Consider the following 57,671-nt stretch of genomic DNA (forward strand, 5'->3'; position numbering starts at 1 on the left):
GGGTTCAGGTTATCCGCCACGAGCACGATCCGCCGGGCTTGGGGGTAGTCTTCGTCCGCCGGCAGGCGCAGTTGTTCGGCAAAGTCGCGGCGGGCGCGCCACCCCCGCAAAGGCTCGATAGCCAGGAAGAGATTGGCCACGCCGCGGCGTTCATACTCGTCGTCCTGGCGAACGGGCTGCTCGGCCTGCAAGGGCGGGACGCCGCGCGGCGCGTCATGCAGTTCCTTGCCGGCTTCGTCCAGACAACCGACCGGGTAGGCGGGATCATACGGTCGTTGGGACACGTCCAAGACGTCTTCCATTTCAATTCGATGCTCGCCATTCTCGGCGGGCAGGATTACCCCGGCATAGACGCCATCGTCGGCAATGAGATCGGGCGCAACGCCGTCATCGCGCAGCGTTACAGGATGGCGCTGCCCACCCGGCGTTTGCACGACGCCGTCGACAGTCGCACCAGCAATGGTATGGGTCCTTTGGACGAAGGCAAGCAGACGGATAGGTTCAGGATATGTCACCGCTCCGCCGTTGAGTGCATGCAGGCTGGCAGTCAGGTCGGTTGCTCCGGCAAGGGATGCTGTGGTGGTTTCCCACGTAATCCGCAACAGGCGGCGTGCCTGATGACCAGGGGTCAGATCGATGCGTGGCTGTTGTCCAGACGGTGGCGCAACGGCAGCCAGTTCGGGATGATACAGGCGCCGAGGGTAGTTGTTCAGCACGCCATCGCGCGGATCGGCATCCGGTGAGCGCGCGAGGGTCTCCCACCCGCTAGCGCGGTACATACGATGCTGCGCCGTTTGGTACGTATTATTCAGCGCCGTCGAGAAATTGAGCCATTCGTAGACGCCGTTCCCGGCATTCCAATGCGAATTCATTATCGAAGGAGACACCGGAACGTCGTCGCGGCACGGCCTGCCAGGTCTTGCAGCATTGCAAGCATCCCTTCCTTTATATTCATCGTAGAGCGAATAGAAGTAATGACCGAGTTCGTGCGCCAGCGTGTATCCACCCTGTTCACGTCCTGCCGGTGCGTTCAGATAATCGAACACAACGGCGCCATTGTTGTCGACAAACTGATCACACATCAGGATGCGCAAGCCATTAATTCCATAACCAGAGATGTGAGCGTTCGGCCAGCAACGCTCTACCCAATAAATATTAGCCTGTGGGCGCTGCGCCGGATCAGAGATGACGCGCACGTTCCGCAGTTGGTGCACGCCGTTGGACATCTCAAAGAGAGCGTCGGCGAAGAAGCGAAACATATCCTCGTAGACCACCCGCTGCTGCGCTGTGGGAACGCGATAGAACCACACTGTCATATCGATGGGTCTGATGCTGCTGATGGGATCAGCAATGAAGTCCATGCCGCTGACATTGCCGTTGACAGTCACGGTGCGTGTCGGCGGGGAAAAGGTATACCCGCTGCGTGCTGGCGTCAGGATGTACGTGCCTGTGGGAACATTGGTCAGGGTGTATTGCCCGGCGGCATCCGTCGTCGCGGAGCGCGTGCCGTCACTCACCGTCACGCCAGCCACTGGCGTGCCGCTTGCGTCGCGAACCCATCCACTGATGATGTGCAGCGGTATGTGCAAACCAATCACTCTTACCGGCAATGGACTGTAACCAGGTATACCGTTGCCAAGTTGACCATAATCGTTCGATCCCCAGCACTTCGCAGTGGCATCAGTTAGCCGGACGCAGGTATGGGAACCGCCGATTGCAATACCTGATACTCCGTTAAGTCCAATTACCTCTCCTGGATTAGGTTGACCATTACCCCAACACTGCACCGTGCCATTCGACAGTAGTGCGCAAGTATACACGTGTTTCGCTGCTATTGCGCTCACTCCGCTCAAGCCGCTTACTGCCACCGGACTAAGGACAGGATCGGTCGTATTAGCGCCAATGCCAATCTCACCGTTATAGTTGCTACCCCAACAGCGTACTGTGTTGTTGTTCAGCATCGCGCAGGTATGACCCGCACCCGCTGCCAGTGCGATGACGCCACTTAATCCGTTGACTTCTACTGGTGTGCTAGAATTGGTTCTTGTGCCATCACCTAGCTGCCCAGTGCCATTGAGTCCCCAACAGCGTACTGTGCCATTATCGAGCACGGCACATGTGTGGGACGATCCAGCTGTGATGGACATAACACTGCTCAGTCCCACCACGGCCACCGGCAGCGGGCGATTAGTAGTGGAGCCATCGCCAAGCTGACCGTAAGCATTGGAGCCCCAGCAGCGCACCGTTTTATCCGCCAGTAACACACACGTATGCGCCTCGCCCGCTGCAATCGCTTCTGCATTGTTCAAGCCGCTTACTGCTACAGGCGTGGAGCGGATTGCTGTGGTACCATCGCCGAGCTGCCCTGACCCGTTATAACCCCAACAGTGTACTGTTCCGTCGGCAATGGCACATGTGTGCGCCCTCCCTGCTGCAACAGCAGTGACATTACTTAACCCGCTCACCATTACTGGTGTTGGGTGAGTAGTAGTGGCGCCGTTGCCAATCTGTCCATACCGATTCTCGCCCCAGCAATGCACTGTACCGTCCTGCAGCACAGCGCAGGTATGCGTAAGTCCTGCTGCAACTGCTGTAACGTTCCGGAGATCGTTGACTATGACCGGGTTAGACTCGTAACCAATCATGCCATTGCCGAGCTGTCCTGAGGAATTCGATCCCCAACATGCCACGGCGCCATCGTTCAACAATGCACACGTGTGCTTTGCGCTTGCTGCAATAGCCGCTACATTGTGCAGTCCCTGCACCATTACCGGCGTGGGACGAGCGATCGTCGTTCCATCGCCAAGTTGACCAACATCGTTGAGTCCCCAACAGCGTACTGTTGCATCGTTGAGTATAGCACATTTGTGTGGTCCTCCGATTGTTATAGCGGTCACTCCACTCAAACCGTCTACCTCTTCTGGAAGAGACCGACCGTTACCCCAACAACGTATCGAGCTGTCAGACAACAATGCGCACGTCTCTGATCCGCCCACTGCCACGCTTCTTGCACCAGACAACCCGCTTACCGTTACCGGCGTGAGACGATTAGTGGTTGTACCGTCACCAAGCTGTCCGCTATGATTACTGCCCCAGCAGCGAACCGTGCCATTGTTCAGCACGGCACAGGTGTGCCGGTGATTTGCTGCGATAGCAGTCGCTCCACTTAAGCCGTTGACTATCACCGGTGTAAGGCGTGTGTCGGTTGTGCCATCGCCAAGCTGTCCGGTGTTGTTGAATCCCCAACAACGTACCGTTCCATCGCTCAGCAATGCGCACGTGTAGAGATGTCCTCCATCAATGGCCGTTACATTGGCGAGACCGTTTACTGCTACTGGAGTAAGGCGGTAGAGAGAGACAGTGCCATCGCCAAGCTCGCCTGACAGGTTCCGGCCCCAGCAGCGCACAGTTCCATTCGTCAGTAACGCACAAGCGTGCCCTGAGCCTGCTGTGATAGCGACCACATTACTTAGACCGTGTACCGTTACCGGCATAGTGCGCGTAATGGTTGTTCCATCACCAAGTTGGCCATAGGTGTTATTGCCCCAGCAACGCACCGTGCCATCAATTATCAGAGCACAGGAGAAACCCTCTCCTGCCGCAATAGCCGTAGCTTCTTCAATACCGGAAAGCGGGGCGCCCAGTGACGTAGTTGGTCTGTTTGATGCTTCCACAATAGCGGGCGAGTCGGCTGAGGGAAGGAGTGGGACAAACAAGGTAAGAAGCGTGCCGATAAGCAAAAGAGCAAGGGGCGAAAAGACACGACGCATAGCAGATGCTCCTTGTGTGATGATACGAGGACGACGAACAGCACTATGCTCACTTAATAAAGGAATACATCTGGCTCATCGTGCAGTCAAGAGGCAGTGAGTACTATATCTCATAGCACCTCATGGTTCGGTTCAGTACAGACTCAAAAGACAGCCGCTGCTCTGTAACACTGAGTGAGCATTGCGTAAATCTGGCGACGATCTCGTTGCTGCAGGCATACGGCTGACTGAAGATTGCATCTGGGTGAGCATTGCGAAAAGTATGTCTAATAGAGCGATTAACCAGATCTTGTACAAGCATTGCCCGTGTTGACTGTCCTGCAGCGGACGTTGGCTGAGCCTGTCGAAGCCAACGTCCGCCGCGCTACGTCCTTGACGGTCCAGGTTTTGGTTGATTGCTCTACGAGCGATCACCTCTGAGGTGCAATTGGATGGACGAAGGCATTGCCTTCGCTCACCCAATTGACTTTTTTCAGCCATGCTCTTAGCGACCGCAGCGCAGGTACGACGTGTGAGTCGTTGGTTCCCACCGTGTGATGAAGCCGTCCAATACGCTCTGCCGTCTGATTCGTATGCTCATCGCGGCCATGTGGACAATACTGCCGGTGCGCACAGCGGGACGCCTGGGCGCTGTGGGCAAAAGTCCTTGGTGAGGATATGGTTCGGCCGTGCTTACCGCAAGTGAAAGCCCCACTGGGGCCGCTGATGCCAATGCACAGTTATGCGTCTACAACATGTCTGCCAGTGCGCATTGACCCTTGCGCTTTGTACGACGAATGCTCGAACATCTTGTATAACGGAACACGATGGAGTGTCGGGTATATGCGCGATGGTTCGGCTCTATCACGCGGTCTCGAATCGGCTACCTGGCCTGGCAATGAGGGCTGCTGCCAGGTCTTCACTGCGATAAGCAGCGCAAAGCCGAAAAAGGCGCTGAGTTGTTTCTCTCCAACTATCCGCTTCCGATTGGTCAGGAAGCATCACCCGCCCCGCCAGACGGCGTATTCATCCAGCGCTCTCTGTGGTGATCCCGCAGTGCGGCGCCGCAACGCTGTACCTGACCGTCCCGCCGGTCGAGTTGGCGATGGCTCAAGGGGTGATCGCGCGTCTCTTCACCGGGCCGCTGCCGGCATCGACGGCGGCGCTTCGCCGGTGCGCAGCAGCCGGATGGCATAGAAGAGCTGGTTGTCGGCGCAGGTCGTCGCCCCTGGCGGCGGCTGGCGGTCGCCGACGCACAGGGTCTGGGTCTCGGGGTCTTCGGCATAGGGAATGACGTACTGCGGCGTGATGCCGACCTTGTCGATCTCGGTGCGTGCCGGGGTGAGCCAGTGCGCAAACGTGATTCTTGCACTGCTGCCGTCGCTCAGATGGTAGATGTTCTGCACCGATCCCTTGCCGAACGTTTTCTCGCCGATCAGGGTCACATTGGGGCGGCTGTCGCGCAAGGCGCCGGCGACGATCTCGCTCGCGCTGGCGGAACCGCCATTGACTAGCACGACGACAGGAACATCGAAGGCGCGTATGTCGCCGCCGACGGTGCGAATTTCGGTGATTTCGCCTTTGCTATTCTGCTCGTAGAGCGCCACGCCGTTGTAGAATCGTCCGAGAACGGCGCGCGCCTGGTCGAGGAAGCCGCCGGGGTTGTTGCGCAGGTCGAGGACGATGCCGTTCGGCGCTTGCGGCAACAACTCGCGCAGCGCCTGATCGAATTCGGGAACGGTGTTGGCTTTGAATTCGATGATGCGGATGTAAGCGATTCCGCCATCGACCAGTTGGGCTTCAACGCCTGGCACCACAATGTCGGCGCGCGTCAGCGTGATGTCGAACACCTGATCGCCTGGTTGCCGCCGGATGGTCAGGCGCACCTGCGTGCCGGCTTGCCCGCGGATTTTCGCTGCCACTTTCACCGCCGCTTCATTGATGTCGAGACCTGCGATCATCGGCGCAACCGGTTCGCCATCGATCGCTACGATTTCGTCGTCCTGCCTGAGACCGGCGGTATCGGCCGGCGCGCCTTTGATCGGTTTGTAGAGAAACGCCCGTCCGTCGGTGATCCGCAGGTATGTGCCGATACCGCCCATACGTCCCTGCATATGCTCGTTCGTCTGCGACGCCAGCTCCGGTTCCTGGTAAACGGTGTACGGGTCGTCGAGCGACGCCAGCATGCCGGTGATTGCACCGCGGATCATGCGGGTGTGGTTGATCCGGTCGCGCTGGTAGAACTCGGCTTCGACCAGGTTCCATACTTCCCAGAAGACACGGAACTGTTGCCGCAGTGAGGGCGGCGTCTCCTGGTTGGCAACCAGGCCCGGTCCGATCACCGGAACCAGGCGCGTGATCGAGATGCTGTCGGCAAAGACGGTCGCGCTGACCCAACCGCCGGCGAACCCCGCCAGGAGGAGGAGCAGTGCCGCGGCAAAACGACGAGGGAACCGGAAACGCAAGGACATGGCAACCCTCCTGGGATGGATGACGGATTTCGGTGGAGGAGGGGCGGGTCTCAGACCTGCCCCCACGCCTTCGGGAGGGGCAGGAGGGGCAGGTCTCAGATCTGCCCCCGGGAACCTGCCTCGACGCCCGCCGGCAATTCCGTCATCCCAGCTCGTACATGATGATCGCGGTGGCCACGATGGGCGCCGTCTCGGCGCGTAGCGTGCGCGGACCAAGCGACACTCTCATGATACCATGTCGTTCGGCGTAAGAGCGCTCGTCGTCGGTCAGTCCGCCCTCCGGTCCGCTGAAGATGCCCAACGTTGCTGGCGATGCGTCGCGGCGCAGGGTGTGCAGCGCTGCTGCAAGCGGTGTGGCGTTATCTCCTTCCCACAGGAGTAGTGCGGGGGAAGCGGGCGTGGACTGTGTGCATGCTTCGGCGAAGGTGAGCGTCGCTGCCAGGTGCGGCAATCTGCCGCGCCGCGACTGTTCGGCGGCTTCGCGGATAATTCGCCGCCAGCGCACCAGGCGACGTTCATCAGGCGGGGCGTCGATGCTGCGCGTGCAGAGGATTGGAACGAACGCCGCCGCGCCCAGTTCGACCCCCTTCTGCAATGCCCACTCAAACCGTTCTGCCCGGATAATCGGCAGGTAGATCGTCAGGGCAAGGCGTGGCTCACCGCCAGCCACTTCACGCGATTCGATGGCGCCGCTCACCGTGCCACGCCGGTCAACCGTTTCCAGCGCAACGGTATACTGCCATCCCTCGCCGTCCAGCAGCACAACGCGGTCGCCACGCCCCAACCGCAACACGTTCGCCAGTTGATGCGCCAGGTCGGGATCGAACAGACGCACCCGCCCGGCGTCGAACGCTGATGGGGCGACGAAGAACCGGTAGGTGTTGCTGTGAACGGTATCGCGCGGACGACGAGGCATGGGTTATGGTTTACGGTGCACCAGCGCCACCCAGTCGCCCTCCAGTCGGCGCGAGACCGCTTCCAGTCCGGCAGCGGCATAGGCGGCTACCACATCAGGTTCACGATCGGCGATAATCCCCGAACTGATCAACAGACCGCCGGGGCGCAGCGCCGTCGCAAAATCTGGGGCGACCGCCACCAGCACCCTGGCGATAATGTTGGCGACGATAAGATCGAATGGCGGCGGCGTATCGCCCGGTAACAACACCGGCAGGAACACGGGCGACTCAGCATCGCTGCCGGCGTCGGGGCGCAACCAGTGCCCGAAGGAGGCGCCGCGCCCCAGGCTGCCTTCGGCAACGATGATCCTGTCTGCCACACCGTTTAGTGCCGCATTTGCTCGCGTCGCTTCGACTGCAATCGGGTCGGTGTCGAGCGCCAGCACCTGCGTGGCGCCCAGACGCGCCGCTGCAATCGAGAGAATCCCGGAACCGCACCCCAGATCGAGCACGCGCATTCCCGGCGTGATGCGCTGCTCCAGCTCAATCAGGCATAACTGCGTTGTCGGGTGCAGGCCGGTGCCAAATGCCATGCCAGGATCGAGGCGCACGAGCAGATCATTCGGCAGCGGCTGGTAGTCCAGCCAGGATGGGACGATCACGATACGCGACCCGATCCGCTGGATGGTATAGTACTGCTTCCAGGCATTCGCCCAGTCTTCCTCTTCGATCTGTCGAATCTGCAACGGACCGACCGGACGGATCATGCCCAGCAACCACAGTCCTTGTTCAATGCGCGCACGCGTCTCTTCGGCGGAGTCATCGAGCGCCAGGTAGGTGCGCACCGTCACCGGACGCGCCGGGTCATACTGGTACTCCGGGCCATCTTCGCCAGGAATGATCGGCGGTTCGATCGCCACGCCGCCGTTGTAGCCGTAACGCGCCAGCAGCTCACTGACCGGTTCGACCGCTTCGCTGTCACAAGCAACCGAGAGTTCAAGCCAGGTCACAGGTTTGGTTTGTCCGCCGCTTTCCATCGTGTCCCCTGTGGGGTATCTTCGAGCGTAATGCCGAGGTCCGCCAGGCGGTTGCGCACCATATCGGCGAGCGTGAACTGTTTTGCCTTGCGCAATTCGCTGCGCACTTCAACCAGCAGATCGATGAATGGCGCCGCCGGCTGGACCACGGGTCGCTGCGCAGTCAGCGTCAATCCAAGCACATCGATCAACTCGCGGAAAGTGGCCTGCGCCTCGGCAAACGGCGCCCCGCCGACGCCCGCATCGCGCGCGGTGTTGATCGAGCGCACCAGATCGAACAACGCTGCCAGCGCCCCGGCGGTGTTGAAGTCGTCGTCCATCGCGGCGATGAACCGCTCGCGCGCCGTGCGCGCCGCTGCCAGCAGCGCCTCGACCGCCGGCCCAGTTTCGATGGTCCCGATCGGCGGTTCGAGCGCCGAACGCAATCGCGCCAGTTTGCGCTCCTGGTCGGCAGCGATCTCCTCACCGAACGCCAGCGGGCTGCGGTACGAACTGGAGAGCACCGTCAACCGCAACACATCAGGATGATAACGCGCCAGAAACTCGCGGATGGTCACCACATTGCCGAGCGACTTGGACATCTTCTCCAGTTTGTAGGAGCCATCCGCCAGACGGGTCTGGATCTGGAGCATGCCGTTGTGCATCCAGTAGCGCGCAAACGGTTTGCCGGTCAGACTCTCGGTTTGGGCGATCTCATTCTCGTGGTGCGGGAAGATCAGGTCAGTCCCACCGCCGTGAATATCGATCTGCTCGCCGAGGTGCGCCAGGTTCATCGCCGAGCACTCGATATGCCAGCCGGGACGCCCCGGACCCCACGGACTATCCCAGAACGGCTCACCCGGTTTTGCCGCCTTCCAGAGCGCAAAATCCGCCGGGTTCTCTTTGCGCTCATCGACGCCGATGCGATTACCTGCGATCATATCATCAAGGCTGCGCCGTGAAAGTTTGCCGTAGTCAGGAACGGTCGAGACGCGAAAGTAGACGTCGCCATCCACGACGTAGGCGTGGCCAGTCTCGATCAATCGGCTGATGAAGCGCTGAATCTCAGGCATTGTCTCAGTTGCGCGCGGGTAGATATGCGCCCGCTTGACGTTCAGCGCCTCAAGGTCTTCCAGAAACTCGGCGATGTACGACTCGGCGAGTTCCTTCGGGTCACGCCCGAGTTCCCTGGCCCGATTGATGATCTTATCGTCCACATCGGTAAAATTGACGACGTGCTGCACGGCGTAGCCGCGGTATTCCAGGTAGCGCCGCACCACATCGAAGACAATCGCCGACATCGCGTGCCCGATATGCGCCCGGTCGTAGACCGTTACACCGCAGACATACATCTTGACCACGCCGGGTTCGATGGTTGCGAACGGTTCGAGCGTGCGTGTGAGTGTGTTATAAATGCGAATGCTCATATGCGTTATATCCCATCACCGGCTACATAGCCATACTCATCGACTGCGCCATTTCCATTCGTATCGCCGAGCGCCGACCAGCACTGCGATGCGAGCGCATCCTCTTCGACGTGATGTTCGAGATGATGGTTGGTTGCAACTTCGAGTTCGGTCAGGCGTTCTTCGAGTTCCAGCACTTTCGCGCGCAGGCTGCGCAACATTTCCCCTTCGGGGTCGGGCAGATATTCAACACGGCGCGTTTCGCCGGTATGCGGATCGCGTTGCGCCACGATGCGCGCCGGAACTCCGACAGCGGTGGTATGGGGCGGAACATCCTTCACCACCACGGCGCCGCCGCCGATACGCGCCCCTTCGCCGATCGTAATGGCGCCAAGCACAATCGCGCCAACGCCAATCACCGCGCCGTCGCGTACCGTCGGATGGCGTTTGCCGCGCTGCTTGCCGGTGCCGCCGAGGGTCACCCCCTGATAGAGGGTCACCCAGTTGCCGATCTCGGTGGTTTCGCCGATCACCACGCCCATCCCGTGGTCGATGAAGAAACCGCGACCGATGACGGCGCCCGGATGGATTTCGATACCGGTGAGAAAGCGACTGATCTGCGAGATCAGGCGGGGAATGAACGGCACGCCGCGTCGCCAGAGGGCATGCGCTAGGCGATGCAGCAGAATGGCATGCAATCCGGGGTAGAGCAATACTTCTGCCAGATTGCGCGCGGCTGGATCATTGAGAAAAATCGCGCGAATATCGTCGCGTATGACGCAGAGCAGATGATCGTTGTTCCTGGACATACAAAACCTCCCGTTTGACGGTCAATCGAAGTGCGTCATGCAGATCAGGGGCGTCATGCACAGTGCAACGACGCCCCTAACGACAGATACAGGTCTGCGCGACGAACCCGACCGACAGGCGGCGGGAGGCTTGGAGGAAGGTATAGAAGCGCCCGCTAAGGGGGCGCAGATGGCTCAGGTCAGGATTCACTGGAGCCTGTCTCGCTCTTCTCACTCTTCGACGAGCTATCGCTGCCGATGCTCGCGCTGTCGCTCTTGCGGCTATCGGTAATATACCAGCCTGAGCCCTTGAAGACAATGCCCACCGGCTGGAAGACCCGGCGTACCGAACCTTCTTTGCCACAACGACATACCCGCAGCGGTTCGTCTTTGAACGACTGGAACTGCTCGAACTGCGCACCGCAAGCGTCACAGGCGTACACGTAGGTAGGCATAACCGTCAGGACCTCCTGGCATTGAGTGATGAATCATGGATATGTCATTTGCTTCTTATTGTAGTCGATCTGTTGAGGATGATCAAATGGGGAAATGTAGGATTTGTGTTAGAGATGATGTCAGGTTTTATGAATTCAGGTACGCAACGTATGCATCACCAACCCGCCGAACCCCGGCGGGTCACAGAACCGGATGATGACGTCGGGGGCGCCATGCCACGCGGCGCAGGCACGCACCGCCGTCGCCAGATTGGTCGCCAGTTCGTCGTCCGGTTCAACTCCTGGTTCGAGGTAGAGCGCCCTGACCTCAAAGACGCCATCTTTCCGGTGCGCCTTTGGATCGAGCCGCCCGACCAGCGCGCCTCGGTGCAGGATGGGCAGCGTGAAATAGCCATATCGTCGTTTGGGCGCCGGGGTATAACACTCGATGCGATAGTCGAAGCCAAACAATTCGAGCGTCCGCCATCGATCCCACACCACCGGATCGAACGGCGAGAGCAGCGTGGTGACGGTTGAGCGGAGCGCGCCAGCGGCAGCCGTCCGCGCCAGCGGCAGGTTATCCGGGTGAATGTAGACCGGATCGCGCCACCCTTCGACACGCGCCGTCATAAGCGCGCCTTCGGCTGCCAGTGCAGCGACAATGCGCGCCGTTTCCGCCTTGCTAGTGCGAAAGTAGTCCGCCAGCCAGCGCGTCGGCGCCGCGCCGAGCGCCTGTGCTGCCGCCAGCGTCAGGGTGCGCTGCGCCGCTGCGACATCGGGTGCACGGTCATCGTTCCATTCCGGCAGCACCCGCTCGCGCAGGTCGTAGACGCGCTGAAAGTTTTCGCGCCGGTCGATCATCAGATCGCCAACAATGAAGAGCATTTCCAGCGCCATCTTTTCGACCTTCCAGTTCCACCAGCCGCCTGTCGCGCCATCGTTGCGAGTAAAGTCAGCCGAGCGAACCGTGCCGTTAGCGCGAATATGGTCAATCAGGGCTGTGGCAATTTCCTGGTTCTCTTGCAGCCACCGGCGCGCATAGGCGTTGCTGCGCGTTTTCCCTGCCAGCATCAACGAGCGGTAGACCGGGTAATCCTCGATGGGCAAAAAGCATGCCTCGTGCGACCAGTACTCGAAGATTGCCCGCTCCGCCAGCAGATCGGTCAACCAGTGCGGCGCATACGCGCCGAGGCGGCTCCACAATACTAGAGCCTGTTATGCACTTCAAACGTGGTATGATTTCAGTATGACACGTCAACCCTATCCAAGCGATGTAAGCGACGAGGAGCGGGCCTTCGTCGCTCCCTCCCTGACCTTCATGACCGAAGACGCCCCGCAGCGCGACCACTCGCTGCGCGAGGTCTTTAACGGATTGCGCTGGATTGTCCGCACGGGAGCGCCCTGGCGCATGATGCCCAGCGCTCCGCCGCCGTGCGCCGTGGGGCGCCGTCTATCAGCAAACCCAGCGCTGGCTGAAGGCCGGGGTCTTTGCGACGCTCGTCCATGATCTGCGCGCGCCCCCCCTGCCCCCCCCCGCAGGGGGGGGGAAAGGGGGGGGCAAGGTCCACGTGGCTGAAGCGGGTCATTACCGTTATGCTCGAAAGTACATAACAGGCTCGAGAGAAGCAGCGTGTAACGGGAGTTCGAGATTATCCACTAAGCCTGACCGGGTCAGGTTGCTCGATCTGGTAATCACTCGCCATCGCGGTCACCTTCTTTGAACGTGACGATGTATACTTTGGCGTGAATGTTTCGCAAGGGATAGGCGCGAATTTCTAGTTTGCCGTGCTGAACCAGTTCGGCTGCGCGCAATATCGAGACGTATCGCACCGCCAAGCAGTAAACGCCCCTATCATACATATCACATCTGTATTTCTGAATCAGGTCTGGCAAAAACGCAGCAGGCAGTGTAGGTCTTTCTCCTCGCCGCGGGGCTGACGGCAGGCGCACTCGCCGTGCCGGCGGCGTGACGCTTCGCTCATCGGGCGCTTCTGTCACCGGAATTTGGAATTGCTATTCCGCCTTCATCACCCTTGACATCCAAAGCCAAACCTGTTATCATTTTCGATGTCGATATAAGAATTGATAACGATCATCCCAGCCATGCCACTCAAAAACTTCGCCGTTATCAACCATCCGGTCCGCATGCGCATCTTTCAGGCGCTGCATGCCGGGGAACTCTCCATCAATCAACTCTCGAAGCGCCTTCCTGATGTCCCCAAGCCTTCGCTCTATCGACACATTCATCAGATGCTCGAAGCAGGCGTTATTGTGGTCACACGCACGCGCCTGGTCAACGGGATCGAGGAGCGTTTCTTCTCAGCGGTCAACGAATTGATTGACCCCGCGGATATCAGCCAGCCCGAAGGCCTCGAGCAGTTTGCCGATCACGTGCAGTTGTACGGCAACAGCGTGGCGCAAGAACTTATGCGCTACATTCTGTCGAGCGGCGACCCATGCGACAAAAACATCGCCGTCCGCGACCACGTGTTTTATGCCTCCGAGCAGGAGTTTGTTCAGGCGCGTGAAACGATTTATCAGCTGTTGAAAGAGCTGGAAGCCGCACCCCCGGCGCCTGGACGCAGGAAATACCGCATGTTCATCATGGCGCATCCGGCGGGTTCCGCTGAAGAAGAGTAATCGTTCTCAAACAGCGCGCGCCTGGACTGTGTGTGCAGTATCCCCGTTTTTATCAATCCATACCTTATTCGTGAGGTGTTTATGCCAACCTGGATAACAAATAACCGATTGTACGATTTAGCCCGGCAGGGGCGGCGGCTTACCCCGTGGTGGGGCGTCTTTGCATTGGCGAGCGCGATGCTGCTCGTCTCGTCGTTGTTTGGCTTGCCGGTGCAGTTGGCGCAGATGGCGCTGGCTGGCTTTTCCGAGTCGGAAATGGCGGCTCAGCCGCCTTTGCTGGCCGGGCTTTTCATGGGCTTGCTGCTGGCTGTGTCGTTCGGCACGCTGATTGTGCTCGTCTGGCTGTGGGTATGGCGCTACGAGAAGCGCCCGTTTGCTACGCTGGGATTCGAGCGGCGCGGCGCGCTGTTCCAGTATGGGCGCGGCCTGTTGATTGGTGTGCTGGCTTTTGGCGGGTCGGTGGGGCTGATGGCGCTCTTCGGTTATGTTGCCCCCGAAGCCGGCGACCCGGCGCGGGCGGGACTGGCGGCATTGGGCGGCGTGCTGCTCATCTTTCTGCCCGGCTGGTTCATTCAGGGCGCGGCGGAAGAAGTGCTGACGCGCGGCTGGATGCTGCCGGTCATCAGCGCGCGCTATCGCCCCTGGCTGGGCATTCTGCTCTCTTCGCTCTTTTTTGCCGTCATGCACGGTCTCAACCCCAATGTGAGCATTCTGGCGCTGGTCAACCTGATGTTGTACGGGCTGTTTGCCGCGCTATACGCCTTGCGCGAAGAATCGCTGTGGGGCATTTGCGCCTTTCACTCCGTTTGGAATTGGGCGCAGGGCAACCTGTTTGGGCTGGCGGTCAGCGGGCAGGAGACCGGGGTTGGCACGCTGTTCGACCTGATGGAAACCGGACCCGACTGGTTCACCGGCGGTGCGTTCGGTCCCGAAGGCGGGCTGGCAGTGACGATTGTGCTGGTTCTGGGCAGCGCGCTGATGGTCGTTTGGCCGAAATCCAGCCAAACCTCGCAAGACGCTTCGGTGGAAGTTTTTCTTCGGTAGAAGGGCGAAATGTCTATGCAAGTCGAAATTCTGTATCGTCCATCCTATTCGCTCGGCGTGGTAACGCTTGCCCCCAATGAGCAAATTCGGGCCGAGGCCGGCGCGATGGTCAGCATGTCGGAGGGAATCACGTTAGAGACGAAAGCGGAAGGCGGTCTGTTCAAATCGCTCAGCCGCGCCATTCTTGGCGGCGAGAGCTTCTTTCAGAATTTCTTTACCGCCCCGCCGCAGGGTGGCGAGATTACCTTCGCTCCTGAATTGCCCGGCGATGTCTTTACTCTGACGCTGAACAATGAGCGGCTGCTGGTGCAGACTGGCTCGTATCTGGCTTCGGAACGGGGGATCGAGGTTAATGCGAAGCTTAGTCTGAAAGCCTTCGAGGCAATGGAAGGTCTCGCCATTTTGGAAATCTTTGGTAGTGGCCAGCTGTTGCTCTCATCGTATGGCGCCATTCACGAAAAGGTGCTGAGGGACGGAGAAACGTACATCGTTGACTCCACGCATCTCGTTGCGTTCAGCGCCGACATGACCGTTGCAGACCGGCCTGTCGGCGGGTTGAAATCCACCCTCTTTAGCGGCGAAGGCTTTATCGTACAGTTGCGCGGGCCGGGGCGGGTTCTCTTGCAGACCCGTTCCCCCCGCGCCTTTCTCGATTGGCTTGTTCCGCAATTGCCGCGCACCAAAGAATGAGAGGCTGACCGACATCCCGATTCGTGAGAAAGAAGGCCAGATATGAACGCCAACCAAACCCAAACCATCTCCAACCCGATTCTTGATTTCTTTGCTTTCCTGCGGCGTCCAAACGCAGAGACCATATCTGCTCCGCTCAAGCAGAAACTTCTGGTTATGGCGGTTATCGTTGCGCTGGACATTCTGATTGGCATTCTTGCAACACTGGTGACCGCCCCCATTGAAGCGCTGATCTCGGTGCAGGCGCAACATGCAGGAGAGGCTGTTGCGCAGTTGGGTTTTATGCTAGCCCTGGCGGGAATTTTCGTTGCGCCCCTCATCGAAGAGGTGACATTTCGGCTCTGGCTGGCCCCGAATCCGCTCTTCTTCTTTATCTCGTTTGCCTTGATTACAACGCAGTACGCACCGCTGCCGTTTACCGGTCAGTTGAGAGAGGTGGGGCTGGCGGATGACTTCCTCGTGTTGGTGAGAATCGCCTTTTACCTGATAATAGGCGCCGTCATCACGCTGTTTTTCTATCTGCGCCAACGAGGCGGGAAACCCTACGCCGATTTCTTCCGCCGTTACGTTGCAGTGTACTACTATGTGGCGGCGATTGTGTTCGGCTTTGTTCACTTGAGCAACTACAACTACAACGTCGAACCCTGGTGGTACGCGCCCGTGCTTATCCTACCGCAACTGATTGGGGGATTTGTGTTCGGGTATATCCGCATTCGGCTGGGATTCTGGTACGCCGTGCTGGCGCACATGGCAACCAATCTGCTCTGGACGCTGGGCGATGGGATGAACGCACTCTTTGGCGAGACGGGCGGGGTCGTCTGGCTGGCGATTCTCTTCGTCCCTTCTCTGGCGGTGGTGGTGATGACGTTCAGGAAAAATCTCGTTTCGGTCGAGAAAGCGCTGCCACAAGGGTAATTCACGCACCAAGCCCTGCGAAAGGATGACGACTTTCCTTTCGCAGGGCTGGTCGGCCCGACGACGGTGCGGCAGCCATCAAACCCCGGGGCCGCCGCCGATGATCAACAGAGAAGCGCCCATAACATATCACTTTTGCGGAAAGAAAGCATCCACAATCAGCCGGGTAGTATCGAGATTGCGGCTCTGCGTACCGGCGGCAGGTAGTTGCGGAGGGCGCGGCGGCCACGTGTGTCCGTCGTTGTGGACGATATAAGCTGTTACCTGCGCTCCACTTGTGCAATTGGCGTAGGTCTGCTGTTCGACAAACGTGCCATCTGCCACTTCCACCGGTAGCTTGACCGATTGCGGCACGGGATCGCAGCCGTTGGCGGCAGCGAACCGCCCCACTGACTCGGCTTGCGAGACGACCTGCCCGCCTGCGCAGCCAAAGCGGATGCCCTCGCACACGTTACCGCCCTCCAATGGAATGAGCGGATCGGCGCTGCCGTTGACGGCCAGAATGTTCAACGGCGCGGCAGGGGCGCAGGTCGCAAAAATCGACTGTGGGATGTTGGCAATCACCGGTGCGATACCGGCGAACACGCCTTGCGTCTCGCAGCCTAGGCGGTAGGTCATCATCCCGCCGTTCGAGGCACCGGTGACATAGACGCGCTGCTCGTCCAATGGGACACGGCGGCCAATGTCGGCGATCATCTCTAGCAGGAATGTCACATCGTCCACGTCTGAAGTTGCTTCCGTGCCGCGCCCATCGTTCCAGTGGGCAGCATGTTGCCCGGCAGAGCGGTACGAATCGGGATAGGCCACATAAAAGCCGCGCTCATCGGCGTAGGCATCGAAGCCCAAAAAGTGCTGCATCTTCTGGCCGCTGCCGCCCCCGCCGTGCAGGACGATAAGCAGGGGCAGCGGCTGCCCCTGCCGTGCAGCTAGCGGAGTGTGCAGGATGTAGGTGCGTTTCAGTCCGTCTACTGTCATCGAAAGGTCATGATTACCGGGACGCAGGGAATCGGTCTGCGGACGGACGCAAGCGGTTAGTAACAATGCAAGGGCGAGAAGAAAAAGTTGTTTCATTGCCCCTCCTGCCGTAATGGCGTTTCAGCGCGATACAAATGCCAGATCGTCTCTCGTTTGGGGCTGCGTTCAGCTATGTTGTAAAATACCCACACCTGCGTTGCACCCACGAATGGTTCTGGCTCGGCTTTGGCAGTCAGCGAGTCGGTCAGCAGCCATTGCTGACTCGGGGATTGAAACAGCGTCGCAAGCCAGATTTCACCCGGTTTGCCGAAGGTCACATCCCAGAAATTGGGTCCGGCTGTTTGGTACGGCAGGCGGCGTGGTCTGGCTAGCGATCCTTGGGGTTGGTTCGCTTGCAGTGATGGTGATAGTGTTGAGGGCCAACGTTGGCGCGGTGGCTAAAGCGTTGCCGCGAGCCTAACGCTGCCATCAGCCCTGCACCAGTCGGCATGCGTTGTGCAAGGTTAACAGCTCTGTTGGGATATTTGGGCAAGCCCTGAAAACTCAGTGTCACCGTTTACGTGCTCGTCTCCAGCCAAACCTGTTTCTCGCCCGCCGAGAGTGTCTCTGGCCCGTACTGCCGCACAATCAGCCCAAAGGCCACGATGACCGCCGCCGTGACCGCTGCGGCGACCACGCCCTCGCTGCCCGCCACGACTGCGTTGTAAGTGCCATGCCATAGAATCGTGGCCAGCACGCTGCCGCCAGTGCTGTTGTATAACCACGTCAGCACTATTGCCCCGGCCACAATTCCTACCACGAACGACAGCACCGAGAAGAGCGAGAGTTCATAGTTGTAGAAAAAAGCTGGGGCATGCCATCCCGCCCACAGCAAGCCCAGTATGAACGAGGCATCGCGTGCGCTGTAGCGGGCCTGCAAGCGCGGCAGGGCAAAGCCGCGCCAGCCGGTCTCTTCACCCAACCCCGAGATGAGGATCCACGCTAGCCAGCCGGCCAGCCAATGCAGGCCGGGCAATTCGGCTACCTGACCGAAGCCGCTTGCCGCCTGCCATGTCCCCGTAACGAGGCGCATGACCAGCACGACCGCGCCAAAGACTGCCAGCGGACTAAATGCTGCCGCCAGCCAGCCCCAACCGATGCGCCAGCGTGTCAGCCTCCTGATCAATTCGCGCAGCCCCGCGCTGCCGCTTGTCCAAGCAGTGACGATGACCGCCGCCAGCAGTGGCCCGTAGCCCGCCGCTAGATGCAGCCAGTGGGGGATGCCGCTTAGCCAGCCTTGCCCTTGTAGTGCTAATGGGACGTAGGCGCACCAACTGATGAAGTAGGCAAGGATAACGTAAACGGCGGTCGGTTTGCTCATTCTTGTTCTCTTTCCTCTTGGATGCGGTCGGGTTTCGGGTGCCAATGGTGGGGAGGATGCATGTCGTGTGTTCGTTCAGGCTGTAGGAAATTCCCTTCCCGCGAGGCGAGAACGACTAGGTGTATGTGTATACCACCATTGTTAAGGGACGTTTATGGTGGCGTGAATATGTCTTACACCTAGCGAAAGAATAGGAAACAAAACCAAATCAGCGATGGAATGAATACATATGTGAATGGTTCGACAATGAACCGTAGTTCACCGGCGAAAGAGGTAACGCCCTATCGCGAGTGACTGCTCACTTTGGATGTGCCACAATCACACCCGCCGGTCGGTCATCTGCTTAACTCGTTAGGTCAGTACGCTGCTCACTTGTTCAGGCGTATGAAGGCTGCAAGCGCGGCTGCGACTGTGCGAGCCACAGCGCAACCATCGGCATCACCAGCAGCGGCAGGTGCATAACTCCTATCCATACCCGCTCTGGCGTTGTCCAGTGACTCAGGTTGAATAACCCGTACAGCAGCCCGTTAAACGCTGTTACCCGCAGCGCAAAGCCATCCACCTGCGGCCACGCGAGGATGAGCACAAACAAGAAGACCGGGGTCACAAAACAATACGCTAAGCCGTAATCGGGTGAGGTGAGTAGCAAGAGCGGGTTAAAATCAGGCAAGACGGTCGTCCCCTCGAACCGCAGTGGCGACCAGAACACGAGCAGGGCAAAGGGCAAGAGCAGCCAACGCCAACGCGGAATTGCCTGCCAGTCTAACCGTAGTTTGTCCAACCACGCTACCCGCAGCCAGAGTGTCCCCAGCAGCACCTCGGCCACCAGCGCGCCGGTATGCACGGCAAACCCGTAAGTGGGAGTCACGGCGTGCGTTTGGATAGCAGCGATCACCAGATAGTTTAGCCCGAAGTAGCCAGCGATCACCCGTCCGCCGCGTGTGGGTTGCCATACGGTAAACCCAACCACCGCCAGTGTGGCAAGATGGAATATCCAACCCCAAGCAGCATATGGCACTGTCGCCCGTTGCAGAATCTCGAAGATGACCTGCGAGGTGTCGTTACGTGGATCGTAGGGTCGCTCGGTATAGAGGGGGAGAAATGCGATGAAGACCAGCGTGATATAGACCAACGGATAGAACCATTTGCGTGTGGTTAGTTTCATTATTATCTCCGTGTTGGTCATACGGCGCTTGGATGGCTGTCGTGTCTGTTATTGCCAATACATGCGACTGATGTGCCATTAGCCCGGTTCTTGGTTCAAGTCATAATTGCTGTCTCTATCGTACTCAGTTGGGTTTCACTACAAGCGGGAGGGGCAGGTTTCAAATCCGCCCCTCCTGTACAACATAGGGCGCGGCGCGTCCCCTGTCCTTGCGGGGGGCGATGCACACCCCTGTCCTTGGGCGGGCGCGCAGCGCCCGAAGCAATCCCCTATTTGCAAGCACTATTAGCGCAAGGGACAGCGTTCCTTGGGCGGGCGCGCGGCGCTCGAAGCAATCCCCCGCTGCCAGAGCGGAGATTGCTTCCCCGCTAACGCGGCGCGCAATGACAAAGGGCTACTTCTCGGCTATCTCCTACTCGCTATCACCGGTACGCGCTGTGGCGCAAGCGGTCGGCGTCATAGCTAGTGTACGAGCGACTCAGTGGTTTTAACACCGGACTGCGGTATTCGCAGCGTGGAATTGAGGAGTCAGTGGTCTCAAAATTGCGTTTGTACTGCATGACACCCTCGATTCCGGCACTTATGTTGAAGTCGAAGTAACGTAATCCCTGCTCGATAGCATCATGGATGATCTCAACATCAAGGATAAACAAAGTACGTCATACCAGTGCGTCACGAGTCGCCATGCCGTGCCAAAGTGTGACGTGCTGGTTCCAGTAAAACGCTACCCGTCCACCTCCAACTGCGTTATCAAGTTCGACGACCCACAACCGGATTTCGCGCGGATACGCTTGGCACGAAGCCGCATGTGGCTTCCGACCGTTTGACGACTTCCAGCCGCATACCGTAGGCATAGGCGTCGGCCGTCGGTTGTTCCCCCGTATCGCCCTAGTCAACGAACGCATCTTCGACCGACTCGCCCATGACGGCCTGAACCTGTTCCATCAACGTGGCGACCGGCGCGCGTTCCGGTTCGTTGGCGGGCGTGCCGACCACGGCCAGCAACTAGCCCAGCGGATCAACCGCCACGTGGAGCTTGCTGCCCGTGCGGCGTGTATGCCCGTCGGAGCCGGCGCGTGCGCTACGTTCCGGGGGCGATGGCACGGTACGCACGTCAACGATTGCCGCGCGCGGCGCAGGTGTGCGACCTGCGATGGCGCACACCCGCATGCGCAGATCATGTGAAGAGCGTCGCACCGACCTCGGCCTTCAGTAGAGACGGTGCATCGCACCGTCTCCTAATAGAGACCGTGTCCCACGGCGGCAGATCGTTGGGCGTCATGCGCGTTGGAGAGACGTTGCATTGCAACGTCTCTCCTCCCGTGCGGACGATCCAACGCCATCCATTCAAGACCTCGCGCAGCGAGTGGTCACGCTGCGAATCGTTTGCGGTCAGTACGATCAGGGAGGGAGCGACGAAGACCCACTCCTCGTCGCTCACATCGCGTGGATAGGGTTTGCGTGGCATGCTGAACGTATACCACGTTTATCGCCGAAGTACATAACAGGCTCTAGCGTGGGGTGTGGAAGAAGGTTGCATACAGACAAGTACGGGCAACTTCCCATCAATCGACTGGGTGAATAATTTGAATCCTTTGCTTTCCCTGCTCATAAGGTATTGCTGACTTCTTGTAACATACGGCATTCTTTCGTGCTTAGAGCAATGTTCCCTTGTTATAAGAGTAGATTGATTTGTGCAGGAGAAAGACAACGATCCCCCCATTTCCGCAAGGGAAGCGGGGGGATAGGATCAATAGGGCGAACAATAGCTGTACAGTGCGAGTTTACTGTGCTGCTTCGTTCACGTACCCCTGCAATTGCGGATGCAACGAGGGATCGCGCAGCTTGCGTAAAGCTTCGTGTTCGAGTTGGCGCACTCGCTCGCGAGTCAGGCGTAGGCGCTGACCAATCTGTTCGAGGGTATGCATCGGTTCGCCGTCAAGACCGTAGCGTAAGCGTAAGATATTTCGCTCGCGTGGTGAGAGTTGGTTCAAGGCAGCTTGGACATCGGCCTGCAGCATACTCTCGCTCACTTCATCAAAGGGAGTAGGTTGGAGCGGATCGGTCAAAATCTCGGCCAGCGCACCGCCGCCGTCTTCAGTGTGGGCTTCGTCGAGCGAGGCAGGTGTCAGCCCGGCTTGCTCAGCTCGTTCGACCTGTTCAACGGTGAGTCCGGCGGCATGGGCCAGCTCTTCCAGTGTCGGTTCGCGGTCGAGCTGTTGGGCCAATTCTTGCCGCAACCGCGATAGCCGGCTTAGCCGTTCCCCCAAATGCACCGGCAGACGCACAGTGCGGCTATGGTCGGCAATCGCCCGCCCGATGCTCTGCCGAATCCAGTAGGTGGCATACGTCGAGAACTTGAGGCCGCGACTGGCATCAAATTTATCGACGGCGCGCATGAGGCCGACGCTACCTTCTTGGATCAGATCGAGCAAGGCCAGACCGTGACCCTGATAGCGGCGGGCAATGCTCACGACCAAGCGCAGATTGGAGTTGATCAATTGAGCGCGAGCTTGCTCGCCAGCGGCGACCTGCGCCGCTAGCCGCTGCTTTTCGGCAATCGGGAGCAATGGCTCATTGGCCAGCCGTTCGGCGGCCCGCCGTCCCTGCGCGATCGCGTTGGCTAGTTGCTGCTCCTGCTCGAAAGTGAGCAGCGGCTCGGCGCCGATCTCGTTCAGATACAGCACAATCGTATCCGATGCACTGCGACCAATCGTGGTTGGGTTGCTCATTGCGCCTCCTTCGTGCGCCGGTGTCTCTGTTCGGCGCGTGCAATGTGAACCGCCGAGGTTCATAGATGTAGACGCAGGTGATAGCCTCTGCGGTTCCCCGCGGCCACGTAAGCGTAGGCCGTATGGGGTGCGGCGGCTGGGTAGCGCCGCGCGCTTTGGTTGCGGGCAGGTGGTGTGATGGGTAAGGTGAAGATGCTACACTGCCCGCCGGTTTCTAGTATCGGCGGGCAGCTTAAAGAGAAGGTTAAAGAAAAATGAGAGGCGGATGAGTATTGCTGCCGCTACTCGTAGCAGGCGCTAGCGCCGAGGGGGTGTAGCAATGACCTTACCCTCTGTGGTAAGGTCTTCTACCGCTCACTCAGCGCCAGTTCGCGCCGCTTCTTCTCACGGCGGCGGTCATCGGCGCTGAGCAGCTTCTTGCGAATGCGCCAACCTTTGGGTGTCACCTCAACCAGCTCGTCGTCGCCGATATACTCAATCGCGTCATCGAGTGAGAGTTGACGCGGTGCATCGAGCCGTATCGTCTCGGCGCCACGGTTATTGCGCATATTGGTGAGATGCTTTTCTTTGCAGACGTTCACTTCAAGATCGTTGTCGCGAATGTGCTGGCCGACGACCATCCCTTCGTAGACCTCTTGGCCGGGGGTGATGAAGAAGACACCGCGGTCTTGCAGCGCATGGATAGCATACGTGGTGGCGACGCCACCTTCGGCTGCGATCAGGCTGCCGTTGGTCCGCACTTCCATCTCACCGGCGTATGGCTCGTAGCCGAAAAAGATGCTGTTCATAATACCGGTGCCGCGAGTGGCGGTGAGGAAGAGCTGGCGAAAACCGAGCAGGCCGCGCGTCGGTACGAGATAGACATAATGTACCGAGCCATCTTCGCTGATGCGCATATCGCGCATCTGGCCCTGCCGCTTGCCCAACAACTCAACCACCACCCCCTGATACTCGCTCGCTACCTCGATCTCGACCAGCTCCATCGGTTCGAGCCGGGTACCATCTGGCGCTTCGCGGAAGATCACTTCCGGGCGCGAGACCTGAAACTCGTACCCTTCGCGGCGCATCGTCTCAATCAAAATACCCAGATGCAACTCGCCGCGTCCGGCCACAATGAACACGTCGGGGCTGTCGGTCTCTTCCACCCGCAACGCCACGTCGCGCTCCATCTCTTGGAACAGGCGCTCACGCAGTTTGCGTGAGGTAACATACGTTCCCTCGCGCCCGGCGAAGGGGCTGGTGTTGACGCCGAAGGTCATGCGGACGGTCGGCTCTTCGACTTTAATCGGCGGCAATGCTTCGGGGGCCAGCGCATCGGCGATTGTGTCACCGATGGCAGCGTCGCTAATACCGGCAATTGCGATAATATCACCAGCTTGCGCCTGCTCAACCTCTTGCCGCTCAAGTCCGTTGTACACAAAAATCTGGCTGACTTTGGCCGGCGTGATCGCGCCGTCGCGTGCAATCCGCACCAACGGTTGCCCTTTGCGGATCGTGCCGCGCACCAACCGTCCGGTGAGAATCTTGCCTTTGTACTCGTCGTAGGCGCTGGTGGTGACGAGGAACTGCACCGGCCCCTCGACATCGACTGTGGGTGGCGGAATGCGTTCGAGAATACACTCGAAGAGCGGTTCGAGCGAGTCGTGCAGCTTGAGCGGCGAACGCCCGGCGTGGCCGAGCAGCGCGTTGGTGAAGATGGTCGCGAATTCGGCTTGCTCATCGCTTGCGCCTAAATCAACAAACAGGTCAAATGTGGCATTGACGACGTGGTTCGGACGGGCCTGTGGCCGGTCGATCTTGTTGACCACGACAATCGCCTGATGGCCGGCTTGCAACGCTTTGCGCAAGACAAACTTGGTCTGAGGCATTGGGCCATCGACGGCGTCAACCAGTAGCAATACGCCGTCAACCATATTCATTACCCGCTCTACCTCGCCGCCAAAGTCGGCGTGGCCGGGAGTATCGACGATATTAATTTTGACGCCGCGATAGGTGACGGCGGTATTCTTGGCGAGAATGGTAATCCCTCGCTCGCGTTCGAGCGCATTGCTATCGAGCACGCGCTCTTCTACCTGCTGGTTCTGGCGGAAAATACGGCTCTGCTTGAGCATTGCGTCAACCAGCGTGGTCTTACCATGATCGACGTGAGCGATAATGGCGATGTTCCGTAGATCGGTGCGCTGAATCATACTACCTATTCCGTGACGGTTGGCCGCTGCGCGGCGCGAAAAACGCTCAGGCTGAACCTGAGCGCAACAATGCTGTAAACATTATACCACGCGAGGCGGTAGAACGTAGGCGCGCGTGAGAGAATAGCGAATAACGTATGAATGGCGGGCGACGTATATTTGTAGAACCGCACGACCGTGCGGCTCTACGGTCTTTTTTTCCGCCACCCCATCATCGACAACGGCGTCAAAATGGTGGATTTGGTCATTTTGCCCGCTTACGCCATGACGTTATATAATACCGCTAGACAACGTTCTTGCAGCCCCAGAGGAGACACAACTGTGACTACCGGCCGCCGTCGCGCCATTCTGTTCGCGACCTGTATTGTCGATCAGCTCTACCCCACCGTCGGTTTGGCTGCGGCCGAGCTGTTGGAACAACAGGGCATAGACGTTGACGTACCGTCCGATCTGCTATGTTGTGGGCAAATGGCGTTCAATGCCGGCTTTCGCGATGACGCTTACGCCGTCGCCGGGCGCACGCTGGAGGTGTTGCGCGGCAAGGGCGACGTGGTGATGCCATCGGGATCGTGCGCAGCGATGATCCGCCATCTCTACCACGAATTGTTTGCGCACACGCCCTTTGCCGGCATGGCCGCCGAGTTGGCCCATCGCACGTATGAGCTGAGCGAATATCTGGTCGATGGGTTAGGCGTGACCGACGTTGGTGCGCGGTTCAACGGTCGCATCACCTACCACGATGCATGCCACGGCTTACGCTTCCTTGGTGTTGGTAAGCAGGCGCGTGCATTGCTGAGCCGGGTACAGGGGGCGGAAGTCGTGCCGTTGCCGGGATGTGATCAGTGTTGCGGCTTCGGTGGCTTGTTTGCAATCAAACAGCATACCATCTCGACCGCGATGCTTGACCGCAAGATCGAGGCGATTGCCTCAACTGAAGCCGATCTGGTGGTGACCGGCGATGTGTCGTGTATGACCCAAATCGCCGGTGGGTTGTCGCGCCGCAATATACCAACCCGCGCCCGCCATTTGGCCGAAGTATTGGCCAATATGGTGGACGCGCGGTAAATCTGGTTTCCGGGGGAACGCCATGGGGGTCTAATCGCGTGGTCGTGGGTCCTTACATCGGTATATCGCCTGATACCAATCAATACATTATGGATTGTTCTATCACCTAGAAAACACCTCTATGCCACAAACCATCGCCTTTTACGACCGTGTTGACCACGCCCTGCACGATTCGTCGTTGCAGACGGCATTGCACCGTGCGACCAGCCGTTTCATCGGTAATCGCGCCAGTGCAATCAGCGCCCTCGGCGATGCCGACCGGTTGCGTGATCAGGCCCGTGCGATTCGTGCCCACGCGCTGGCCCATCTTGATGAGTTGCTGCCGCAATTGGCCGCCAATGTCGAAGCGCGCGGCGGCCACGTCTGTTGGGCCAGCGACGGCGAAGAGGCGCGTCAGTATATCATCGAACTGGCCCACGCGCGCGGGGTGCGTAGCATTGTCAAATCGAAGTCGATGGCCTCGGAAGAGATCCATCTTAACGAGGCGCTCGAAGCAGCCGGTTTTGAGGTGATCGAGACCGACCTCGGCGAATACATTATCCAGCTCGCCGGCGAAACGCCGTCGCACATTATTGCTCCCGCCATCCACAAAACCCGCGAGCAGGTGAGCGAACTGTTCCAGCAGCATCTCGGCATGCCGCCAACGACCGAGGTGCCGCTGATGATCCGCACTGCCCGGCAGGCGCTACGCCAGCGCTTTTTGCAGGCTGACATGGGGATCAGCGGAGTCAATTTTGGGGTGGCCGATAGTGGTGCGATCGTGATTGTCGAGAACGAGGGCAATGCGCGTCTCTCGACTACAGTGCCGCGCATCCACGTGGCGATTATGGGGATCGAGCGGATCGTGGCCCGCCTCGCCGATCTCGGCGTGATGCTGCAAGTGCTGGCCCGTTCGGCCACCGGTCAGAAGCTGAGCGTCTATACTAGCCTGATCAGCGGCCCGGCCCGCCCCGGTGAAGAAGATGGCCCTGAAGAGTTCCACCTTGTCTTGCTCGACAATGGCCGGTCGCAGATATTGGGCGGTCAGTACGCCGAATCGCTGCTCTGCATTCGTTGTGGCGCCTGCCTCAACGCTTGTCCGGTCTATCAGGCGATCGGCGGCCATGCCTATGGCAGTGTCTATTCCGGCCCGATCGGTGCGATCCTCACTCCGCTGCTGCAACCTGATCTGCCGGACGCCCACCTCTTGCCACAGGCTAGCTCGCTCTGCGGTGCCTGCCAAGAGGTCTGCCCAGTGCGGATCGCTATTCCCGATATGCTGCTGCGCCACCGCGCCGATGCGGTGAAGGCCGGCAAGGTCAATCCGGTTGAGAAGGTGGCCATTGCTGGCTATACCCTGACGATGACCCACCCGGCGATTTACAACGCCGGCGGCAAAGCCGGTCGGTTCTTCAGTCGCATCCTCGCTCGCAAGGGCCACTTCCGCCGTCTGCCGCCACCGCTGCACTTATGGACGAAACAGCGCGATTTTCCGGCCCTGCCGCCCAAGTCGTTCCGCGAACTGTGGGCCGAGCGGAAAAACCAACGCCGATCATCATCGTAAGGGCAGGTTCCATACCTGCCCCGCATTACTATGCATATCACTATCCATGCCGAACGACCAGACACCGCCGATGCGCTGGCATTGATCGCAGAACTGGAAGCCGAACTGGCTCCGCTCTACCCGCCGGAAAGCCAGCACGGCTACAGCGTCGAGAAACTCATCGCGCAAGGAGTCGCCTTTTTCGTCGTGCGGGTGAACGGTGAGGCCGCCGGTTGCGGTGGCATCCAGCTTTACCCTGACTATGGCGAACTGAAGCGAATGTACGTGCGGCCAGCGTTTCGCGGGATGGGGCTAGCCCGACGCCTGATCGATCACCTTGCCGCGTATGCAGTGGCACACGAATGTCGGCTGCTCAGGCTCGAAACGGGCACATTGCAGCATGCTGCCATCCGCTGCTACGAAAAAGCCGGTTTCTCCCAGATCGGCCCGTTTGGCGAGTATCTCAATGATCCGTTGTCGCTGTTCTACGAACGGCGCTTGTAGCAAGGGGCGCAAAGGATGATAAACGCAAAGGTTATGTTGATTTTTCTCATGAGCATGCTCGTGACGCATATCTCTGCGCACTTTGCGACGTTTTGATAGGAGATGTTATGAGCCGTGAACAGATTCTCGCTCATCTCCGCACCAGCCTCACTGCCAACCGGCCATGGTTGCAGGCAGAGGCCGAGCGGATGCCGCACGAACCGCCGCCGTTTGCCTTGCCGGCGCAAGATGATCTGGTTGGTCAATTCGTCGCCGAGCTGGTGAAGCTGGAAGGTAAGGCTTACCGAGTGGTAAGCGCCGATGAGGCGCTGGCGATCATCGACCGCCTGATCGAAGAGACACAAGCAACAAGCGTGATCGGTTGGGATCTCGACCAGATTGGCTTGCCCGGCTTGCCGGAACTGCTGGCCGCTCGTGGTATCACGCCGGCAAAAGCCGATGTACGTGGCGAAGGGCGCAAGGCTCGCCTGCAAGCGCTGGAACCAATTCCGCTCTGTTTATCAGGGGTCGAGCTTGCAATTGCCGAGAGTGGGACGCTGCTCTTGCGCCATGGCCCCGGCAAGCCACGCCTTGCCTCGCTGCTCGCGCCGTGCCACATCGCAATTGTCTTCCACTCCCAACTGGTGCGCGGTCTTGGCGAAGCGTTGGCGCTGCTGACCCAACGCTACGGCGACAATATCTTCGGCCCGACCAGTAATCTCACGTTTATCACCGGCCCGTCACGCACCGCCGATATCGAGATGACCCTCTCGCTCGGAATTCACGGCCCGCCACAGCTTCACGTGATTGTGGTTGAGGGATAGTGGTAAGGCGCAAAGGTGTTTCACGCAAAGGCGCGCGGACGCCAAGGGGTAAACGTGGTCCACGTATACTGTGGCTATTCTATCCTTCGCGTCGTTGCGGCTTCGCGTTTTATCCTTCACGTCATATGAATCCTAAACCTCGTATGTTCATTACTCGCCGGCTACCCGACCCGGCGATGGCAATCTTGCACGAGCACGGTACCGTGACCGTGTGGGATCAAATCGAAACCCCCATCCCACGTGAGGCATTGCTGCGTGGCATCGCTGATGTCGAGGGATTGCTTTGCCTGATCACCGACCGCATCGACGCTGAGGTGATCGCCGCAGCGCCGCGTTTGCGCGCCGTGTCGATCATGGCGGTTGGCTACGACAACATTGATCGGGCGGCGCTGGCGGCGCGCGGGATTACGCTCACCAATACGCCCGATGTGCTGACTGAAACGACCGCCGATCTGGCATGGGCGTTGCTACTGGCCGCTGCCCGCCGTGTGGTTGAAGGGCATACGTTGATTGAACGCGGTGCGTGGGGGCCGTGGCACCCAATGCAGATGGTGGGGCAAGATATCTATGGCCGAGTTTTGGGGGTGGTTGGTGCAGGTCGAATTGGGCAAGCTGTGTTGCGTCGAGGGCGTGGGTTTGGGATGCGACTGCTCTACCACAATCGTCGGCCTAACCCTGCAATCGCGACCGAATTGGGGGCTGAATATCGCTCGCTCAACGATCTGCTCGCCGAGAGTGATGCAGTGGTGGTGACCGCCCCGCTCACCGCCGAGACCCGCGGGATGTTCGGTGCAACCCAGTTTGCGCTGATGAAACCGACTAGCATCTTCGTCAACGTCGCGCGCGGGCCACTTGTGCGCGAAGCCGATCTGGTGGCCGCGCTGCGTGCTGGCCGACCATGGGCTGCCGGTCTTGATGTCTTCGAGCACGAGCCGATCGGGCCGGATCACCCGCTGCTCACCTTACCGAACGTCGTGCTGACCCCGCATATCGGCAGCGCTAGCGTCGCGACCCGTGTGCGTATGGCTACTCTCGCCGCCGAGAATCTGGTAGCAGTCTTGTACGGACGGCCGACGCCGAATGTGGTTGCGTAGAAAGGGTATATTGCTGTGTTTAACCGCCACAACGTTGCTCGTTCCTCGCGACCTTGCTCGTGGTTATCATCAGTTGCGTTGCTAGCACGCTGCTGTTGACGCAACCCTTCCCAACGGCATTGGTAATGGGCGAGTAGGCCGACCGCTTTACACGTTACGACGTTCGGTGCTAGTGCGCGGATGGAATGTTGAGCGCGATGGTTTAAGCCACCATCGCGCTTCGCTGTTGTTGCGTTATCGAGATGCATCACTTGGATGGCGATTCATGCCCACCGTGCATGCTCGCTTATGCCGATTTCCCTTTGATCGCCGGCTTCTTGCTCTGTTGCTGGTAGCACTCAGGACAGAGGGGCTTATGCATCGTAGAGGGGTGATCTTTCCCACAACGATGACAATACTTCTCTTGGTAGGTGGGGTTTTCATACTTCTTCCAGACCCGATAGCAATCTCCGCAATATGGCGCTGCCGGGTTACGCACAATCTCTTTCTTGCATCGAATGCAGAAACCTTTCTCATCCCCATTACTGAGTGGCGAATCGGGTGGCACGACTTCGATAGACACGCGGATTTCTTCGCTAATGCGGATTAACCGGCGTGCTTCTGCATAGATCGCTTCGTACAGGTCAGGGTCATCCGACTTGGTAATGTAGATGCCCATCTCGTGATTATTGACTTGGGAAAATTCGTACAAATTCATCGAGGTGATAATGGCTTCGCGTTCATTGAGATAGCATTTCGCGTGCAAGTTCTCGCAGAAACTCGTGCGGACAAACTTGAGCGACCGGAGCCAGTTGATCTGATCGGGTTGCAGCTCGTTTTTGCCATAAATCACGCGAATGTCGATCTTCATGCGGTCTTTATCTTCAAGCGATTGGCGCAGCCGGTCATTGATTTTGAGGTACGGGCTGATGAGAATGAGGGTGTCTTGCGCTTGGTTGATGAGCTGCTGCAGATGATACGAGACGCCGGTTGTGTCGAGAAACTTTGCCATGGTGGTTTTACCTTTATTGGAACGTGATTGGAACGTAGGTGGCAACCGTCTCGGTGGCAAGCAAGGTTAAATAGTATGTTCGTTTATACCACAATCCCTACCAAATGGCAATGCAGGGAAGAAGCGTTGGATACCAACCGACCGAGTCATTTGCCGGTCGGTCTTCCACCACCGCTTACGGATCAACCGGCGTGATCGTCGTCCTGTTCGATCCCACTGTTCAAAGATACGCGGTACGGTGTATCCTTCTCGGTCTGCTTTCCGTCTATAGGGTCAGGAAGGAGGTGATGCCCTGTGACACGTTCCATACCTGTCGCTCCCCGATCAAAGGGTTTAGGACGATGAGGAACTTAGGCTCTCTCAAGCGAGCAGGTTGTGGTTGCTAAGCCTATACATCACGAGAGGAGTATCGTTATGGATATGCGAATCCGGGAATTGATCGCAATAGGTGCATCGATCACAGCGCATTGTCAGCCATGTTTGCAGTATCATCTCGCGAAAGCCGTAGAAAGTGGTGCCGACCGGTCAGAAATTATGGCTGCAATTGAGGTAGGGAAAATGGTACGAAGAGGTGCTGCCGCCAAGATGGATGCGTTCGCTGCGAGTCTGGCCCAAGCTGCTCAACTTGGGAGCGTTGCTGATCTCCATCAAGACTGTGGATGCGGTTCGCCAACTGTTACTGCTACGACCGGTGTTGCGAACGCGGATTGCGGATGCAATACATAGGGTAGTGTACAATGCATCCTCTACACATCACTGCTCACGGCATACCGATGCATTTGAGCAGCCGCTGTTTTGTAACATGGCTCGTCCAATCGGTACATATCTGCACAGTGGTAAGGGGAATCGATCATGCAATCGTATCCGTTGTTTCGGAAGGAGAATATTCCTGCCTACCTCACGGTGCTCATCGCATGGGGTATCATTTCATGCTGTAATGCAGTCCTCTTGAAGACGATGAATGCTTCCCTATCGTTCCTGCTTTCATTGTTCTGGTCGGCGCTGGCAGTCATGAGCGGAATGGCTATCATGTTTATTGCCAGTATTCTCAACCTGCGCAAGCTGACAGCAGGTTTTAGAAGATTGGCTGAAGGGCAGACAGACCCGCAGATACCGCCGGTGTGGTGTCCGGTATTGACAGCGGCCACTAGAGCGGCGGTCGAGCTAGTGCAACGAAGAAGTGGGGCGACCGGTGGTATAACCGATCGCTAATGCGACAACGTGCGCATAACAACGGCAGCAGCGGCCAAGAGGCGCCGCTGCTGCTGATGAAGGGTGAGGCGCGTGGAGAATGAGAGACATAACATGACGACAACATCTGAACGACAGCAGGGATTGGCTCTTCTTGACCGTATTCAGCCCCTCTTGCTGCTGAGTGCGATCGCGATTGGGCTTGTGCTCGCGAGCGTGAGTCCGACATTTGCTGCTGGGCTGACGCCGTTGGTGACGATTGGTGTGTTCCTCGTGATCTATTTTATTATGCTAGGTGTAAACACAGGCGGGATCATGCACGCCTTTACCCGCTGGAAGCCAACCGGGTTGGCAATCGGCATCAACTTTCTGGTCACGCCATTCATTGCATGGATGCTCGGTTTTCTGTTCTTGCAGAACGATCCCGATATCTGGGTTGGCTTGATTCTGTACCTTGTGACCCCTTGTATTGGTTGGTATCTGGTCTTTACCGAGTTGGCAAAAGGTGATGTCGAACTGGGGATTAGCCTGCTGTTTTGGAACGTTGTCTTACAAATCGTGTTGTTGCCCGTCTACATGGCCCTCTTGGCTGGCACGGTCGTGCAGATCGAGATCACCGAGATGGTGCGTAGTGTGATAGTCTTCCTTGTCTTACCGCTGGCGCTCGCCGCTGCAACCCGCTGGGTTCTCGGACGATATGCCATTTCGGTTGATGATGCGGCAAAGAAGATTAGACTACCGTACCTCAAGGCGATTACCCTGATGGTCGTCATCGCAGCGATGTTTGCCTCACAGGGAGCAGTGTTGTTTGAGAATCCTGCGGTCGTGTTGAAGATGATGCTCCCCGGCGTTGCCTTCTTTGTCATCGCGTTGGTGATGGCCATCGCTGCCGCTCGGCTCTTTCGGCTCAGCTACCGCGAATTTGCGCTCCTCGTTTTTACCACGACCGCGCGCAATTCAGAAGTCTCGCTTGCTATTGCAGTGAGTGCGTTTGCTAGTCCACTAGTAGCGTTGACCGTGGTCATCGGGCCGAGCATCGAACTACCGGTGCTGATTCTGTTTTTGCGTATTGTGCTGTTGATACAGCAGAAGGGCTGGTTTTCGCCTGCTGCACCCGCAGTATCACCTTTCGCTGAGTCAAAGCGGTAAGCGTTGGCTGCTACGGAGTTGCACGATGAGTCACCACGAAAGCGCGTTTCAGGAACTCTACGCCGCGTTTCAGCCCAAAATCTATCGCTATCTGACCGGTTTAGTTGGTGAGCACGAGGCCGAAGACCTCGCTCAAGAGGTGTTTGTCAAAGTCTATCAGGCGTTGCCGACGTTCAGGGGTGAGGCGCGCGTTTCGACGTGGATCTATCGCATCGCCACCAATGCTGCGCTTGACAGGCTGCGCAGCCCTTCGTTTCGCCGTATGTTACCGAATAGAACAGCAGATGGCTCGGTCGTATTCTACGAACGAGAACGCGCTGAGCAAGAAGGATGGATCGGCGAGAAACCGCTTTCGCTTGAGACGGCGCTGATTCGCAAGGAAATGAATGCATGTATTCGCAATGTTATCGCTAGCCTGCCACCGAACTATCAAACGGTGATTGTGTTGAGTGAATTGCAAGAGTTCACCAATAACGAGATTGCCGACATTCTGGGCTTACGTCTTGGTGCGGTCAAAATCAGATTGCACCGTGCTCGGGCGGCGCTCCGCAAAGCGCTCGAAACCCATTGTCATTTTTATCGCGATGAACGAAACGAGCTGGCTTGTGATCGGGGTGTTAAAGGGTGATAAGGTGAGTGGTTGTTTTACGTTGAAAAGAGGGTATCATTTGTTATATGGCATCTTGGTAGAGACGTAGTATTGCTACGTCTCTACCAAATGCAAAAGTTGTCGTGGAACAAGCAATGCTGCGCAGTAGCGACCTGAATATTGCCAAAGATGTTGTTCAGGTTGCCCAATGGCTGCGAAGCGAGGAGTGACCTGATCGAGCAGGGTTGGCGATCGGCTGAGGAATAACCGGTGAGGAATGTCTTTACATCGAAAATAGCATCATCTCTACTGGTCAAAACGGTGTGCCGTGTAGCGTCTGCAAACGATGCAGGTAGAGGCCATCTGCCAATAAGAGAACCTGTGGAAGGGGACGGTATCATAGCAGCCGAGTGTTCCGCAGCACATGGAGCGACAGGTGGTTCTTCGTCTTCATGCAGTGCAGGCAGGTTGAAGTGGAGGCGGTTGGTCGGCTTTTTTATGTTAGACGCAGCCTCAACACCGCTGCTATTGCAAATGTTCAGCTTATCGTCCAACCTGTGCTTGCACCTAACGCCACTTGCCTACGCTGCACGCAGGGGAAGCACCTACCCTTGGGTAGCTTCGGCATCCGCCTTATCCTCAAAGGGGAAAAACTATGAACAAGACACGTAAGTACTTCACCATAATACTAGCACTAGCTGCGTTGACGGCGCTGGGTATTAGCCCGATTCGTGAGCAGTCTCCATTGACCGTTGCTGCCAATCAAGCGCGGCTGTTAGAAACCGATCTCCAGACCGGAGGAAGCAAAGCATATACAGTAAGTTCCTATAATGGGCTGTCCACCTTCTTCACAATTGATCTAAATACTGGCCAGATGACTGCGCTGAACACCTTTCCGGAAATCAAAGGAGTTAGTGCTTTCGTAGCGGCTATAGATTTAGAAGCAAATCGGTATTTCCAGCCCGCTTTTGATAATGATTTTGTTCAACGTATGCTAGTAATCGATACTATCTCTGGTGATCTAATAAGTTCTGCACCGTTTTCCGCCAACTTGTCTGTAATGGAATACAGAGACGGATTTCTCTATGGAGTGATGTATGATTCTGAGATGGCGGGTAATGTATTGGTGCAAGTTGATCCATCTACATTGAATATAAGCACGTTAGTGGCAATTCCAGAGGTGATGTATATATCTACCGGGAATTCTGCCATAGATGACAATTATTTTGTCTTTGAAGGTTCGGACGCAGGAGATAAGATTGTTATCATTAATCTGCAAACTCTTGAAATCTCTACTATTCCACTTTCATATCCATTAGTACATTTCGCGCTTTCCAACAATGTTTTGATAGGTGTGACTGCGTATCCTAATCGTCTGGTTAGGATTGATTTGTTGACAGGCGAGAGTGAGGTTTTGTCTGAGGTAACCGGAATCCAATCTTTATATCAGGCGGCTGCTCTATTTGATCAAACAAAAGGGTGGTATATGTTCCCAGTGGTGAATGTAGAAAATAAACAGTGCTTGTTTATCTTTGATATCGAAACGGGTGCATTAGTTTTTGCTCCAGAACTCGTGGTAGCTACTACCAATCCAATTTCTACCGCTAATGCCAATACTGCTTCATTCAGCGGCCAATTGAGATCTTTTGAAAAAGGTTGGAGCAATTATAGATCATATCTCCCGTTTATCGTTAAACAATAGACTCCAACGTGCCCACCTGCCCTTGCTAGAACGTGACAGTGGCCCTATCACTCAGTAGGCAGGCTACCTCCTATGAAGTTATCTTACAAATACTGGTAGCAGTGCGTTCACTCTGAGTGGACGCATTGACCAAACTTGCATTGGCGTGTCCCGCGTCTCTCTTACCGTCGCCAGATCGTTATCTCGTCATAGCGCACAATAATCCCCCCTTTATCAAAGCTCGTCACCGCGAGGCCAACTTCACCACGTGTGAACGTCGGATCGCGCGTTTGCTCTAGCCGCCGGTCGTTGACGAAGAGCGTGATCTCGTCGCCGCGTAGCTCGACGCGCATGCGGTTGTTCTCTGGATGAATGGCCTCGTGCTGCGTCCAATCGATCAGGGTGATCCAGCGGTCGTTCTCGAGCAGCTCAAGCGCGTAGTAGCCATCGTTCGAGACACTAAACAAGTAGAAATTGTCAGCATCTTGGTAGCGAAAGATAAGACCAGCAGCGCCATCTGGCCCGTTGCGCGGCATTGCATAACTGGCCTCAATGACGGCGTCACGGTAGGTGCCATCCACTAATGCCCACACGAGCGTCTCCGCTTCTTTGACTTCAATGACGTAGTGACCCTGTTCAAAGGCGAACCGTGCGCTGGCGTCTTCGTCTTCGCCGAGACCACTGGCCGTCGGATTGTCGAAATCGTCACGGAATACGACCTCGCCGCCGATCGCTGACTCAACGCCGCTACCTGCGGTTGTGGTGGCGGCAGTGGTAGGAGTGGGAAGACTATCCAATGTGGGGGTAGCGACGAAGGCGATCACAATGAAGATGCAGGCGCTGATAATGATCAGCGAGAGGCAGCCAATACCGCCAACCAATAACCATGCTAGCCGATTATTAGAACGATTCGCCGGCAGCTCAGGCGCTGACGGAATGTGGAAGGGTGGCGAGCTGCTTACCGGTGTGCCGTATGCTGGTGGCGGTGGCGGGGAAGGGTTAGGTGGCACGTTGGTGCTTTGCACGGGTGGGATGATGGTGGTTGGCGGCGCGGCGGTGGGCCGGTCGGGTGGGATGATGGTGGTCGGCGGCGCGGCGGCGGGTGGCGTGGAGTCTGGTACGCGCGCGCCACACTCTGGGCAGAAACGATCCTCCGGCGTTAATTTATGCCCGCACTGCGGACAAAAAGCTGGTCGTTGCGGTTCACTCATGGCTATTCCTTGTCCTATCGTGTGGCACGCATTTCTGCATCGCCGCTTTATAATTGCGAAGGGTGGCCGTGCTGCCTCGTAGGATGAAAGAACATTATCTGTACGATCACTGAGCATCTCACCCACATTGGCATACCTCTTCCCCATCGTGTGGTAACTGGTACGAGCGAGAGCAGACCAAAACAAGCAAACGTCCCAACGAGCTTACTTCAACCGGCTGCCCTATTGGTTAATAGCTCACGCAACGTAGCGATACAAACCCGGTTTTCATCATCTGTGCCAAACGAAATCCGAATCCATCCCGGCAAGCCCCATCCGCTCAGCGGCGTTACCACCACACCGCGCTGGGCTAGCGCCACAGCAATCGCCTGATCGTCGGGTACGGCCACCGCGACAAAATTCGTCTCGCCGGGAATGACGGTCAGCCCCAAGGCGCGCAGCTCCTCGCTGAGCATAGCGCGACTGCGCGCAGCATGGGCGAGCGAACGGACGAGATGTTCGTTGTCGTCGAGCGCGGCGAGACCGGCGATCTGCGCCAATGCATTGACGTTAAATACCGGGCGCGTTCGTTCGAGATAGGCGATCAGATCGGGGACACCAAAGGCGTAACCAAGGCGCAGCCCGGCCAAGCCATGAATCTTGGCGAACGTGCGTATAAGGAGCAGATTGTCGCGTCCGGCGCGGATAAGTGGCAACAGATCGGGGAAATCTGGTCGAGTAACAAACTCGATGTAGGCTTCATCAACGACGACGAGTATGTCGTGCGGTACTTGGTCGAGAAATGCGAGCAGCTCGGTTGCGCCGACAGTAGTACCGGTAGGATTGTTCGGGTTGCAGATAAAAACCAGTCGGGTGTGTGGAGTAATGGCCGCTGCCATTGCCGGGAGATCGTGCGTCATCTCGCGCAGCGGAACTTGACGGGCAATCGCGCCTTGTGCCTGTATCCGACGTGCATAGCTGATGAACGAACCCTGTGCAAGCACGGCTTCGTCGCCTTCGCCCAGTATTGCATGGCAAATCAACATAATTAATTCATCGGAGCCATTGCCCAGCATAACGTATTCTGGGCGCAGATCGGCCCGTGCTGCCAATGCGTGTTTCAGCGCTGCACCGCTCGCGTCGGGATAGCGATGAATCTCCGTCAACGCAGCTTGCACGGCAGCCACTGCGCGCGGTGATGGCCCTAACGGATTTTCATTGGCAGCCATGCGGATCGGTGGCGGCCCCTCTGGTGCAAGGCGCGCCGGTGGCGCTGGTGGGAGTGCTTGTACAAATGGCTTCATACGGATTGGCACGGCTATTTCTCCGCCTCGTTGCAACATAACTGCTAACCGCAAACGTCCTACTCTCCCACTTGCTCGATGGGTAAGAGAACCATAAATGTGCTCCCTTGCCCTTCTCGGCTCTCGATCCAAATCTGGCCGCCATGCAATTGCACAATCTCGCGGCTCAGGTACAACCCTAATCCCAACCCTTCCCCACGTCGTCCCGGGGTGCGGTAGTAGCGTTGGAAGACCCGTTCATGTTCGCTCACCGGAATACCCGGCCCCTGATCACTGACGCTGATCAAGACAGCCGGTGTGTTGTTCGTCGGGAGCAAGGCGTGGCGCAGACGCACGCTGATGACACTATCGGGTGGACTGTATTTGATCGCGTTGTTAAGCAGGTTCGTGAGTACCTGTCGGATGCGGACGGCATCACAGGAAACGATCAATTCTGGGGTTTCGGTTTCGAGCAGCAGTTCACGATTACCGGCACTGGGCCGCTGCTGGTCAATAACTTGCTGTGCGAGCATCACCACATTGACCTGCTGATACTGGAGGTCAAGTTGACCAGAGTCGAGCCGTGAGACATCGAGCAGGTTATCAACAAGGCGCAGCATGTGAGCCACTTGCTGGGTAAGAATGGTGAGGCCGTGAATGTCGCGCGGATCGCCTTCGCGCTGCTGTTCGCGGCGGAGCAAGAGATCGGCGTAGCTACGCACTGCTGCCAACGGGCTGCGCAGTTCGTGGGCGGCGACGGCCAGAAACTCATCTTTAGCCCGCTGTACTTTTTGATTGGCGGTGATGTCGCGAAACGTGATCACGGCTCCTTCTACTTCTCCGTTCTCGTTAACTGCCGGTGCGCCGGTGAAGCTGAAGTATCGTTCGCGGCCATCCGAATACTGGCGCATCAATCGATAGTCGTAGAAGGTCTCGCCACGCAGCGCGCGCGTCAATGGCAGATCATCGGGTGTAAGTGGACTGCCATCGAGGTCGCGTAGATCGTACAGGTTAGGAATAGTAGCAAGTGGCATTTCAAAGCTTAGATTGGCTTGCTCTAGCAACTCGTGCGCTGCCTGATTAGCTAACGTTAAGCGACCGTAGCGATCACACAGCAATACGCCTTCGGCGAGCGATTCGACAACCGTATGCATTCGCCGTCGCTCTCGCTGACTGTCTTCGTACAGACGAACGTTCGCGATAGCGAAGCCGACCTGATTGCAAATCGGCATGAGCATATCCTTATCGATCTTGCTTATCGCCTCAAGATCGCCAAACAGTGCCAACACGCCGGTAACCGTGCCACCTGCCAGCAGGGGTAAATAGGCGGCAGCAGTCACTCCGGCGGCAATCAATGCGGTTTCACCCCGTTCGCTCAGGAGCGGCCGGATCGCCGGTTGGCCATAGCGTACCACCTCGGCGCAAGGACTCGCATCGACCGGCACCTGATCGAAGCAGGCGAGGATCGTCGGATCAATACCGCTCCACGCACTAAGCTGCAACTGCTCCTGTGCCGGATCGAAGAGCAGCAATGCGCCACTGTTGGCTGGTGTGAGTTCAAGGACGACCGAGAGCACACTCTGCACCAGATCAGGCAGATCGGCTGCCGTGCTGATTGATGTGACGACGGCATCAAATGCCTTCAAACGTTGATGGCTGCGCCGAATCTCATCGTACAACTGCGCATTGCGAATGGCTGCCGCAATCATGCTGGCAACCATCTCAAGATCGTCTGGTTCAAGATCGACTGCCGCTGTATCGGTATTGATCAATTCCAGCACCCCGACACATTGATTTCCGGCTCGCAATGGTGCTGCCGTAATCGTCAGGCTGCGCGGTAAGAGATCGCTCAAGGCTTGAAATACACTCTGCGCTTGTGGTGAAGCCAAACCCTGTAATTCGCGGTAGCTATGCTCACCGTGCTGTTGGATCACTGTCTCGCGCTGCCACGCCAGACCGGCTACGCCTTCACCTAGCCGTAGCTTGATCTGTCGCCATTGTGCGGCAAGCTGAGCCGGCATTTCGAGTCCAGCCTGTGCTGCCAGTTGCAGCCCGCTTGGTGTCGCTAGCCAGAGGATCGCAGCGCGTAGTGCCGGCAACACCTCAATAAAGCCGGTAACAATGGCCGGGAAGAGCTGTTCTGGCTCCTGTAACGCCAACCAAGCGGTGCTCGCCTGCATCCAGCGGCGCACACGCTCGGTGGGAATAGCGCGCACGCGCGGTTGGACTATCTCGGCCAACTCCTGCTTCGGTTTGGTCATACCACCTGCTCTCCCTGTGACCATGCTACTGCCCGCCGGATGCCTTCTGCCAATGGCACTTGCGGTTGATAACCCAATAGCTCACGTGCGCGCCGAATATCGGCGACGTAGTAGCTCACTTCGCCGACCCGCTTGACCGGTTGCACGATGATCTCGGGCCGTTGACCGAGGGCAAGACCAATCAATTCTGCCGCCCGAATCAACGTATTACCCTCGCCATAGGCCAGATTGATTGTACGGTTTACCACCTCTCCACGAGATAAACGAGCAATCCCGCGCATAATGCCGTCAACACAGTCATCAATGTAGGTAAAATCGAGTACCTTGTCGCCACCAAATACCGTTACCGGTTCACCCCGACTGATCCGATGAATAAAGAGCGGGATGACGCGCTCCATCCGGGTGAGATCGTTATCATAGCGGCCATAAACGTTCGAGAAACGGAAGACAATGTAGCGCAGACCGTAGCAGCGCGCGTATGCGTAGATGAGGGCCTCGCCGGCAATTTTCGAGGCCGAGTAAGGGCTTTCGGTAAAGCTAAAATCTGCTCTCGTCTCTTCAGTGATGTAGCGGTAAATATCACCGTAGACTTCCCGCGACGAGGCAAAGATGATCGGCAGATCGTGAACGCGACAATATTCGAGCACGTTATAGGTGATATTGATATTTTCGAGTGCGCGGTATGGTTCGTTCACTAGTTCGTAGACCTTGGCGTTGGCCGCCAAATGTACGACGAGATCACACAGTGGGTAGGGCGCACCGCCAATTCCAGCTTGGAAGTCGCGCTGCGGTATGGCAAGGTCTTGCAGCAGCGTGGGGATGCGGTCTGTCCACGGATTAACCCGTCGGTCGACGCCGAAGACTTGATGCCCTTCTGCGAGCAGGCGCAGACCAAGATTGGTGCCGATCATGCCTGATGAGCCAGTGATGAGGATGCGCATAGTGCTTAGGTAACCGATGCGAGCGATTCAGATGTGCCCGTTGGCTTACGGTGCTTACCACAATAGCATAGCACTAGGTTCGCGAACGTGTCGAATTTACAACAGGAATTATTTGTGTATCCTACCACAGTCGATTGGTGAGCGATACCTTTCGCACTCGTTCCTCTTCTCTGCGCCGTTTGTTATGCGTTCCACATTGGGCGGAAGAGACAGGTTTCATTCCCACCGTAGGGGGTTGTTGGCTTTGAGCCGCACGGCGGTGCGGTTCCCGCCTATCGGGAGCATGCTATGGGGGGCCAACCGCGTGGTGGTGTGCCCTTATATCGTATATCGCCTGATACCAATCAATCACTATGGATTATTCTATCACCTAGCAAACACCTCTACGCCACAAACCATTGCCTTCTCCGACCGCGTTGACCAAGCGCTTCACGATGCCTCGTTGCAGACGGTGCTGCACCGGGCGACGATACGCTTCATCGGTAACCGGTCCGGTGCGATTGGTGCGTTGCAGGATCAAAACGGGCACATTGCAGCATGCCGCCATCTGCTGCTACGAAAAAGCCGGTTTCGCCCAGATCGGCCTGTTTGGCGAGTATCCCACTGATCCGTTGTCGCGGTTCTACGAACGGCAGTTGTAGAGAGGGGCGCAAAGGATGATAAACGCAAAGCACGCATAGGTTATGTTGATTTTTCTGCGCCCTTTGCGACTGTTTGATAGGAGATGTTATTTTAGCGTTTCTTTTTACGCACCTTCTTACTACTCTATAATATTTATTCTATTCGCGTCTGCCCATTGTTAGGTTTATGTGCAAACGTTTTTGGATTCGGTTGGCATAGCATGTCAGGTAAGGGTTGCGTTTCACTCGCGGTTTTAATGGGATAGCGCTTGTATGATGAGCCGCCGTTCTACGGTAATGCTGGCTGTCGTTATGATCGGCAGGATTGGCGGCCTTGCTTTGCTGCTAGCCAATCCTTTCTATAGCTCTGATCACTTGACCGAGACTACCCAACTATTGTCGGAGCAAGCGGCGCAGTGCCGCTATGCCCTCGGTTTGTGGTCGCTGTGCCGGTGACATTGGAGTATTATGCGTACCGTGACGGCTTTCTAGACGATCAGCTCACCTGCTGGTTCCGCACGGCGCGGAACGAACTGGCTGAGCTGTTCGATCCGGCGTTAGTCGATGTGCAACGTACTGACGCGCAACCAATCCGCCCGGGTTAGCATCTGCGCCCGCGGATCGAGCAGATTGACGCCGATACCATTCTCGTCACCGGTGAGTGGTATACAATGTGATGATGATCATGGCCTACTCTTCTCTCTGCGTCTTCGGTGTTCTTTGCAGTATAAAATTTTTGCCCAACGCACCATTTCCGGTAAGATAGAAATAACATAACAGTTGCCCATGTAGATCGAACCCTATGCCCCAACTCGACGGCATTCTTGAGCGGATTACCTTTCAGAGCGAGAGTAACGGCTATACGGTTGCGCAATTGCGTCCAGCCGGCAAACGCCATACCGTCACTATTGTCGGCAACCTGCTTGGTGTGCAGCCCGGCGAGCAGCTTATCCTCGAAGGAGAATGGCATGATCATCCGACTCACGGCCGTCAGTTTCAGGTGCAACGCTACCACTCTCGCCTGCCCGCCACCATCGACGGTATTCGGCGCTATCTCGGCAGTGGCCTGATCAAAGGGGTTGGCCCGGCCACTGCCAAACGGATTACGGAAACGTTTGGTAAATACACCCTCGACGTGCTTGACCGCGAGCCGGAGCGGTTGTGCGAGGTGCCGGGATTAGGACGCAAGAGGGCAATGCTGATTGCCGAGGCTTGGCAGGCGCAACAGCGGATTAAAGATTTGATGTTACTGTTGCAAGACCTTGCCTTGCCTACCGGTGTGGCGGTGCGTATCTACAAGCATTACGGTGATGATGCGTTACGGATCGTTCAGCACGAACCGTATCGGCTGGCTGATGAGGTTGATGGGGTAGGGTTTCGTACCGCTGACGCCATTGCTGCCGGTCTCGGCATTGCCCGCGACGACCCGCGTCGGATCGCTGCTGGGGTGCGGTTCGCGCTTGGTCAAGCGTCGGATGAAGGTCACTGCTACTTGCCGTGGCGTGCGTTAATCGAACGTGCCGCTAGCCTGCTCGCCGTAGCAGCAACGAAGGTGCAAACGGCGATCGATCTGATGCTCGTCGCCGGCCAGCTTTGGCGCGATCACGTTGTCACCGCCGCCGAGCCAGACCAACAGCCGGTCTATCTACCGCCACTGGCCTTCGCCGAGATCGGTGTGGCCAATGCGATCCGGCGCTTGCTCGCGCAGCGCTCGGCACTGGCTGCTCATTATGCCCCTAGCCGCTGGGAACTGGTCTTTGCTCATCTGGCCGAACGGCGTGGTATTAATCTCAGTCCCCAACAGCGTGATGCAGTACGAATGGCCTTGACCAGTCCGGTCATGCTGCTTACCGGTGGGCCGGGCACCGGCAAAACGACTAGTCTGCGCGCGCTGGTGCTTTTGCTGCGTGCCCGTGGCTACCGTCCCTTGCTCGCCGCGCCGACCGGACGCGCCGCCCGCCGATTAAGCGACGCCACCGGGATCGAGGCTCGCACCATCCACCGCCTGCTCGAATACAGTCCTGATGGCGCGTTCCGCCGTAATGCTGACAACCCGCTCGACTGCGACCTGCTCGTGGTCGATGAAGCCAGTATGCTCGATATTGTGCTAGCGAACCAATTGCTCAAGGCGATGCCTCCTACCGCGCATCTGGTCATCGTTGGCGATGCTGACCAACTGCCAAGCGTGGGGCCGGGTCGTGTGCTCGGTGATCTGATCGAGAGCGGCATTGTGCCACAGGTGCATCTCGATGCCATCTTTCGTCAAGCGGCTGGTAGCGGTATCGCTGCCAATGCCCGTCGCATCAACGAAGGCCTGTTGCCGGTGTGGGGCGGCCACGACGACTTCTATTTCTTTGCTGCCGAGACACCCGAACGCTGTGCCGAACTCACGGTCGAACTCGTCGTCGAACGTATCCCGCGTCGGTTTGGGTTCGATCCACGCCGCGACATACAGGTGCTTAGTCCGACCCATAAAGGTACTGCCGGCGTCGCGGCGCTCAACACGGCTTTGCAAACCGCACTGAACCCGTCGCGTCCCGGTGTCGCCGAATATCGTAGTGGCGCGACCGTCTTCCGGGTGGGTGACCGCGTTATTCAACAGCGCAACGACTATGACCGCGATGTCTATAACGGTGACACCGGCGAGATCATTGCCATTGATAGCGACGCACAGATGGTCGTGGTGCAGTTTGAAGACGGGCGTACCGTTCGCTACAGCGGTCTCGACCTCGACGATCTCGCCCTCGCTTATGCCCTCAGCGTCCACAAGAGCCAAGGTAGTGAATATCCGGTCGTGGTGATCCCGCTGTTGTTACACCACCAACCCTTGCTGCAACGTAATTTGCTCTATACCGCCGTTACCCGTGCCCGCCGGCTGGTCGTTGTTGTCGGTGATCGCCGTGCTGTCGCTGCCGCCGTCGCCGCCGCCGAGGTCGAACGGCGCTACACCGGCCTCAGCGTGCGGTTGCGCGAGCAGTGACGAAAACGCAAAGGCGCAAAGGGTTGGTAAGGTGGGGGTATGAGCGGGTTGGCGCCGTTCTGCCAATAAGCCTTGCGTGCTTGGCGGCTTGGCGTTTGATCCTTTGTGAGCTTAGCGGCTTGGTATTCTTTTCCAACGTTTGGTCATTTGAGGTATTGAGCCTGTACATTCTCCCTGAGGTTTAATATAACTCGATTAGTGCGTAAGTGACTTTAGGTATAATCTTATAAAATTATTGAACAATTTTTGATAGCTTTATTTATAGTTTTTTATTTTATATTAGAAATGACATTCTATCAAGAAGATGATCGTGCAGAAATATCCCTAGAAAATAGAAGATATGTACAGTCACGAGGATGCCAACGGTGTTCGTGCAGATAATTTATAGTTACACTTGCCACCTCACAAGATCAGCGCCCCACGCGGCTCGTGGTATCTTTGTACTATTCTTTACAGTACTAAAATCCTACTAAAATTTTTGCCGTCTTTTTGATATCATGCCAATTAAAGCGGCCTACTTATCCCTTTAGCTCAAGGAGCAACTATGCCACTTCCCTTGATCCCTGCGCTTCTGTTGGGCGGCTCGGTTGTCACTGGCGTGAAGGGTTTGTACGATACCCTCACGGTCACAAGCCAAATGCAAAAGCTAAAACAAGACTATGACAATCGGTGCAAGCAGTACAAGCAGAACAGAGCGAACTATAAGCGGCGATACAATAAAATTAGTCTGCACTTGCAGGCGCTGTACGAGTTGCGTTTGAACGTCTTAGTCACGCTTGGTGAAGCAGTAGCATTTTTGCAGAAGGCCCGCCTCAAGGAGCGTAATCTCTTTGAGGATATCAAGATTTTGCCAGAGCAGCTCGCCGTTTGGGAGGGAGTGTCGCTCCAAGCGGTTGATGTTCTGAAGGGTTTGGCCAAGGGTCTGCATGCAGGAGTTGTCACTGCTTCTGCCATCTATGGTCTGTCGGCAGTGATCGGCACTGCCTCGACCGGCACGCCTATTGCAACGCTCAGTGGCGCTGCCGCGACGAATGCTACCTTGGCTTGGCTAGGGGGCGGTGCCTTGGCTGCTGGTGGTGGCGGTATGGCCCTTGGTACTGCCGTGCTAGGTGGATTGGTAGCAGGGCCGGCGTTGTTGGTGACAGGCTTTTTCGTCAACAGCAAGCTGGAAGAGTTCAAGACTGAAGTCGCTATTAAGACAGCGCAGATGGATGTCGCTGAAGCGGAGATGCGGAAACAGATCGCCGAATTTGACGCCATCCATGCGCAGATAAACGAATTGCAAAAGGCGATGAATCAGAACCAAACCGCTCTCAGAAATGCGCTGGCGTATGCTGATCCCAATAAGCTGGAAGATGTCTATATGGTGGCCAAGCTGGCCAAAGCGCTGGCCGAGCTGCTCAATATCAACGTGATTAATCATTCCCGCAGCGAGGAGGTAATGTGATTCAGAAGGTAGCGACGAGCTTTGTGCGTGCTATGGGCAATTATGCGAACGGTGTAGCGACGCCTGTCAATGCGCTAGCAATCATTGCTGAGTTCGTTAGCTCTCTCAACACGGTCGTGCAAGAGGAGACGAAACGATGCCGAATCGCAGCTCAGCGAGATGTTTTGATCCATGCGATTGAGAGCGAAAAAACTGTGCTCTTAGCATATTTCACGCAGCGCTTTGCTGAGCGAAAGCACGCTCTTGAACAATTCTATCAACTGCTTGAACAGGGTGTGGCGGCGAAAGATCTCAAGAGCATTGATGTCGCGTTGGCAGGTATTCTCGGCATTCTACAAGATAACCCATTGCAGGATCTGGCAGCGTTCGCGAAGCATTGGCGGCGCGAGGATTTTATCATTGAACTGTAGACTATAGGGAAAGGAGGCGCTGATGAGGCGCCTCTTTTGCATTATTCACCGCGCCAGCGGGCTTTGTAATAGCCACAAAGCGATAAGAAACTGCAAGAAATGAACATAATCTCTCTTGTGGATGTTGCGCGTTGTTATGGCGATTTCCCCTCTCCGCGTCCGTGGCGTACTCTGTGGTAAAACGTCGTTCCCTTACCCTAGCCTTCGCAGGGGGCGCCATCCCCTCGGCCCTTCCCCGCTGGGGGCATATGCCCCCACCCTCGCTCCCTTACCTGCTGGGGGTGGGTGTATCGGATGAGGTTTCCGCCGTTGCGCGCGATCCCGGCCCCTCCCCCGCCGGGGATGGGTAGGCGTGCTCCTCCCGCCGGAGGTAGAAGACTGGGAGGGAACCTCGTGCGTTGTGGGGATAGCCCCTAGTCTACGCAGCGGGCTTTGTAAGCCTAGCCCGGCACTTCAGGGCGGGGAAGAACAGGATGGGCACGCAAGCTACATGCCTTACGGCCTCGCCCCTCGCTGGGGTATATGCCCCCACCCCCGGCCCCCCTCCCGCTGGGGGAGGGGAATCGTGCGTACATGCACGATGACGAGGATTCACAACAACTGCCCTCGTCGCTGTTGGCTACTTTTGCGCGAGCAGTGACGAAAACGCAAAGGCGCAAAGGGTTGGTGAGGTGGGGGTATGAGCGGGTTGGCGCCGTTCTGCCAATAAGCCTTGCGTGCTTGGCGCCTTTCGCGGCTTGGCGTTTGTCCACCGTTCAAGTTGCAGCGCAGCAGTTTGCTCAAGCGGTTGAAACGGCGTGGCAAGCGTATCTGCGCGGCGAAGTCGCTACCCAAACCCGCGGCAAAGCCTTACCGCGTACGATGCATCAGTTCGCTACGGTGGAATTGCCGGCGAAGGTGGCTGATCCACAGGCGTGGCCGGCGATTGCCCGCGAAATGCGCATCTTTAATATGTTGGGGGTGGTGGCTAGCTAGGTGTGTGTGAAATGTTCGTACCTACCTTGCAGCGACGAACAACTGGGCCGTCGCCCTGTTTTTGTTCGTTTTGTTGGTTGATCAATCAACATGTGCTGCGCTCCTTGACCAAGGTGGTTGTAGTTTTCTCAGTATTGGGCACGATTAGCGCCATTCGCAATCAACAGACCCGCTAGCTTGGCGTGATGGCGGCCATTGGCGCCGGGCCGCGGGCATCGGCGGCGATGTGTAGGGCGACATCTACACCACGAGCGATGAGCGGCATACCAATCTAGCAACTGTCACGATCTCGATTATGGTATTGCTTATCGGCACGGTAGATGCGCTTGATCTCACTGGCACCCTCAGCATCAACGTGCTTGAACGCCCCCGTGAGATCGGCATTCTGTGCGCCATCGGCGCCAACGACGACGCCATTCGCCGTTACCGAGGGTCTTAGGATTGCGCTACTGGCAGGGTAGGCGGGGTTGCTCTCGCGATCTCGATGAGTTACACGCCGGCCTATAACATTGGTATGGCGTTGCTCAATATTCCATTGCTCTGGACCTACTCGTTCCGGCGATTTGATAACCTCCCCACTTAATACGATCCGCCCGGCACAAACTCGTTGGTGTAGGCCTTCTGCACCTCAACCGGCCCGGCGAGTAACCCTGCTTCCCGCATGAACTGCTCAGTGCGCGTCCATAGTTGGCCATCAGTGTGGCCTAAGCCGTATTGAGCTGTCGTTTCGTTCTGCCAGAAGGGCAAACTCTCTTCCAGCACTTTCCGTTGTAACGCTGGGTCACCGAGTTGGGCTTCGGGAATGAACTGTAAACTGAGATCAAATGCCTCCGCCGGATTAGCCAGCGTATCGGCCAGCCCGCGCAAGCTAGCTCGCACAAACTTCCGCACCAGTTCCGGCTCTTGCGCGATCAATGCTTCACTGACGGCAATACCGTTCGCGGCCAGATTGAAGATATCGGCGGCTAGCAGCACGTTCACCGCAATGCCTTGCTCGCGTAGTTGCACCGGCTCGTTCATGGCGTAACCGGTCGCAACTGGCACTTTATCTTCCATCACCGCTGCTGCTTGGGTGAATCCGATCTCTTGCACGGTCACATCAGCTTCGCTCATACCGCCAGCGTAAAGCGCCGCTAGCAGCGCGTAGAAGCTCTCGCCGAAGCGACCGGGAATGCCGATCGTCTGCCCGCGCAGATCGTTCACGCTCGTCAGAGGTACGTTCGCCTTGGCAAAAAACGCGATCGGGAAGCGTTGGTACAGGGTCATGACCGTCTTGACCGGCAATCCTTGCTGCCGAGCCAAGAGCACCGAGGTGCCGCTCGTAGTGGCAAAGGCTACCCCACTAGCCGGCCATGTTGCTGCCCGTTGTAACACGTCGTTCTCGAAGTTGTAGTCGAAGGTGATTTCTATCCCTTCAGCGGCGTAGTATCCTTTGGCCGCAGCGACGTAGTACGGCGCAAACTGAATGTTTGGGATATACGACATAGCCAGCGTTACTTTGCGCAGTTCCGGCTGTGGGTTGGCCGCCGGTGCGCTCGTAGGAGCAGCCGTTGGCGCCGGAGCCGGTGCGCTGCACGCCGTGATGATGAAGGTGATCAGGGTAAGGAAAAGTACAAAACGCAGTTTCATCATTGTTCCCTCGTTAGAATAGTTGTCATCTGCCTGTTCGCCCGATACGCAAGAGTGCTTCAACCGTGCCAAAGCTGTGTTTACGCTTCCCACCGCACCAACAACCGCTCGAGCAGACCAGCCAATACGTAGAGGGCGAGGGTAATCAGGGCGAGGGTTGCTAGCGCAACAAAGATCAATGGCGTGTCAAACAAGCCGCGAGCAATGTTGATCAACGCCCCTAAGCCGGTACGACCAGCGACAAATTCGCCCACCACCGCGCCGGTTGTGGCCAACGCCAACCCGGTGCGCACGCCGCCGAACAGTACCGGCAGCGCCAGCGGCGCTTCGACGTAGCGCAGCAGTTGCCAGCGGTTCGCCCCGCTAATGTACGCCATCTCAATCAGCTCACGCGGAATGCTACGAATAGCGACGATCGTGCCAATGAGGATCGGCAAGAAGGTAATGAGTGCGGCAACCAGCACCTTCGAGGTCAGACCGGCCCCAAACCAGAGGATGATCAGCGGTGCGACCGCTACTACCGGGATGGCTTGACTCGCTGCGAGCACTGGCGCTATTGCCTGTTCGAGCCAGCGGATATGGGCGAGGGTATAGCCAAGGATCAGCGCGACCATCAACGCCAGCGCAAAACCACCGAGTGCCGCGCTGAGCGTCGCTGCGGTATGTTGCCAGAGCAGCCCGCTGCTCAACGCCTGCCAAAAGCGCGTTGCCACCAGTGCTGGCGAGGGGAGAATGAAAGCCGGGTAGCCGCTGATGTTCACCACCGTCTGCCAGAGCGCAAGCAATGCTATCAGTGTCACCGGCAAGCCGAGCGCCGGCCATTCAAAGCGTCGCCACGGCTTAGGCCGCGGCGCAGTCGTGGGCATTGGGAGCGTTTGCTGCATCGTTACCATCTCCTTTCTGGCGGGGAATCAAAAACCCCCGCCGAGCCAACGCTCTTCGGGGGACAGATACGGGAACAGAGCGGGTAATGATCCCGCCTGCAACGGCAACGAAACGAAGGCGCGCACTGCGCGCGTCGCCCACCATTGCCCATATCTGGATCTTCTTTACATCCGGACTATAACCGTCGGCCCCGGAGTTGCACCGGATCCTGCGTGCCTCTCAACACGCTCGTGGGCTATACCACCGATCGGGAATTTCACCCTGCCCCGAAGATCGTTTGTCATCGGTGATCATAGCATCAATTGTAGGATGGTGTCAAGGATGGGGTGGTTCAGAGTGTTGCGCAGTGTGCCCACGCACCAACCGTATGAGCACCGTTCCCATCTCTCTGAACGGGAAGGGGTGGGTTTCAAACCCGCGCTTGCGCAACGATATCCCCCCTCCCCCCGCGTGGGGGAGGGGCTGGGGGCCATACCCCCTCTCCCCGCGGGGGGGAGGGGCTGGGGGTGGGGGAGGGGCCGGGGGTGGCCTGAATTCTGCCTACTGGCGCTACGCGCACATACAAGACAAGAGCGGAAGCCCCTTGCTAGGCATCATTCGCCACTCGCCGTATAATGAACGTATGAACCAACCCTCATTCTTCGGTCCAGCATTGTTAATAACACTGCTGATCACACTGCCGCTGACTGTAATCAGCGACACAGTCGCCGAGCGAACTGGCTGGCAGTCACTCTGGCTGAGCGGGGCAAGCGTGTTGGTCGGGCTAGAGGCAGTAGCGTTGCGGAGCCGGATGGTGGCCGGCTTGCACGAGACGCAAGGGGGGGCAGTGCGTTATCTGGCTGCCGAGGTGTTCGGCTTGGTGGCGCTAGCCCGCATCGTGGCGACAGTGGGCCAAGGCACCCAAGGCTGGACTGCGATGGGGACATGGATTACTGATCCGCTGGCTGCGTTCGATGCGCCGTTTCTGTTTTGTCTGTTGGCGCTGTTGGCCGTCGCTGTACTCAGCCGCAGCGGAATCGCTGCGATTGCGGCGCTAACACCGAACCCTCCGCTCAAGACTCCGTTACAGAGCTTGGATTTGCTCTTCTACCGCAGTGACGCGACAGCCCGCCGGCAAGCCGCAGTTGCGGCTATCAGTCGCGGAGCCGGCTGGGGTGGGTTAGCGATGCTGGTGGTGTTGGGCCGGCAGAGCGTCCAAACCCCTGCCTCAATCCTGTGGATGGCGCTCTACCTTGCCGGCGGGTTGTGGTTGATCGCGCTGGCCCAACGACGCGCCTTGCTAGCCGATTGGCAGAGCGATGAGGCCGAGATTGCGCCTGAGGTCAACCGGCGCTGGCGCTGGCTGAGCATCGCGACGATCGGGTTAGTTATTCTGTTGGCGCTAGCGTTGCCGGCCCAGCGGTCGCCGCTCGTGCCAGAAGGATGGCGCGAGGGTCTGCTTTTGCTGGGAGGGATCGCGCTGTTAATAGCGATGACTCTCTCGCTGCTCTTCATTGGTCTACTTAGCCTAGTAGCGCTCTTGCCACTGCTCTTACTGATGCTGCTCACCTCGCTGATGAATTCAACAGCTACGCCGGCAACGCCAATCGCTCCGCCAATGGTGCCGCCGCCAGTGCCAAGCGAACCGCCATTGTGGCCCGGCATTGTCTTTTGGATCTGTATCGCGATCTTGACCGGGCTGGCCTTCTGGACAATTGCGCGCCGGCAGGGATGGGTACAGCAGGTGTGGGCGCAATTGCCGGATTGGTGGGCACAGGCGCGCGCACAGTTGCGAAAACGGCGTTTTTGGCGACCGCAGTTGCCCAGAACCACTCAGCGGTTGCGAGCGTCTCATCCGCGGCCTGCCCCGCTCGATGCCGCTATCGTTTCTTACCACGCTGCTCTACGCTACGCTGCGGCCCACGGCTATCCACGCCATCCGCCACAAACCCCGGCTGAGTTTGCCGATAGTACGGCGCAACAATTGGTTGAGGTCGGCGATGAATTGCGCGCCTTGACAGCCGCTTACCACCGCGCCGCCTATGCCGGTCGTGCCTCAGATCGGGCCGAACAGCGACACTTAGGCACACTGCTGCGCCGGTTCCGAAAAAAGGTCAAGGAAAGGTGCAGAGATGGCAAAGGCGTAGAAGGGGAATAACGCAAAGGCGCAGAGGGTGCAAAGGTTTTTGCGATCAGAACGGTCAGGGGCAAGCTCGCACTCCTAGCCGGCCCAATACTTAGCGACCTTTGCGTCTTTGCGTTTCCATCCTTTGCGATCTCTGCGTCTTTGCATTGCTTATACCACCGCTCGTCGCGGCATCAACACCGTATAATCGAAATCGAGCACCACTGCCGGATCATAGTTCCCCTCGGCGTCGCGGTAGGGGAAGTCGTGACAGGGCCGATCTTTGGCAGCGACGGTGCGCACCCGTAGCGCGCCGATGTCATTACGCCCCGGAATCTCTATCTTATCGAGAATTTCTGACCAAGCGTAGATGGTATCACCGGCGAAGCTGGGATTGGTGTGGCGACCACCGTTAATCGCCGCGATGCTGAGCGCGTTGGCCAAGCCATTGAACGAGAGCGAACGGGCGAGACTGATGATGTGCCCACCGTAGACGATCCGTCGACCAAACCGACCTTCACGCTCAACGTGAAGGTTGAAGTGGACGCGGGCCGTGTTCTGGTAGAGGCGAGTGGCCTGCATGTGCTCGGCTTCTTCGATTGTTACGCCATCGATGTGATCGATCTTCTCGCCGACCTCGTAATCTTCCCATAGATACGGGCTGCCGGCGCGGGCCAGATCGTACTGGCCGGGTTGAATGTGGTAAGGTACTACCAGATCAGTCACCGGCACCGAGTCGGGCAGCGGTGGTACAACCGGTTCGGGGGCCGGTGCATCGAGATCGCGTTTACGCACCATCACCCAGCGCATGTACTCAAGTACCGTCTCGTTACGTTGATTCACACCAACTGAATGGACGTAGACTACACCGGTTTTGCCATCTTTGTTCTGGCGCAGACCGATTACCTTAGAGGTAGTCGAGAGGGTATCGCTGGGATACACCACCGCACCAAACCGTCCGCCGGCATAACCAAGGTTGGCGATGGCATTAAGCGAGATGTCAGGCACGGTCTTGCCGAAGACGATATGAAAGACGAGCATGCTATCAATTGGTGCTCGCTCAAGACCTACCGTTTGGGCGAAAGGAGTGGACGACGTAAGCGCGAAACGCGAACCATACAGTGACGTATAGAGCGCAACATCGCCTTCAGTGACGGTGCGCGGCGTGGCATGCACGATCTCTTGACCCAGCCGAAAATCCTCGAAGAAATTGCCGGGATTGGTTTTGTTGCTCATTCGCTGCTCCTTATAGTCGCACAGACGCACAGGCCGGCGCCCATTGCATCTGTGCGGCTCGATCACTGATCGAATCCATACGCTTTCGCTAAGTCAGGGTCTTTTTTGGCAATCATACGGGCAAGGTCAACGATCACCTTGGCTTGCTTCCACGTTGCATCATCTTGCATCTTGCCGTCGATCATTGCCACACCAGAACCATCAGGCATCGCGTCGAGGATTCGCTTGGCGAAGAGCACTTCATTCACATCAGGACTAAAGACGCGCTTGGCAATGGGGATTTGGTTCGGTGCCAGCGACCACGCACCGGTGCAGCCGAGTAAGAAGGCGTTGCGGAACTGAGCTTCGCATGCGGCTTCGTCTTTGAGATCGCCGAAGGGGCCATAAAAAGCGCGCAACCCGTATGAGACGGCCACATCAACCATGCGGGCAATCGTGTAGTGCCAGAGGTCTTGCTGGAAGAAAGCACGCTCAGTGGTACCCTCTTGCGGATCGGCCAGCACGCCGTAGAACGGATGCCCACCACCGACACGTGTCGTCTTCATGCCGCGTGAAGCCGCAAGATCGGCAGGGCCAAGGCTAAAGCCATGCATCCGCGGGCTGGCCCCGGCGATGGCTTCGAGATTGACCATACCCTGTGCTGTCTCAAGCAAGGCATGAATCAAGATCGGCTTTTGAATCTGATGTTTGGCCTCAAGCAACGCCAGATACTGATCAACGAAATGAATATCCCACGGCCCTTCGACCTTAGGGATCATAATCACGTCGAGTTTATTTCCGACGTGGGCAACAATCTCAGCAATATCGTCGAGCACCCATGGGCTATTGAGCGCATTAACTCGCACCCAGAGCGCGGTATCGCCAAAGTCGGTATTGCGGGCTACCTCGATAAAACCGGCTCGCGCCGCTTCTTTGGCGTCGACTGGAATAGCGTCTTCGAGATTGCCACACAGCACATCGACCTGCTTGGCGACTTCGGGAATACGAGCGCGAATCTTTTCGATGTGAGGCGGGAAGAAATGAACCACCCGTTCGGGCCGTACCGGCAATTCGCGCATCGGCTGGGGCGCGCCGATGGCGAGTGGCTGGTAGAAATTGCGTGCTAGCTTGTGCATCATATCCTCCTTGCAATACATCAGACGCAACGGTAGCGCACGACGCGAAAGGTTGGAACGCAAAAGCACGCAGACGCAGGGATATGTTGGCCAATGGCCTCTAAAGTAGCGTTCGTCTGCAAGCGCGCTCGCGCTTCACCGCCTACTTTCAGCCTCTTGCCTGCGCAACCTTGCGACGCTGGGACAACCTACGTTGCATTACTCCAAGACCTCAGGTCCGGCAACGATACCTTCATCGTGCAGGCGGCCTACCTCACCCTCACTCAGTCCGAGCACTTCGAGCAAAATCTCGTCGGTATGCTCACCGAGACGAGGTGCAGGCTGCACCGGTACACGTGGTACTTGACTAAAATCAAGGGGAGAACCCGCCATCAGGTACGACCCGATACCGGGCTGTTCCACCATCGCAAACATTGGGTTATCGGTTGAGCAATCGGGATCGTGGGAAATCGCTTCGCGCACCGTGCGGTACGGCCCCCATGTTACACGGTGTTGCTCGAAAATGCGTTGCACCTCGGCGAAGGTGCGAGCGTGGAACCAAGGCTCAAGCAAAGCTGCGATTTCACGGCGAGCGCGGAACCGGTCGCCCTCGTCATCCATATTCAGACCGAGACGCTGGCCGAGCGCGGTGAAGGCATCGGCTAAGCCGGTCGCTTTCCCAAGCGCCTTCCATTGTAAATCGGTTAGGCCGACTACCATCACCCGCTTACCGTCGAGCGTCTCGAAATCACGGCCAAACGCGCCATAGAGATAATTGCCCTGCTTTGGCCGGTCGGTATCGTTAATCATCACCTCGGCAATCATACCGAGATGGCCGATCATCGCCAATCCCACGTCTTTCAAGGCGAGCTTCACCAATTGCCCCTCGCCGGTCAGCCGCCGGTGCCGCTCAGCGGCAAGCAGCCCGAGCGCGATCATCTGACCGGTGATCAGGTCCCATGCCGGTAACACGTGGTTAACGACTTCAGGCGAGCTGAAGGGGCCGGTCATGAAGGGTAAGCCGAGTTGCGGATTGACCGTGTAGTCAACCTCTGAGCCGCCGTCACGCCGCCCCATCAGATTGACCATGACGAGATCGGCGCGATGGCGTTTCAACGCCTCGTAACTGAGCCAGCCACGAGCTGGAAAGTTCGTAATAAACAGACCGGCGTTATCACCCGGCGCACAGATCAGTTGAGTAAGCAGCTCTTGACCACGAGGATGGCGAATATCAACAGCGATTGAGCGTTTACCCTTATTCAAGCCCGACCAAAATAGGCTATGCTTTCCATCGAGCGTCACCGGCCAGCGTTTATAGTCGAGACCACCGCCAATCGGGTCAAAGCGGATGACTTCGGCACCCAACTGAGCCAAGGTCATCCCGCCAAGCGGCGCCGCAACGAAGGCCGATCCCTCGACCACGCGCATGCCATGGAGAATGCCAGTCATTGCGATTGCCTCTTCATCATCACCCGCAAAGGCGCGAAGCCGTAGCAATGAATCTTGTCTTTGCACCCCTTCACGCCTTTGCGTCTCCGCTAAATCACTCGCTTCGCACGCAATTCACCAATTTGCTCATCATTCATTCCTAGCCACTCGCGCAACACCTCATCGGTATGCTCGCCGAGTTTCGGACCAAGCGAGCGGATCTTACCGGGAGTTTCCGACAGTTTCGGCACAATGTTCGGCATAATCAACGTCTCGCCGATACTCGGCTCATCGATTGCAACAAGGTTACGGCGCGCATGCACATGACGGTCGCCAAAGAAATCGGCAATATCATTGAGCGGCGCCGCAGGAGTAGCGGTCGCGTAGCAGCGTTCGAGCACCTCGGCCCGGGTCAGCGAGCTGCACCAGTCGCGCACAATCTCATTGACATCGCTGGCATGGGCCAATCGCACCTTCTGATCACCATAGACACTCGACGAAGCCAATTCAGGACGACCCATCGCATTCGCAAGGCGGGCAAAGAGCTTGTCAGTCGCACATGAGATTGCGACCCACTTGCCGTCTTTGGTCTGAAAGTGGCCGTGGGGACAGGCAAACTCGTTGTGGTGCGAACCGTGGCGCTCACGGACTTTACCGTACATCCCGTAGGCCGGCACCAACTCATCGCTACAGCGGAACACCGACTCGTAAAGGGCAGCATCAATATACTGACCACACCCGGTCTCATCGCGATAGCGCAACGCCATGAGGACACCAATACAGCCGTACAAACCGGTCATATAATCGGCCAACGTTGTTGAACCCGGCGTCACCGGTGTGCCCCTTGGCATACCAGCGAGGTAGGCGATCCCACCGACGGCGTGTGCGATACGAGCAAAACCGGGCCGATCACGATAGGGGCCAGTCTGACCATAACCGGTCACCCGCAACATGATCAGTCGCGGGTTAATCTTGCGCAGAACATCCCAACCTAACCCCCACTTTTCTAAGGTACCGGTGCGGAAATTCTCGCACAACACATCGGTTTGGGCAACCAGCTCTTTAAAGAGACGAGCACCTTCAGGATGCTGCAAATTAATAGTTACCGACCGTTTATTCCGCGACTCGCTCAGCCATGTGAGAGTATCGCCGCGCGAGGTCGGCGTGCCAAATCGGCGCAGCGCGTCACCACCAATCGGATGTTCTACCTTTAGCACATCGGCGCCAAACTCACCCAACAGTGTCGCACAGAAGGGCGCAGCAATGACGGTTGCAGCATCAATGACCCGAATGCCGGCGAGTGGCAACGTCGCATCAGTTTCAGCCATCGTATCTACCTCGTGGTAATGAAATGATACTCAAACACGCTGGTTCCTATCTTTGGCTCAAATAATCTTGCGGCTCCGCAATTGCTTTATCTCTTCAGCAGAGATATCGAGGAGTTCGCGTAACACCTCGTAGGTAGCGTTGCCCAACGGCGGGCCAAGGTTGGTAATCCGACCGGGCGTTTCAGAAAGCACGGGTATGACATTCGGCACCACTACCTCACCAACCCCCTCAGCCTCAACTCGAGCCAGATTGCCACGTGCCCGGAAATGTTCATCGTTGAACATATCGGCGATGCTGTTCAACGGGCCGACCGGTACCTCTTTTTCCAGACAACGGCGCATCACTTCATCACGGGTAAGTGAACCAACCCAGTCGATAGTAATTTGGTTCACTACATCGCGCGCCGCCAATCGCTTCCGTTGATCACCGTACAACTCTGGGGAAGCAAGTTCTGGCCGTTCCATCGCTTCGGCTAGCCGCTCGAACATTTTGTCGGTTGTGCAAGCAATCGCCACCCACTTGCCATCTTTGGTGCGAAAATGGCCGTGGGGAACGGCAATAAAACTGCCAGCTCCTTCACGCTCACGAATCTTGCCAAACAAGCCGTAAGCGGGCGCAATTTCGTCGAGAATGCGAAAGACCGCTTCGTAAATACCAACATCTATCAATTGACCACGACCAGTCTTTGCACGATGGCGAAGTGCAATCAAGATACCGATCGCGCCGAACAGACTCGCAATGTAATCACCGAGCGGCGCCGTTCCCGGCAATACCGGCGTTTCACCGGGGAAACCTGCCAG

At 57.5% G+C, this 57,671-nt stretch carries 50 protein-coding genes, 2 pseudogenes and 1 riboswitch (1 of these 53 running past the window's edge); of the genes and pseudogenes, 23 read left to right on the forward strand and 29 right to left on the reverse strand.

Annotated features, from left to right (window positions below):
- The 9 genes and pseudogenes from Q1A00_RS11385 to Q1A00_RS11420 form a co-directional block, all read right to left on the reverse strand.
- Positions 1-1,589 (reverse strand): carboxypeptidase regulatory-like domain-containing protein (locus Q1A00_RS11385; RefSeq protein ID WP_299756841.1); only part of this gene is annotated, 1,589 nt, incomplete at its 3' end.
- Between the two features lie 63 nt (positions 1,590-1,652).
- Positions 1,653-3,770: pseudogene (locus Q1A00_RS18470) on the reverse strand (RCC1 repeat-containing protein); the annotation flags it as partial.
- Between the two features lie 1,112 nt (positions 3,771-4,882).
- Positions 4,883-6,220: a S41 family peptidase gene (locus Q1A00_RS11390; protein ID WP_299756844.1), complete on the reverse strand. Its 1,338-nt coding sequence runs from the start codon at positions 6,218-6,220 to the stop codon at positions 4,883-4,885.
- A gap of 142 nt (positions 6,221-6,362) precedes the next feature.
- The gene (locus Q1A00_RS11395; protein WP_299756847.1) at positions 6,363-7,136 is read right to left on the reverse strand and encodes a 16S rRNA (uracil(1498)-N(3))-methyltransferase; all 774 of its coding nucleotides are present in this window, start codon (positions 7,134-7,136) and stop codon (positions 6,363-6,365) included.
- A 3-nt stretch (positions 7,137-7,139) separates the two neighbouring features.
- Positions 7,140-8,153, reverse strand: coding sequence for a 50S ribosomal protein L11 methyltransferase (locus Q1A00_RS11400; protein WP_299756850.1), 1,014 nt, complete (start codon positions 8,151-8,153; stop codon positions 7,140-7,142).
- Entirely contained in the window at positions 8,123-9,559 is a 1,437-nt protein-coding gene (cysS, locus tag Q1A00_RS11405) for a cysteine--tRNA ligase (RefSeq protein ID WP_299756853.1), read from the reverse strand. Before cysS ends, Q1A00_RS11400 begins: the two co-directional genes overlap by 31 nt.
- A 5-nt stretch (positions 9,560-9,564) precedes the next feature.
- On the reverse strand, positions 9,565-10,326 hold the full coding sequence (gene epsC, locus Q1A00_RS11410; protein ID WP_299756928.1) for a serine O-acetyltransferase EpsC: 762 nt from the start codon (positions 10,324-10,326) through the stop codon (positions 9,565-9,567).
- 200 nt (positions 10,327-10,526) lie between these two features.
- Complete coding sequence (locus Q1A00_RS11415) at positions 10,527-10,781, reverse strand: FmdB family zinc ribbon protein (protein WP_299756856.1); 255 nt, start codon at positions 10,779-10,781, stop codon at positions 10,527-10,529.
- 135 nt (positions 10,782-10,916) lie between these two features.
- The gene (locus Q1A00_RS11420) at positions 10,917-11,963 is read right to left on the reverse strand and encodes a crosslink repair DNA glycosylase YcaQ family protein (protein WP_299756859.1); all 1,047 of its coding nucleotides are present in this window, start codon (positions 11,961-11,963) and stop codon (positions 10,917-10,919) included.
- A gap of 43 nt (positions 11,964-12,006) precedes the next feature.
- Here Q1A00_RS11420 and Q1A00_RS11425 point away from each other — a divergent pair.
- From Q1A00_RS11425 to Q1A00_RS11445, 5 genes and pseudogenes are all read left to right on the forward strand, one after another.
- Positions 12,007-12,277: pseudogene (locus Q1A00_RS11425) on the forward strand (transposase); the annotation flags it as partial.
- Between the two features lie 586 nt (positions 12,278-12,863).
- Positions 12,864-13,400 (forward strand): helix-turn-helix domain-containing protein, encoded by a 537-nt coding sequence (locus tag Q1A00_RS11430; protein ID WP_299756862.1) that lies wholly within the window; start codon positions 12,864-12,866, stop codon positions 13,398-13,400.
- An 81-nt stretch (positions 13,401-13,481) separates the two neighbouring features.
- Positions 13,482-14,444: a type II CAAX endopeptidase family protein gene (locus Q1A00_RS11435; protein WP_299756865.1), complete on the forward strand. Its 963-nt coding sequence runs from the start codon at positions 13,482-13,484 to the stop codon at positions 14,442-14,444.
- Between the two features lie 15 nt (positions 14,445-14,459).
- Entirely contained in the window at positions 14,460-15,134 is a 675-nt protein-coding gene (locus Q1A00_RS11440; RefSeq protein ID WP_299756868.1) for a TIGR00266 family protein, read from the forward strand.
- Positions 15,135-15,176: 42 nt separating this feature from the next.
- On the forward strand, positions 15,177-16,049 hold the full coding sequence (locus tag Q1A00_RS11445) for a CPBP family glutamic-type intramembrane protease (protein WP_299756871.1): 873 nt from the start codon (positions 15,177-15,179) through the stop codon (positions 16,047-16,049).
- Positions 16,050-16,178: 129 nt separating this feature from the next.
- On the opposite strand, the gene Q1A00_RS11450 is transcribed toward Q1A00_RS11445, so the two are convergent.
- The 8 genes from Q1A00_RS11450 to typA all read right to left on the reverse strand — a co-directional run bounded on the left by Q1A00_RS11450 (position 16,179) and on the right by typA (position 24,470).
- Complete coding sequence (locus Q1A00_RS11450) at positions 16,179-17,120, reverse strand: PHB depolymerase family esterase (protein ID WP_299756874.1); 942 nt, start codon at positions 17,118-17,120, stop codon at positions 16,179-16,181.
- A complete protein-coding gene (locus Q1A00_RS11455) occupies positions 17,117-17,341 on the reverse strand; it encodes a hypothetical protein (protein ID WP_298401409.1) in 225 nt (74 codons plus the stop codon). The genes Q1A00_RS11450 and Q1A00_RS11455 overlap by 4 nt, the downstream gene beginning before the upstream one ends.
- 239 nt (positions 17,342-17,580) lie before the next feature.
- The gene (locus Q1A00_RS11460; protein WP_298401411.1) at positions 17,581-18,384 is read right to left on the reverse strand and encodes a type II CAAX endopeptidase family protein; all 804 of its coding nucleotides are present in this window, start codon (positions 18,382-18,384) and stop codon (positions 17,581-17,583) included.
- A gap of 376 nt (positions 18,385-18,760) precedes the next feature.
- Positions 18,761-19,549 (reverse strand): hypothetical protein, encoded by a 789-nt coding sequence (locus tag Q1A00_RS11465; RefSeq protein WP_298401413.1) that lies wholly within the window; start codon positions 19,547-19,549, stop codon positions 18,761-18,763.
- A 422-nt stretch (positions 19,550-19,971) separates the two neighbouring features.
- Positions 19,972-20,109 (reverse strand): hypothetical protein, encoded by a 138-nt coding sequence (locus Q1A00_RS11470; protein WP_298401415.1) that lies wholly within the window; start codon positions 20,107-20,109, stop codon positions 19,972-19,974.
- Between the two features lie 617 nt (positions 20,110-20,726).
- Positions 20,727-21,017, reverse strand: coding sequence for a hypothetical protein (locus Q1A00_RS11475; protein ID WP_299756879.1), 291 nt, complete (start codon positions 21,015-21,017; stop codon positions 20,727-20,729).
- Between the two features lie 316 nt (positions 21,018-21,333).
- Positions 21,334-22,281: a sigma-70 family RNA polymerase sigma factor gene (locus Q1A00_RS11480; protein ID WP_298401417.1), complete on the reverse strand. Its 948-nt coding sequence runs from the start codon at positions 22,279-22,281 to the stop codon at positions 21,334-21,336.
- A 347-nt stretch (positions 22,282-22,628) separates the two neighbouring features.
- Entirely contained in the window at positions 22,629-24,470 is a 1,842-nt protein-coding gene (gene typA / locus Q1A00_RS11485) for a translational GTPase TypA (RefSeq protein ID WP_298401419.1), read from the reverse strand.
- 321 nt (positions 24,471-24,791) lie between these two features.
- Between typA and Q1A00_RS11490 the strand changes: the two genes are divergently transcribed.
- The 5 genes from Q1A00_RS11490 to Q1A00_RS11510 all read left to right on the forward strand — a co-directional run bounded on the left by Q1A00_RS11490 (position 24,792) and on the right by Q1A00_RS11510 (position 29,458).
- Positions 24,792-25,535 (forward strand): (Fe-S)-binding protein, encoded by a 744-nt coding sequence (locus Q1A00_RS11490; RefSeq protein ID WP_298401421.1) that lies wholly within the window; start codon positions 24,792-24,794, stop codon positions 25,533-25,535.
- A gap of 121 nt (positions 25,536-25,656) precedes the next feature.
- Complete coding sequence (locus Q1A00_RS11495) at positions 25,657-27,078, forward strand: LutB/LldF family L-lactate oxidation iron-sulfur protein (protein ID WP_298401423.1); 1,422 nt, start codon at positions 25,657-25,659, stop codon at positions 27,076-27,078.
- Between the two features lie 30 nt (positions 27,079-27,108).
- Positions 27,109-27,561, forward strand: coding sequence for a GNAT family N-acetyltransferase (locus Q1A00_RS11500; RefSeq protein WP_298401425.1), 453 nt, complete (start codon positions 27,109-27,111; stop codon positions 27,559-27,561).
- Positions 27,562-27,668: 107 nt separating this feature from the next.
- Positions 27,669-28,364: a lactate utilization protein gene (locus Q1A00_RS11505; protein ID WP_298401427.1), complete on the forward strand. Its 696-nt coding sequence runs from the start codon at positions 27,669-27,671 to the stop codon at positions 28,362-28,364.
- Between the two features lie 125 nt (positions 28,365-28,489).
- Positions 28,490-29,458: a D-glycerate dehydrogenase gene (locus Q1A00_RS11510; protein WP_298401429.1), complete on the forward strand. Its 969-nt coding sequence runs from the start codon at positions 28,490-28,492 to the stop codon at positions 29,456-29,458.
- A gap of 286 nt (positions 29,459-29,744) precedes the next feature.
- Here the strand turns inward: Q1A00_RS11510 and Q1A00_RS11515 are convergent, their stop codons facing one another.
- Positions 29,745-30,449: a phospholipase D family protein gene (locus Q1A00_RS11515; protein WP_298401431.1), complete on the reverse strand. Its 705-nt coding sequence runs from the start codon at positions 30,447-30,449 to the stop codon at positions 29,745-29,747.
- A 420-nt stretch (positions 30,450-30,869) separates the two neighbouring features.
- Between Q1A00_RS11515 and Q1A00_RS18475 the strand changes: the two genes are divergently transcribed.
- The 5 genes from Q1A00_RS18475 to Q1A00_RS11535 all read left to right on the forward strand — a co-directional run bounded on the left by Q1A00_RS18475 (position 30,870) and on the right by Q1A00_RS11535 (position 35,080).
- Positions 30,870-31,175, forward strand: a complete 306-nt coding sequence (locus Q1A00_RS18475) for a carboxymuconolactone decarboxylase family protein (RefSeq protein ID WP_366144880.1) — start codon at positions 30,870-30,872, stop codon at positions 31,173-31,175.
- Positions 31,176-31,301: 126 nt separating this feature from the next.
- Positions 31,302-31,661 (forward strand): hypothetical protein, encoded by a 360-nt coding sequence (locus Q1A00_RS11520; RefSeq protein WP_298401433.1) that lies wholly within the window; start codon positions 31,302-31,304, stop codon positions 31,659-31,661.
- A 93-nt stretch (positions 31,662-31,754) separates the two neighbouring features.
- A complete protein-coding gene (locus tag Q1A00_RS11525; RefSeq protein ID WP_298401436.1) occupies positions 31,755-32,789 on the forward strand; it encodes a bile acid:sodium symporter in 1,035 nt (344 codons plus the stop codon).
- A 25-nt stretch (positions 32,790-32,814) separates the two neighbouring features.
- A complete protein-coding gene (locus Q1A00_RS11530) occupies positions 32,815-33,417 on the forward strand; it encodes a sigma-70 family RNA polymerase sigma factor (protein ID WP_298401439.1) in 603 nt (200 codons plus the stop codon).
- Between the two features lie 616 nt (positions 33,418-34,033).
- On the forward strand, positions 34,034-35,080 hold the full coding sequence (locus Q1A00_RS11535) for a hypothetical protein (RefSeq protein WP_299756888.1): 1,047 nt from the start codon (positions 34,034-34,036) through the stop codon (positions 35,078-35,080).
- A gap of 161 nt (positions 35,081-35,241) precedes the next feature.
- Here Q1A00_RS11535 and Q1A00_RS11540 read toward each other — a convergent pair whose 3' ends face one another.
- The 4 genes from Q1A00_RS11540 to Q1A00_RS11555 form a co-directional block, all read right to left on the reverse strand.
- A complete protein-coding gene (locus tag Q1A00_RS11540) occupies positions 35,242-36,270 on the reverse strand; it encodes a zinc-ribbon domain-containing protein (RefSeq protein ID WP_299756891.1) in 1,029 nt (342 codons plus the stop codon).
- A 209-nt stretch (positions 36,271-36,479) separates the two neighbouring features.
- Complete coding sequence (gene hisC / locus Q1A00_RS11545; RefSeq protein WP_298482760.1) at positions 36,480-37,553, reverse strand: histidinol-phosphate transaminase; 1,074 nt, start codon at positions 37,551-37,553, stop codon at positions 36,480-36,482.
- Positions 37,554-37,612: 59 nt separating this feature from the next.
- Positions 37,613-39,793 (reverse strand): ATP-binding protein, encoded by a 2,181-nt coding sequence (locus tag Q1A00_RS11550; RefSeq protein WP_298490391.1) that lies wholly within the window; start codon positions 39,791-39,793, stop codon positions 37,613-37,615.
- The gene (locus tag Q1A00_RS11555) at positions 39,790-40,734 is read right to left on the reverse strand and encodes an NAD(P)-dependent oxidoreductase (RefSeq protein WP_298404770.1); all 945 of its coding nucleotides are present in this window, start codon (positions 40,732-40,734) and stop codon (positions 39,790-39,792) included. The genes Q1A00_RS11550 and Q1A00_RS11555 overlap by 4 nt, the downstream gene beginning before the upstream one ends.
- 893 nt (positions 40,735-41,627) lie before the next feature.
- Between Q1A00_RS11555 and Q1A00_RS11560 the strand changes: the two genes are divergently transcribed.
- The 7 genes from Q1A00_RS11560 to Q1A00_RS11590 all read left to right on the forward strand — a co-directional run bounded on the left by Q1A00_RS11560 (position 41,628) and on the right by Q1A00_RS11590 (position 47,605).
- A complete protein-coding gene (locus Q1A00_RS11560) occupies positions 41,628-41,810 on the forward strand; it encodes a hypothetical protein (RefSeq protein WP_298404773.1) in 183 nt (60 codons plus the stop codon).
- Positions 41,801-41,959 carry a hypothetical protein gene (locus Q1A00_RS11565; protein ID WP_298404775.1) on the forward strand — a complete coding sequence of 53 codons (159 nt, stop codon included), beginning with the start codon at positions 41,801-41,803 and terminating at the stop codon, positions 41,957-41,959. Before Q1A00_RS11560 ends, Q1A00_RS11565 begins: the two co-directional genes overlap by 10 nt.
- Before the next feature lie 197 nt (positions 41,960-42,156).
- Complete coding sequence (locus Q1A00_RS11570; RefSeq protein ID WP_298404777.1) at positions 42,157-44,334, forward strand: ATP-dependent RecD-like DNA helicase; 2,178 nt, start codon at positions 42,157-42,159, stop codon at positions 44,332-44,334.
- A gap of 544 nt (positions 44,335-44,878) precedes the next feature.
- Positions 44,879-45,781: a hypothetical protein gene (locus tag Q1A00_RS11575; protein ID WP_299756897.1), complete on the forward strand. Its 903-nt coding sequence runs from the start codon at positions 44,879-44,881 to the stop codon at positions 45,779-45,781.
- A complete protein-coding gene (locus tag Q1A00_RS11580; RefSeq protein ID WP_298404783.1) occupies positions 45,778-46,191 on the forward strand; it encodes a hypothetical protein in 414 nt (137 codons plus the stop codon). Before Q1A00_RS11575 ends, Q1A00_RS11580 begins: the two co-directional genes overlap by 4 nt.
- A gap of 744 nt (positions 46,192-46,935) precedes the next feature.
- Positions 46,936-47,166, forward strand: a complete 231-nt coding sequence (locus tag Q1A00_RS11585; protein WP_299756900.1) for a hypothetical protein — start codon at positions 46,936-46,938, stop codon at positions 47,164-47,166.
- A gap of 295 nt (positions 47,167-47,461) precedes the next feature.
- Entirely contained in the window at positions 47,462-47,605 is a 144-nt protein-coding gene (locus Q1A00_RS11590; protein WP_298404789.1) for a hypothetical protein, read from the forward strand.
- Between the two features lie 140 nt (positions 47,606-47,745).
- On the opposite strand, the gene Q1A00_RS11595 is transcribed toward Q1A00_RS11590, so the two are convergent.
- Positions 47,746-48,798, reverse strand: coding sequence for an ABC transporter substrate-binding protein (locus tag Q1A00_RS11595; protein WP_298404792.1), 1,053 nt, complete (start codon positions 48,796-48,798; stop codon positions 47,746-47,748).
- 77 nt (positions 48,799-48,875) lie between these two features.
- Positions 48,876-49,679: an ABC transporter permease gene (locus tag Q1A00_RS11600; protein WP_298482752.1), complete on the reverse strand. Its 804-nt coding sequence runs from the start codon at positions 49,677-49,679 to the stop codon at positions 48,876-48,878.
- A gap of 154 nt (positions 49,680-49,833) precedes the next feature.
- Positions 49,834-49,958, reverse strand: a riboswitch (FMN riboswitch).
- Positions 49,959-50,302: 344 nt separating this feature from the next.
- Here Q1A00_RS11600 and Q1A00_RS11605 point away from each other — a divergent pair.
- Positions 50,303-51,817, forward strand: a complete 1,515-nt coding sequence (locus Q1A00_RS11605; RefSeq protein ID WP_299756904.1) for a DUF4129 domain-containing protein — start codon at positions 50,303-50,305, stop codon at positions 51,815-51,817.
- A 138-nt stretch (positions 51,818-51,955) separates the two neighbouring features.
- Here the strand turns inward: Q1A00_RS11605 and Q1A00_RS11610 are convergent, their stop codons facing one another.
- The 5 genes from Q1A00_RS11610 to Q1A00_RS11630 form a co-directional block, all read right to left on the reverse strand.
- A complete protein-coding gene (locus tag Q1A00_RS11610) occupies positions 51,956-53,020 on the reverse strand; it encodes a MaoC family dehydratase (RefSeq protein ID WP_299756907.1) in 1,065 nt (354 codons plus the stop codon).
- 62 nt (positions 53,021-53,082) lie between these two features.
- On the reverse strand, positions 53,083-54,135 hold the full coding sequence (locus tag Q1A00_RS11615) for a CoA ester lyase (protein WP_298483312.1): 1,053 nt from the start codon (positions 54,133-54,135) through the stop codon (positions 53,083-53,085).
- A gap of 198 nt (positions 54,136-54,333) precedes the next feature.
- Positions 54,334-55,563 carry a 2-methylfumaryl-CoA isomerase gene (locus Q1A00_RS11620; protein WP_366917426.1) on the reverse strand — a complete coding sequence of 410 codons (1,230 nt, stop codon included), beginning with the start codon at positions 55,561-55,563 and terminating at the stop codon, positions 54,334-54,336.
- Positions 55,564-55,652: 89 nt separating this feature from the next.
- Entirely contained in the window at positions 55,653-56,870 is a 1,218-nt protein-coding gene (locus Q1A00_RS11625) for a CaiB/BaiF CoA-transferase family protein (protein WP_298483314.1), read from the reverse strand.
- Between the two features lie 57 nt (positions 56,871-56,927).
- Positions 56,928-57,671: the 3' portion of a CaiB/BaiF CoA-transferase family protein gene (locus tag Q1A00_RS11630; protein WP_298483315.1), read on the reverse strand. 624 nt of this gene lie beyond the right edge of the window; 744 of the gene's 1,368 nt are visible here — the last part of the coding sequence; its start codon lies off the right edge, out of view — the gene reads right to left on this strand; it ends in the stop codon at positions 56,928-56,930.

Source organism: uncultured Chloroflexus sp. (genome assembly GCF_938091255.1).
In the GTDB taxonomy this organism is placed as follows: Bacteria; Chloroflexota; Chloroflexia; order Chloroflexales; family Chloroflexaceae; genus Chloroflexus.

What these genes read in the sequence shown, in the direction of transcription:
- Q1A00_RS11390 (WP_299756844.1), bottom strand. Translation starts at nt 6,220, where the DNA reads ATGTCCTTGCGTTTCCGGTTCCCTCGTCGTTTTGCCGCGGCACTGCTC.
- Q1A00_RS11395 (WP_299756847.1), bottom strand. Translation starts at nt 7,136, where the DNA reads ATGCCTCGTCGTCCGCGCGATACCGTTCACAGCAACACCTACCGGTTC.
- Q1A00_RS11400 (WP_299756850.1), bottom strand. Translation starts at nt 8,153, where the DNA reads ATGGAAAGCGGCGGACAAACCAAACCTGTGACCTGGCTTGAACTCTCG.
- cysS (WP_299756853.1), bottom strand. Translation starts at nt 9,559, where the DNA reads ATGAGCATTCGCATTTATAACACACTCACACGCACGCTCGAACCGTTC.
- Q1A00_RS11415 (WP_299756856.1), bottom strand. Translation starts at nt 10,781, where the DNA reads ATGCCTACCTACGTGTACGCCTGTGACGCTTGCGGTGCGCAGTTCGAG.
- Q1A00_RS11430 (WP_299756862.1), top strand. Translation starts at nt 12,864, where the DNA reads ATGCCACTCAAAAACTTCGCCGTTATCAACCATCCGGTCCGCATGCGC.
- Q1A00_RS11435 (WP_299756865.1), top strand. Translation starts at nt 13,482, where the DNA reads ATGCCAACCTGGATAACAAATAACCGATTGTACGATTTAGCCCGGCAG.
- Q1A00_RS11440 (WP_299756868.1), top strand. Translation starts at nt 14,460, where the DNA reads ATGCAAGTCGAAATTCTGTATCGTCCATCCTATTCGCTCGGCGTGGTA.
- Q1A00_RS11445 (WP_299756871.1), top strand. Translation starts at nt 15,177, where the DNA reads ATGAACGCCAACCAAACCCAAACCATCTCCAACCCGATTCTTGATTTC.
- Q1A00_RS11450 (WP_299756874.1), bottom strand. Translation starts at nt 17,120, where the DNA reads ATGAAACAACTTTTTCTTCTCGCCCTTGCATTGTTACTAACCGCTTGC.
- Q1A00_RS11460 (WP_298401411.1), bottom strand. Translation starts at nt 18,384, where the DNA reads ATGAGCAAACCGACCGCCGTTTACGTTATCCTTGCCTACTTCATCAGT.
- Q1A00_RS11465 (WP_298401413.1), bottom strand. Translation starts at nt 19,549, where the DNA reads ATGAAACTAACCACACGCAAATGGTTCTATCCGTTGGTCTATATCACG.
- Q1A00_RS11470 (WP_298401415.1), bottom strand. Translation starts at nt 20,109, where the DNA reads ATGCAGTACAAACGCAATTTTGAGACCACTGACTCCTCAATTCCACGC.
- Q1A00_RS11475 (WP_299756879.1), bottom strand. Translation starts at nt 21,017, where the DNA reads ATGCCACGCAAACCCTATCCACGCGATGTGAGCGACGAGGAGTGGGTC.
- Q1A00_RS11480 (WP_298401417.1), bottom strand. Translation starts at nt 22,281, where the DNA reads ATGAGCAACCCAACCACGATTGGTCGCAGTGCATCGGATACGATTGTG.
- typA (WP_298401419.1), bottom strand. Translation starts at nt 24,470, where the DNA reads ATGATTCAGCGCACCGATCTACGGAACATCGCCATTATCGCTCACGTC.
- Q1A00_RS11495 (WP_298401423.1), top strand. Translation starts at nt 25,657, where the DNA reads ATGCCACAAACCATCGCCTTTTACGACCGTGTTGACCACGCCCTGCAC.
- Q1A00_RS11500 (WP_298401425.1), top strand. Translation starts at nt 27,109, where the DNA reads ATGCATATCACTATCCATGCCGAACGACCAGACACCGCCGATGCGCTG.
- Q1A00_RS11505 (WP_298401427.1), top strand. Translation starts at nt 27,669, where the DNA reads ATGAGCCGTGAACAGATTCTCGCTCATCTCCGCACCAGCCTCACTGCC.
- Q1A00_RS11510 (WP_298401429.1), top strand. Translation starts at nt 28,490, where the DNA reads ATGAATCCTAAACCTCGTATGTTCATTACTCGCCGGCTACCCGACCCG.
- Q1A00_RS11515 (WP_298401431.1), bottom strand. Translation starts at nt 30,449, where the DNA reads ATGGCAAAGTTTCTCGACACAACCGGCGTCTCGTATCATCTGCAGCAG.
- Q1A00_RS18475 (WP_366144880.1), top strand. Translation starts at nt 30,870, where the DNA reads ATGCGAATCCGGGAATTGATCGCAATAGGTGCATCGATCACAGCGCAT.
- Q1A00_RS11520 (WP_298401433.1), top strand. Translation starts at nt 31,302, where the DNA reads ATGCAATCGTATCCGTTGTTTCGGAAGGAGAATATTCCTGCCTACCTC.
- Q1A00_RS11525 (WP_298401436.1), top strand. Translation starts at nt 31,755, where the DNA reads ATGACGACAACATCTGAACGACAGCAGGGATTGGCTCTTCTTGACCGT.
- Q1A00_RS11530 (WP_298401439.1), top strand. Translation starts at nt 32,815, where the DNA reads ATGAGTCACCACGAAAGCGCGTTTCAGGAACTCTACGCCGCGTTTCAG.
- Q1A00_RS11535 (WP_299756888.1), top strand. Translation starts at nt 34,034, where the DNA reads ATGAACAAGACACGTAAGTACTTCACCATAATACTAGCACTAGCTGCG.
- Q1A00_RS11540 (WP_299756891.1), bottom strand. Translation starts at nt 36,270, where the DNA reads ATGAGTGAACCGCAACGACCAGCTTTTTGTCCGCAGTGCGGGCATAAA.
- hisC (WP_298482760.1), bottom strand. Translation starts at nt 37,553, where the DNA reads ATGAAGCCATTTGTACAAGCACTCCCACCAGCGCCACCGGCGCGCCTT.
- Q1A00_RS11550 (WP_298490391.1), bottom strand. Translation starts at nt 39,793, where the DNA reads ATGACCAAACCGAAGCAGGAGTTGGCCGAGATAGTCCAACCGCGCGTG.
- Q1A00_RS11555 (WP_298404770.1), bottom strand. Translation starts at nt 40,734, where the DNA reads ATGCGCATCCTCATCACTGGCTCATCAGGCATGATCGGCACCAATCTT.
- Q1A00_RS11560 (WP_298404773.1), top strand. Translation starts at nt 41,628, where the DNA reads ATGATGAGCCGCCGTTCTACGGTAATGCTGGCTGTCGTTATGATCGGC.
- Q1A00_RS11570 (WP_298404777.1), top strand. Translation starts at nt 42,157, where the DNA reads ATGCCCCAACTCGACGGCATTCTTGAGCGGATTACCTTTCAGAGCGAG.
- Q1A00_RS11575 (WP_299756897.1), top strand. Translation starts at nt 44,879, where the DNA reads ATGCCACTTCCCTTGATCCCTGCGCTTCTGTTGGGCGGCTCGGTTGTC.
- Q1A00_RS11590 (WP_298404789.1), top strand. Translation starts at nt 47,462, where the DNA reads ATGGTATTGCTTATCGGCACGGTAGATGCGCTTGATCTCACTGGCACC.
- Q1A00_RS11595 (WP_298404792.1), bottom strand. Translation starts at nt 48,798, where the DNA reads ATGATGAAACTGCGTTTTGTACTTTTCCTTACCCTGATCACCTTCATC.
- Q1A00_RS11600 (WP_298482752.1), bottom strand. Translation starts at nt 49,679, where the DNA reads ATGCAGCAAACGCTCCCAATGCCCACGACTGCGCCGCGGCCTAAGCCG.
- Q1A00_RS11605 (WP_299756904.1), top strand. Translation starts at nt 50,303, where the DNA reads ATGAACCAACCCTCATTCTTCGGTCCAGCATTGTTAATAACACTGCTG.
- Q1A00_RS11610 (WP_299756907.1), bottom strand. Translation starts at nt 53,020, where the DNA reads ATGAGCAACAAAACCAATCCCGGCAATTTCTTCGAGGATTTTCGGCTG.
- Q1A00_RS11615 (WP_298483312.1), bottom strand. Translation starts at nt 54,135, where the DNA reads ATGCACAAGCTAGCACGCAATTTCTACCAGCCACTCGCCATCGGCGCG.
- Q1A00_RS11620 (WP_366917426.1), bottom strand. Translation starts at nt 55,563, where the DNA reads ATGACTGGCATTCTCCATGGCATGCGCGTGGTCGAGGGATCGGCCTTC.
- Q1A00_RS11625 (WP_298483314.1), bottom strand. Translation starts at nt 56,870, where the DNA reads ATGGCTGAAACTGATGCGACGTTGCCACTCGCCGGCATTCGGGTCATT.